Origin of the sequence: Sporofaciens sp. JLR.KK001 (assembly GCF_036941055.1) — a bacterium.
Lineage (GTDB): Bacteria > Bacillota > Clostridia > Lachnospirales > Lachnospiraceae > Sporofaciens.
In genome coordinates, this window is sequence record NZ_JAYMNO010000002.1 from 459,535 (window position 1) to 515,756 (window position 56,222).

General features: G+C 45.0%; 62 protein-coding genes and 3 pseudogenes (2 of these 65 only partly in view). 11 read left to right on the top strand and 54 right to left on the bottom strand.

Translation table 11 applies throughout. The features are described 5' to 3' along the window. From VSQ62_RS27435 to VSQ62_RS27445, 3 genes and pseudogenes are all read right to left on the bottom strand, one after another. Window positions 1–696, bottom strand: the 5' portion of a protein-coding gene (locus VSQ62_RS27435; RefSeq protein WP_004083199.1) for a VirB6/TrbL-like conjugal transfer protein, CD1112 family. Its footprint begins 177 nt before the window's first position; 696 of the gene's 873 nt are visible here — the first part of the coding sequence; its start codon is at window positions 694–696; its stop codon lies beyond the left edge, outside the window. 21 nt (window positions 697–717) lie between these two features. Beyond that, window positions 718–813: pseudogene (locus VSQ62_RS27440) on the bottom strand (Maff2 family mobile element protein); the annotation flags it as partial. 79 nt (window positions 814–892) lie between these two features. Next, on the bottom strand, window positions 893–2,515 hold the full coding sequence (locus VSQ62_RS27445; RefSeq protein WP_334638174.1) for a recombinase family protein: 1,623 nt from the start codon (window positions 2,513–2,515) through the stop codon (window positions 893–895). Between the two features lie 218 nt (window positions 2,516–2,733). Between VSQ62_RS27445 and VSQ62_RS27450 the strand changes: the two genes are divergently transcribed. Next, window positions 2,734–3,336 (top strand): DUF6064 family protein, encoded by a 603-nt coding sequence (locus VSQ62_RS27450; RefSeq protein ID WP_172552194.1) that lies wholly within the window; start codon window positions 2,734–2,736, stop codon window positions 3,334–3,336. A 68-nt stretch (window positions 3,337–3,404) separates the two neighbouring features. Here the strand turns inward: VSQ62_RS27450 and VSQ62_RS27455 are convergent, their stop codons facing one another. The 19 genes and pseudogenes from VSQ62_RS27455 to VSQ62_RS27545 form a co-directional block, all read right to left on the bottom strand. After that, window positions 3,405–3,602 carry a transposon-encoded TnpW family protein gene (locus VSQ62_RS27455; RefSeq protein WP_334638175.1) on the bottom strand — a complete coding sequence of 66 codons (198 nt, stop codon included), beginning with the start codon at window positions 3,600–3,602 and terminating at the stop codon, window positions 3,405–3,407. Beyond that, a complete protein-coding gene (locus VSQ62_RS27460) occupies window positions 3,599–4,453 on the bottom strand; it encodes an ATP-binding protein (RefSeq protein WP_132224119.1) in 855 nt (284 codons plus the stop codon). Before VSQ62_RS27460 ends, VSQ62_RS27455 begins: the two co-directional genes overlap by 4 nt. A gap of 63 nt (window positions 4,454–4,516) precedes the next feature. Next, a complete protein-coding gene (locus VSQ62_RS27465; protein ID WP_502957877.1) occupies window positions 4,517–5,260 on the bottom strand; it encodes a replication initiator protein A in 744 nt (247 codons plus the stop codon). Between the two features lie 122 nt (window positions 5,261–5,382). Next, window positions 5,383–5,769 carry a cysteine-rich VLP domain-containing protein gene (locus VSQ62_RS27470; RefSeq protein WP_016220906.1) on the bottom strand — a complete coding sequence of 129 codons (387 nt, stop codon included), beginning with the start codon at window positions 5,767–5,769 and terminating at the stop codon, window positions 5,383–5,385. Continuing rightward, a complete protein-coding gene (locus VSQ62_RS27475) occupies window positions 5,759–7,390 on the bottom strand; it encodes a relaxase/mobilization nuclease domain-containing protein (RefSeq protein ID WP_334638177.1) in 1,632 nt (543 codons plus the stop codon). Before VSQ62_RS27475 ends, VSQ62_RS27470 begins: the two co-directional genes overlap by 11 nt. Next, window positions 7,362–7,757: a plasmid mobilization protein gene (locus tag VSQ62_RS27480; protein WP_334638178.1), complete on the bottom strand. Its 396-nt coding sequence runs from the start codon at window positions 7,755–7,757 to the stop codon at window positions 7,362–7,364. Before VSQ62_RS27480 ends, VSQ62_RS27475 begins: the two co-directional genes overlap by 29 nt. Before the next feature lie 569 nt (window positions 7,758–8,326). Next, window positions 8,327–8,908, bottom strand: coding sequence for a methyltransferase family protein (locus VSQ62_RS27485; protein WP_334638179.1), 582 nt, complete (start codon window positions 8,906–8,908; stop codon window positions 8,327–8,329). A gap of 25 nt (window positions 8,909–8,933) precedes the next feature. Next, entirely contained in the window at window positions 8,934–9,428 is a 495-nt protein-coding gene (locus VSQ62_RS27490; protein ID WP_334638180.1) for a hypothetical protein, read from the bottom strand. 56 nt (window positions 9,429–9,484) lie between these two features. After that, a complete protein-coding gene (locus tag VSQ62_RS27495) occupies window positions 9,485–9,697 on the bottom strand; it encodes a helix-turn-helix domain-containing protein (RefSeq protein WP_120469367.1) in 213 nt (70 codons plus the stop codon). Then, the gene (locus VSQ62_RS27500; protein ID WP_334638181.1) at window positions 9,684–10,127 is read right to left on the bottom strand and encodes an RNA polymerase sigma factor; all 444 of its coding nucleotides are present in this window, start codon (window positions 10,125–10,127) and stop codon (window positions 9,684–9,686) included. Before VSQ62_RS27500 ends, VSQ62_RS27495 begins: the two co-directional genes overlap by 14 nt. 165 nt (window positions 10,128–10,292) lie before the next feature. Further along, window positions 10,293–10,883: a TetR/AcrR family transcriptional regulator gene (locus VSQ62_RS27505; RefSeq protein WP_120469369.1), complete on the bottom strand. Its 591-nt coding sequence runs from the start codon at window positions 10,881–10,883 to the stop codon at window positions 10,293–10,295. Window positions 10,884–11,264: 381 nt separating this feature from the next. Further along, the gene (locus VSQ62_RS27510; RefSeq protein ID WP_482571255.1) at window positions 11,265–11,405 is read right to left on the bottom strand and encodes a Maff2 family mobile element protein; all 141 of its coding nucleotides are present in this window, start codon (window positions 11,403–11,405) and stop codon (window positions 11,265–11,267) included. A gap of 101 nt (window positions 11,406–11,506) precedes the next feature. Beyond that, window positions 11,507–11,716, bottom strand: coding sequence for a hypothetical protein (locus tag VSQ62_RS27515; RefSeq protein WP_334638182.1), 210 nt, complete (start codon window positions 11,714–11,716; stop codon window positions 11,507–11,509). A gap of 107 nt (window positions 11,717–11,823) precedes the next feature. Beyond that, window positions 11,824–13,176, bottom strand: a pseudogene (locus VSQ62_RS27520) (VirD4-like conjugal transfer protein, CD1115 family); the annotation flags it as partial. 35 nt (window positions 13,177–13,211) lie between these two features. Continuing rightward, a complete protein-coding gene (locus VSQ62_RS27525) occupies window positions 13,212–13,394 on the bottom strand; it encodes a transposon-encoded TnpW family protein (RefSeq protein WP_334638183.1) in 183 nt (60 codons plus the stop codon). Between the two features lie 126 nt (window positions 13,395–13,520). After that, complete coding sequence (locus VSQ62_RS27530; RefSeq protein ID WP_334638184.1) at window positions 13,521–13,820, bottom strand: hypothetical protein; 300 nt, start codon at window positions 13,818–13,820, stop codon at window positions 13,521–13,523. A gap of 74 nt (window positions 13,821–13,894) precedes the next feature. After that, complete coding sequence (gene mobQ, locus VSQ62_RS27535; RefSeq protein ID WP_334638185.1) at window positions 13,895–15,376, bottom strand: MobQ family relaxase; 1,482 nt, start codon at window positions 15,374–15,376, stop codon at window positions 13,895–13,897. 215 nt (window positions 15,377–15,591) lie between these two features. After that, window positions 15,592–15,864, bottom strand: coding sequence for a DUF3847 domain-containing protein (locus VSQ62_RS27540; RefSeq protein ID WP_334638186.1), 273 nt, complete (start codon window positions 15,862–15,864; stop codon window positions 15,592–15,594). Between the two features lie 172 nt (window positions 15,865–16,036). Then, entirely contained in the window at window positions 16,037–16,564 is a 528-nt protein-coding gene (locus tag VSQ62_RS27545) for a hypothetical protein (RefSeq protein ID WP_334638187.1), read from the bottom strand. Between the two features lie 135 nt (window positions 16,565–16,699). Here VSQ62_RS27545 and VSQ62_RS27550 point away from each other — a divergent pair, with 135 nt between their 5' ends. Together VSQ62_RS27550 and VSQ62_RS27555 are read left to right on the top strand one after the other, a co-directional pair. Then, window positions 16,700–16,933, top strand: coding sequence for a helix-turn-helix domain-containing protein (locus tag VSQ62_RS27550; RefSeq protein ID WP_334638188.1), 234 nt, complete (start codon window positions 16,700–16,702; stop codon window positions 16,931–16,933). A 142-nt stretch (window positions 16,934–17,075) separates the two neighbouring features. Further along, window positions 17,076–17,306, top strand: a complete 231-nt coding sequence (locus VSQ62_RS27555; protein ID WP_334638189.1) for a helix-turn-helix domain-containing protein — start codon at window positions 17,076–17,078, stop codon at window positions 17,304–17,306. A gap of 94 nt (window positions 17,307–17,400) precedes the next feature. Here the strand turns inward: VSQ62_RS27555 and VSQ62_RS27560 are convergent, their stop codons facing one another. The 9 genes and pseudogenes from VSQ62_RS27560 to VSQ62_RS27600 form a co-directional block, all read right to left on the bottom strand. Further along, entirely contained in the window at window positions 17,401–17,991 is a 591-nt protein-coding gene (locus VSQ62_RS27560) for a transposon-transfer assisting family protein (protein WP_334638190.1), read from the bottom strand. Further along, on the bottom strand, window positions 17,963–19,654 hold the full coding sequence (locus VSQ62_RS27565; RefSeq protein WP_334638191.1) for a recombinase family protein: 1,692 nt from the start codon (window positions 19,652–19,654) through the stop codon (window positions 17,963–17,965). Before VSQ62_RS27565 ends, VSQ62_RS27560 begins: the two co-directional genes overlap by 29 nt. Window positions 19,655–19,714: 60 nt before the next feature. Continuing rightward, window positions 19,715–20,257, bottom strand: a pseudogene (locus tag VSQ62_RS27570) (VirD4-like conjugal transfer protein, CD1115 family); the annotation flags it as partial. A gap of 68 nt (window positions 20,258–20,325) precedes the next feature. Then, window positions 20,326–20,856, bottom strand: a complete 531-nt coding sequence (locus VSQ62_RS27575; RefSeq protein WP_334638192.1) for a PcfB family protein — start codon at window positions 20,854–20,856, stop codon at window positions 20,326–20,328. Between the two features lie 60 nt (window positions 20,857–20,916). Continuing rightward, entirely contained in the window at window positions 20,917–21,195 is a 279-nt protein-coding gene (locus tag VSQ62_RS27580; protein ID WP_334638193.1) for a hypothetical protein, read from the bottom strand. Continuing rightward, on the bottom strand, window positions 21,147–21,308 hold the full coding sequence (locus VSQ62_RS27585; RefSeq protein ID WP_016219884.1) for a hypothetical protein: 162 nt from the start codon (window positions 21,306–21,308) through the stop codon (window positions 21,147–21,149). The genes VSQ62_RS27580 and VSQ62_RS27585 overlap by 49 nt, the downstream gene beginning before the upstream one ends. Before the next feature lie 201 nt (window positions 21,309–21,509). Then, window positions 21,510–26,789: a SpaA isopeptide-forming pilin-related protein gene (locus VSQ62_RS27590; protein ID WP_334638194.1), complete on the bottom strand. Its 5,280-nt coding sequence runs from the start codon at window positions 26,787–26,789 to the stop codon at window positions 21,510–21,512. Between the two features lie 9 nt (window positions 26,790–26,798). Then, a complete protein-coding gene (locus VSQ62_RS27595; protein ID WP_334638195.1) occupies window positions 26,799–27,455 on the bottom strand; it encodes a hypothetical protein in 657 nt (218 codons plus the stop codon). 33 nt (window positions 27,456–27,488) lie between these two features. Continuing rightward, window positions 27,489–27,764, bottom strand: a complete 276-nt coding sequence (locus VSQ62_RS27600) for a hypothetical protein (protein WP_022746166.1) — start codon at window positions 27,762–27,764, stop codon at window positions 27,489–27,491. 354 nt (window positions 27,765–28,118) lie between these two features. On the opposite strand from VSQ62_RS27600, the gene VSQ62_RS27605 reads away from it, so the two are divergent. The 4 genes from VSQ62_RS27605 to VSQ62_RS27620 all read left to right on the top strand — a co-directional run bounded on the left by VSQ62_RS27605 (window position 28,119) and on the right by VSQ62_RS27620 (window position 31,048). After that, the gene (locus tag VSQ62_RS27605; RefSeq protein WP_334638196.1) at window positions 28,119–29,009 is read left to right on the top strand and encodes a serine hydrolase domain-containing protein; all 891 of its coding nucleotides are present in this window, start codon (window positions 28,119–28,121) and stop codon (window positions 29,007–29,009) included. Between the two features lie 265 nt (window positions 29,010–29,274). Then, window positions 29,275–29,862: a GNAT family N-acetyltransferase gene (locus VSQ62_RS27610; RefSeq protein WP_334638197.1), complete on the top strand. Its 588-nt coding sequence runs from the start codon at window positions 29,275–29,277 to the stop codon at window positions 29,860–29,862. 61 nt (window positions 29,863–29,923) lie between these two features. Then, window positions 29,924–30,130 (top strand): hypothetical protein, encoded by a 207-nt coding sequence (locus VSQ62_RS27615; RefSeq protein WP_334638198.1) that lies wholly within the window; start codon window positions 29,924–29,926, stop codon window positions 30,128–30,130. 96 nt (window positions 30,131–30,226) lie between these two features. Further along, a complete protein-coding gene (locus VSQ62_RS27620) occupies window positions 30,227–31,048 on the top strand; it encodes a hypothetical protein (RefSeq protein ID WP_334638199.1) in 822 nt (273 codons plus the stop codon). An 814-nt stretch (window positions 31,049–31,862) separates the two neighbouring features. Here VSQ62_RS27620 and VSQ62_RS27625 read toward each other — a convergent pair. Beyond that, complete coding sequence (locus tag VSQ62_RS27625) at window positions 31,863–32,081, bottom strand: helix-turn-helix domain-containing protein (protein ID WP_334638200.1); 219 nt, start codon at window positions 32,079–32,081, stop codon at window positions 31,863–31,865. A gap of 107 nt (window positions 32,082–32,188) precedes the next feature. On the opposite strand from VSQ62_RS27625, the gene VSQ62_RS27630 reads away from it, so the two are divergent. Then, window positions 32,189–32,599 carry a hypothetical protein gene (locus VSQ62_RS27630; protein WP_334638201.1) on the top strand — a complete coding sequence of 137 codons (411 nt, stop codon included), beginning with the start codon at window positions 32,189–32,191 and terminating at the stop codon, window positions 32,597–32,599. Window positions 32,600–32,663: 64 nt separating this feature from the next. Here VSQ62_RS27630 and VSQ62_RS27635 read toward each other — a convergent pair whose 3' ends face one another. The 14 genes from VSQ62_RS27635 to VSQ62_RS27700 form a co-directional block, all read right to left on the bottom strand. Further along, window positions 32,664–33,119: an RNA polymerase sigma factor gene (locus VSQ62_RS27635; protein ID WP_334638202.1), complete on the bottom strand. Its 456-nt coding sequence runs from the start codon at window positions 33,117–33,119 to the stop codon at window positions 32,664–32,666. Further along, the gene (locus VSQ62_RS27640) at window positions 33,116–33,772 is read right to left on the bottom strand and encodes a sigma-70 family RNA polymerase sigma factor (RefSeq protein ID WP_334638203.1); all 657 of its coding nucleotides are present in this window, start codon (window positions 33,770–33,772) and stop codon (window positions 33,116–33,118) included. The genes VSQ62_RS27635 and VSQ62_RS27640 overlap by 4 nt, the downstream gene beginning before the upstream one ends. A gap of 364 nt (window positions 33,773–34,136) precedes the next feature. Then, the gene (locus tag VSQ62_RS27645) at window positions 34,137–34,490 is read right to left on the bottom strand and encodes a helix-turn-helix domain-containing protein (protein ID WP_334638204.1); all 354 of its coding nucleotides are present in this window, start codon (window positions 34,488–34,490) and stop codon (window positions 34,137–34,139) included. 241 nt (window positions 34,491–34,731) lie between these two features. Continuing rightward, window positions 34,732–35,061: a DUF6050 family protein gene (locus VSQ62_RS27650; protein WP_334638205.1), complete on the bottom strand. Its 330-nt coding sequence runs from the start codon at window positions 35,059–35,061 to the stop codon at window positions 34,732–34,734. 110 nt (window positions 35,062–35,171) lie between these two features. Next, window positions 35,172–36,326 (bottom strand): replication initiator protein A, encoded by a 1,155-nt coding sequence (locus VSQ62_RS27655; RefSeq protein ID WP_334638206.1) that lies wholly within the window; start codon window positions 36,324–36,326, stop codon window positions 35,172–35,174. Further along, window positions 36,307–37,203 (bottom strand): ParB/RepB/Spo0J family partition protein, encoded by an 897-nt coding sequence (locus tag VSQ62_RS27660; protein WP_334638207.1) that lies wholly within the window; start codon window positions 37,201–37,203, stop codon window positions 36,307–36,309. The genes VSQ62_RS27655 and VSQ62_RS27660 overlap by 20 nt, the downstream gene beginning before the upstream one ends. Then, window positions 37,193–37,978 carry a ParA family protein gene (locus tag VSQ62_RS27665; RefSeq protein ID WP_171286677.1) on the bottom strand — a complete coding sequence of 262 codons (786 nt, stop codon included), beginning with the start codon at window positions 37,976–37,978 and terminating at the stop codon, window positions 37,193–37,195. The genes VSQ62_RS27660 and VSQ62_RS27665 overlap by 11 nt, the downstream gene beginning before the upstream one ends. Before the next feature lie 26 nt (window positions 37,979–38,004). After that, on the bottom strand, window positions 38,005–38,172 hold the full coding sequence (locus VSQ62_RS27670; protein WP_016219872.1) for a hypothetical protein: 168 nt from the start codon (window positions 38,170–38,172) through the stop codon (window positions 38,005–38,007). Further along, the gene (locus VSQ62_RS27675; protein WP_334638208.1) at window positions 38,165–38,629 is read right to left on the bottom strand and encodes a DUF6075 family protein; all 465 of its coding nucleotides are present in this window, start codon (window positions 38,627–38,629) and stop codon (window positions 38,165–38,167) included. The genes VSQ62_RS27670 and VSQ62_RS27675 overlap by 8 nt, the downstream gene beginning before the upstream one ends. Before the next feature lie 601 nt (window positions 38,630–39,230). Beyond that, on the bottom strand, window positions 39,231–40,472 hold the full coding sequence (locus VSQ62_RS27680; RefSeq protein ID WP_334638209.1) for a site-specific integrase: 1,242 nt from the start codon (window positions 40,470–40,472) through the stop codon (window positions 39,231–39,233). A gap of 33 nt (window positions 40,473–40,505) precedes the next feature. Beyond that, complete coding sequence (locus VSQ62_RS27685) at window positions 40,506–40,688, bottom strand: hypothetical protein (protein ID WP_330391898.1); 183 nt, start codon at window positions 40,686–40,688, stop codon at window positions 40,506–40,508. 111 nt (window positions 40,689–40,799) lie between these two features. After that, window positions 40,800–40,994 carry a DUF6462 family protein gene (locus tag VSQ62_RS27690; protein WP_074924834.1) on the bottom strand — a complete coding sequence of 65 codons (195 nt, stop codon included), beginning with the start codon at window positions 40,992–40,994 and terminating at the stop codon, window positions 40,800–40,802. Window positions 40,995–41,440: 446 nt separating this feature from the next. Continuing rightward, window positions 41,441–41,680, bottom strand: a complete 240-nt coding sequence (locus VSQ62_RS27695; RefSeq protein ID WP_159749943.1) for a helix-turn-helix domain-containing protein — start codon at window positions 41,678–41,680, stop codon at window positions 41,441–41,443. Next, complete coding sequence (locus VSQ62_RS27700) at window positions 41,664–42,104, bottom strand: RNA polymerase sigma factor (protein WP_159749941.1); 441 nt, start codon at window positions 42,102–42,104, stop codon at window positions 41,664–41,666. Before VSQ62_RS27700 ends, VSQ62_RS27695 begins: the two co-directional genes overlap by 17 nt. A gap of 508 nt (window positions 42,105–42,612) precedes the next feature. Between VSQ62_RS27700 and VSQ62_RS27705 the strand changes: the two genes are divergently transcribed. After that, window positions 42,613–42,948, top strand: coding sequence for a helix-turn-helix transcriptional regulator (locus VSQ62_RS27705; RefSeq protein ID WP_244324955.1), 336 nt, complete (start codon window positions 42,613–42,615; stop codon window positions 42,946–42,948). Window positions 42,949–43,088: 140 nt separating this feature from the next. Here VSQ62_RS27705 and VSQ62_RS27710 read toward each other — a convergent pair whose 3' ends face one another. The 4 genes from VSQ62_RS27710 to VSQ62_RS27725 all read right to left on the bottom strand — a co-directional run bounded on the left by VSQ62_RS27710 (window position 43,089) and on the right by VSQ62_RS27725 (window position 45,412). Beyond that, on the bottom strand, window positions 43,089–43,424 hold the full coding sequence (locus tag VSQ62_RS27710; RefSeq protein WP_159749937.1) for a hypothetical protein: 336 nt from the start codon (window positions 43,422–43,424) through the stop codon (window positions 43,089–43,091). An 86-nt stretch (window positions 43,425–43,510) separates the two neighbouring features. After that, a complete protein-coding gene (locus tag VSQ62_RS27715; protein ID WP_159749935.1) occupies window positions 43,511–43,909 on the bottom strand; it encodes a winged helix-turn-helix domain-containing protein in 399 nt (132 codons plus the stop codon). 59 nt (window positions 43,910–43,968) lie between these two features. Further along, on the bottom strand, window positions 43,969–44,808 hold the full coding sequence (locus VSQ62_RS27720; RefSeq protein WP_244324595.1) for a M23 family metallopeptidase: 840 nt from the start codon (window positions 44,806–44,808) through the stop codon (window positions 43,969–43,971). Continuing rightward, window positions 44,789–45,412, bottom strand: a complete 624-nt coding sequence (locus tag VSQ62_RS27725) for a TetR/AcrR family transcriptional regulator (protein WP_172547276.1) — start codon at window positions 45,410–45,412, stop codon at window positions 44,789–44,791. The genes VSQ62_RS27720 and VSQ62_RS27725 overlap by 20 nt, the downstream gene beginning before the upstream one ends. Before the next feature lie 429 nt (window positions 45,413–45,841). On the opposite strand from VSQ62_RS27725, the gene VSQ62_RS27730 reads away from it, so the two are divergent. After that, on the top strand, window positions 45,842–46,183 hold the full coding sequence (locus VSQ62_RS27730) for a plasmid mobilization protein (RefSeq protein ID WP_115625515.1): 342 nt from the start codon (window positions 45,842–45,844) through the stop codon (window positions 46,181–46,183). Further along, window positions 46,132–47,505, top strand: a complete 1,374-nt coding sequence (locus VSQ62_RS27735; RefSeq protein ID WP_159749931.1) for a relaxase/mobilization nuclease domain-containing protein — start codon at window positions 46,132–46,134, stop codon at window positions 47,503–47,505. Before VSQ62_RS27730 ends, VSQ62_RS27735 begins: the two co-directional genes overlap by 52 nt. 680 nt (window positions 47,506–48,185) lie before the next feature. Here the strand turns inward: VSQ62_RS27735 and VSQ62_RS27740 are convergent. The 4 genes from VSQ62_RS27740 to VSQ62_RS27755 form a co-directional block, all read right to left on the bottom strand. Beyond that, window positions 48,186–48,389: a transposon-transfer assisting family protein gene (locus VSQ62_RS27740; protein ID WP_159749929.1), complete on the bottom strand. Its 204-nt coding sequence runs from the start codon at window positions 48,387–48,389 to the stop codon at window positions 48,186–48,188. A gap of 3 nt (window positions 48,390–48,392) precedes the next feature. Continuing rightward, on the bottom strand, window positions 48,393–53,012 hold the full coding sequence (locus VSQ62_RS27745; RefSeq protein ID WP_159749927.1) for a YodL domain-containing protein: 4,620 nt from the start codon (window positions 53,010–53,012) through the stop codon (window positions 48,393–48,395). A gap of 91 nt (window positions 53,013–53,103) precedes the next feature. Then, window positions 53,104–53,940, bottom strand: coding sequence for a DUF6674 family protein (locus VSQ62_RS27750; RefSeq protein WP_159749925.1), 837 nt, complete (start codon window positions 53,938–53,940; stop codon window positions 53,104–53,106). Window positions 53,941–53,950: 10 nt separating this feature from the next. Continuing rightward, window positions 53,951–56,222, bottom strand: partial view of a helicase-like domain-containing protein gene (locus VSQ62_RS27755; protein ID WP_502957863.1) — the 3' portion only. 6,860 nt of this gene lie beyond the right edge of the window; only the last 2,272 of its 9,132 coding nucleotides appear in the window; the start codon falls outside the window, past its right edge — the gene reads right to left on this strand; it ends in the stop codon at window positions 53,951–53,953.

The window sequence follows — 56,222 nt, forward strand, 5'->3', positions numbered from 1 at the left end:
CCCAAGCGCCAGAAGCCCACGGAAATAGTTGTTCCCCACCTGCCCCCATTCCCGGTTGGAGAAGGTGGCAAAAGGGATTGGCGCAACCGAAGTGTAAAGGTAGATCTCTATCATACGCCCATACAGAAGCACCGTGATAAGCACGGACATAATCTTCATGCACAGGCTGACCAGCATGGTTTCCAGGGCCAGCACTACAAGCTCCCCGATCTCCATAGATTCCATCGCCGTTTCCATTGCCTCTATCATGGTATCTATGTTGATGGCAGTCTGTGCGTTGATGGCGCCGCCTGCGGCGCTCACCACATGCTGCCCCACGTCAAAGACCGCCATCGCTATGGTAAAGGTATTGCTGACCAGATACACAGCCACCCACATCTTGAAAAAATACTTGAAAAACATCCATGTATCTATTTCATGCATACTGTTTTTCTCCGTCAGCATGGAGATCAGCTCATAGCAGAGGACAAACGTGATAATCATGCCTGCAATCGGCACGATCACCGAATTTGAAAGATTCTGTATCAGGCTGAAAATACTCCCGTTCCATCCCTGCGGCGTCTGTCCAACCTGTGCGGCAATCTCCCCGGTTTTCTCATTGACATCCGAAAACATTTCCGTCAGGTTGGACGTTACCATCCCGGTCAAAAGCTCCCTCATCCACTCCTCGATTGCCTCAAAAATGCCATCGAACATGAATGAATCCCCTTTCCTTTATTAGCTGAACAGATTTCCAAGAAGAGGGATCAACTGTGTACCAATGAGGACAACCCCACCTCCGGCCATAAGTTGCTTGATTCCTTGCGATTTTGCTCATGTGAGATAAAGAAGTAAAAGAAGTGTAAAAAATTTTGCCGTTCCCTGTCCGGCTGACTGCCGGACGGGTCGGGCTTTAGTCGGGCAATTCTACCTTGCCGACAAAAGAGTAATAGATTTCGATTTCCTGTCTGCGGAGCTTCCCCCGCCGTTTCCCGTCCAGTGCTTCCGATTCATGGATTACGATTTTCTCCACAAACTCCCGCAACAGGGTAGGGGTGAGTTCCTCAAAGCTGGTGTACTTGCGTACCACTTTCATAAACTTTTCAGCGTTTGCCGTGGCTTCCAGCGTCTTGGAAAGCTCGCTCTGCAAGGCGGCGGCTTTCTCTTTCAGTTCCTTTTGCTCGGCTTCATAGTCTGCCGAAAGCTCCGTGAAACGCTCGTCCGATATGCGCCCGGTCACGCTGTCCTCATACAGCCGCTTGAAGATAGCGGAGAGTTCCGCAATCCGTTTTTCTGCCGCTTCCAGCTCTTTCTTCTTGGCGGCGTTGCGGCGTTTGCTCCCGTCCTCGGTCTGGTCGGTCAACAGCTTCATAAACCGGGCTTCGTGCCTGGCGGCGTAGCTGGTGACTTTCCGTAAATTCTCGGTCACTCCGGCGGTTAAAAGGTCGGTGCGGATAAAATGCGCCGTACAGTCTGCTGTGCGCTTCTTGTAGCTGCCGCAGATATAGCAGTCCTGCCGCCGCTTGTCCGTCTGATAGCGTTGCTGGTACATGACGCTGCCGCAGTCGGCACAAAAGAGTATGCCGGAGAACAAGCCCACTTCATCATAGCGGTTAGGGCGTTTGCGCTGCTTGCGTAGCTCCTGCACACGCTCCCATGTGTCCTTGTCGATTATCTGCTCGTGGTGGTTCTCAAAGATTGCCTGTTTGTCCTCGCTGTTGTAGATAATCTTGCTGCACTTGTAGGATTGTGTGGTGGTCTTGAAGTTCACAAGGCAGCCCGTGTATTCCCGGTTTTCAAGGATATGTACCACGGTGTTCGCCGCCCACTTGCACTCATAGCCGGGGTGGTAGCGGCGGGTTCTCCCTGTCCGGCGGTATTCCAGCGTTCCCGGCGTGGGGATTTCCTGCTCCGTGAGCATACGGGCTATCTTGGTCGGACCGTTCCCGGCAAGGCAAAGGCTGTAAATCTGCTTCACCACGGGGGCGGCTTCTTCGTCAATGATGAAATTTTCGTCCTCGTCCATGAGGTAGCCATACACGGGCTTGCTTGTGACAGGCTTCCCACTCATGCCTTTTGAGCGTTTTACCGCCCGGATTTTCTTGCTCGTATCCCTCACCAGCCATTCGTTAAAAATATTTCGCAAAGGCGCAAAGTCATTCTCGCCCTGTGCGCTGTCAACGCCGTCATTGATGGCAATGAAGCGGACGTTTTTCTGTGGGAAAATCATTTCCGTGTACATTCCCACTTGTAAGTAATTTCGCCCTAACCGTGACATATCCTTTACGATAACCGTTCCCACAAGCCCCGCTTCAATGTCGGCAAGCATGGACTGGAAGCCGGGTCTTTGGAAATTTGCCCCGGAGAATCCGTCGTCCGTGTACCATTTGAGGTTGGAAAAGCCGTTCTGTTTTGCGTAGGCTTCCAGAATCCGCTTCTGGTTGCTTATGGAATTGGATTCCCCGGAAAGCTCGTCCTCGTGCGACAATCTCGGATAAAGGGCGGTAATGAGTTGTTGGGTGGTCTGTCTTAACATAATGTCCTCCGTTTCCGACAGCCAGTCCCACTATTCCGTAGGCTTAGTATACCATAGGGCGGGGCTGTCTGTACAGTCCTTTTTGCTTCTTTATGTCGAAAAATATCACGGTTTTTTGTTACGGTTTATAGCAAGTGGCTTATTATAGAAAATATCAAATTTTTATGCTATACTTTAGTTCGTTACAAAGTGACAAACTAAATCTACGGGGGCAACACATGGACGCACAAGTTTTTTGGGATGTTATCGGCAATTACAACAGACAAACATGGATAATCCAAATTGCATTACTCGTTTTTTTACTCATAGCGGTTGCTTTGTCCTATACAAAAAAAATAAAGTGGGCGGCAAAATTCTCGCTTGGGATTATTAACCTCTTTATAGGCATTGGATTTTTCGCTTGGTATGGAACAGAGCCTATTCAGAAATTTTTTGCATTTCCGTTGTATATCACTTGCGGTGTTCTGTTCCTATACGAAAGTCTGCATAACAAGGACGATATACTCAAAACACCTACCGCATTTCAGATGTTTCTACTGGTGCTTTATTTAGCGTACCCTTTTGTTTCCATTCTTTTAGGTAATTCTTTCCCGCAAATGGTAACATACATCATGCCTTGCCCCGTAATCAGCATAAGCATGACGGTTTATGCTGGCTATAAAAGAAAAAACAAGCTGCTCCTCGCTTTACTGACCATATGGGGATTGACCGGAATAAAATCAGTCATCTTCAATGCCTATGAAGATATAATTCTACTGATTTGCGGTTTGTATGGTATCGTGCTGCTGGCAAATGAAATACGGCAATCAAGCAAGAAATAAACATGGTGTCATTTATTACTATTCCAGCGGTCACGCTCCACGGCATGACCGCTTTTCCATGCCACAACTTAGGCGGTAAAAGGCGGCTTGTGTCCGGCTGCGCTTTCGGCTTCCAGCACTTTCATCATCTTGTCGGCGGCGGTGGCGGTAGTGCCTTGTTTGAAGTAGCCGGAAACCACAAGGACGGTGTTCCCCCGGCGTACTTCTGTCACGCAATCCGGGCGGCGGGCGGTGGTGGCGGTGCTTCTCTTGGGCGTGTCGGTCATAGGCAAATCTCCTTTCCGTTCAGCAGCTTTTTAAGGTGTTCCATTTTCTCCCGTGCTTTGGCTTTTCTGAAATTCTCCCCGGTAATGCGGACGGGGGTACACATTTCCGTAAGGCGGTCATATATCCGGGCGTGGGCGGTGTCCTCTGGGTTCTGCAATTCTTCCAGTGTCAAATTTGTTGTGACAATCAGCGGCTTGCCGCTGCGGTATCGGCTGTCAACCACGTTGTAAACCTGTTCAAGCCCGTATTCCGTGCCACGCTCCATGCCGAAATCGTCAAGGATAAGCAGAGGGAAGCTGCAAAGGCGGGCTATGTATTCGTTCCTGTCCTTGTAGCTGGCGGCAAGGTCATTGAGGATAAGGGCAAAGTTTGTCATGCACACGGAAACCTCTTTCTCCATGAGGGCGTTGGCGATACACCCGGCGAAATAGCTTTTGCCTGTGCCTACCATGCCCCATAACAGATAGCCGATATTCCCGGCTTTCATTTCCTCCCAACACTCTACATAAGCATGGGCTTTGTGCATTTGGGGGCATTTCCCGTTGTCGTTTTCAAACGTCCATTCCCGCATAGCCGGGTCGGTGAAGCCTGTCCGTTTCAGCCGTTCCACTTCCTCCCGGTGCTTGTATTCCCTATGGCTGGCTTCCAGCATTTCCCGGCGTTTCCGCTGGCAGTCACATTCTTTCGGGTGGCGGTCACGCCCGAAAAAGGTTTTGCCCTCCGGGAAGTAGGCTTCTTTGGGCTGGCGGCAGCTCCCGCAGTATAAAAGCCCGTCCTCCCCGGTGTAGTCCTCCGGCTCTGCTTCCTGTGCCGTGGCAAGCCGGAAAATGGCGTTATTGTAATCACACATAAAATCGTTCCTCCTTGTTCATGGTCTTTTACGCCCTGTTTACGGGGCGTTGTGTCTATGCGGTCAAAGGCTCTCGCCCTCTTTGTAGGAATAATCGGGGATTCCTTTCTTTCCTGTGCCTTTCCTGTCACGTCTTGCCCACATACGGACAGCGGCGGCATGGTTGGCGTACACTTTCCCGTAGGCGGCTATGAACTCGCTCAATTCCTCAATGAACCGTTCCAGCCTGTCCGGGTATTCCCCTTTCAGCTCCGCATACTCGGATTCGGAGAGGAAAAGGTTTTTATATCTGCCAAAGGGTGCGGGCTGCTCCCCACTCACTCCTTTTCGTTGGTTCTCTTTTAGTTGGTTTATAGTAAGTTGGTTAGGGGTCGGTTTTCCGTCCAACGCAAAGGTCGGTTTTCCGTCCTTATGAGGGTCGCTTTTCCGGCTATCAGAGGGTCGGTTTTCCGGCTGTATGGCTGTCATATGGTCGGAAAACTGTACCACTGGCACTTGCGGTATTTTCACATAAAGGCGGTTCGGTGCGGAGAAGCCCCGGCGTTCCCTCACCAGAAGCCCGGCAGCGTCCAGCTCGTTCAGTGCGCTTTTTATGGCGGTGCTGCCTTTATCCAGCGTTTCCGTTATCTCCGAAACGGGATAGACAATATACGTCCTGCCCTCGCTGTCCTGCCAGCCGTTCTTCTGTGAGAGGGTGGAACGGTCAAGAAGCAGCCCATAGAGCAGCCTTGCGGTATGCGACAAGTCCATTTTCAGCAGAAAATAGGGATAGGGCAGAAAACGGGGCAATATGGTGTCGGCTGTGATGTAATTGGTTATGGTTCTCACCTCCTGTCTGTGGCTTCCTGTTACGCAGTTAAAACGCTGTTTTCGGGGGTAAAGGATAAATGTATCAGCTACCCTTTGAGGGCGGTCAAAAAAGCCTTGATTTACGGGGGTCTGGAATATCCTAAAGCGTGACATTTATCCCTCTGTTTCCGCTTGCGCTGTGCGGCTCGGATTCTTTTCATGCGTCCGGCGCACTCCGGGCAGTATTTCCCCCGGTTTGACTTGGGGAGAAAATACCCGCCGCACTCGGTACAGCGTTTCCTGTCTGCCCGGTGGAGTAGGGCGGCTTCCAGTTTCCCGTCCAGCGGCAGAACGGCGGTAATGAACCAGCGGCATAAAAGGGAATAGCTGATACTCTGGACGCATACGCAAGGCTCGCCGTTATCCAGCACAATACAGTTGCCGTTATCATAGTTACAGCACTCATGCACAAGGCGGCGGGCGGCTCTGTACTGTGGGTAGTCCATGTAGGGGCGTTTACCGTTCATTTTCCCGCCCCTTTCCCCGTTCCGGCTCACGGTGCAAGATTTTGTCAAGATTACTTTTCACGGTCTGCAATTCCCGGACGTTCTCTTTCTTCTCCCGGTACTCGTTGTAAAGGGCGTTTTTCGCTTTGGTAAGCTGCTCAATCTCCGCTTGTAAGGTCTTGGAAGATGGCAGTTTGGTAATGCCCTGTGCCTTGAAATACCAGGCGGCAGATTCGGCTATGATAAAATCGCTTTCGTGCTGCTCCCGGTAGGCTCTCCGGGCTTTCTCGGTTTTCTGCGCCCGCAGTCCGTCACGGGCTGGCTTGGTCTTGATATACGCCAATAGCTGTTTCTGCAAGTCCTTTTTCTCCCGCAAGGTGCTTTCCACGGTTTTCAGTTTCCCGGTTACTTCATGCAGTCCGGCACTGGCGGCGGCAAGGGCGGCTTCCAGTTCTTCCGGGGAAGAAAAGCCGGATTCCTCGTAAATGCTCATGGTCGCCGCCATTTGCTTCAGATTGTGCAGGGTCGCCCATTTCTCGTAGCCTTTCCCCTTGCCCTCGGCTTTCTTGGCGGCTATGTCTACCATGCGCTGTACGCCGTCTTGTTTCGGGGCGTTTATGGCGGCTTTGTTACGCTGTAAGCGGTCTTTTATGCTCCGGGGGTATTCCTGTTTGGGTGTGGGCGTTTCGGCGGCTCTGGCGGCGTTCTGTGCGTTTATGGTGAGTGTTTCCAGTATGGCGGCTCGGTCAAAATCATCACCCAGTTTCCGGGCGGTGATGGGCTTCGTCCTGTCCGGCGTGAGATATGACAATCTTCCCCGGCTCTCCTTGACGGTCACACCCTCCCGGAGCAGCAGAGAGGAAAAGTCGTCAAAGGTGGCAGCGGCGGCAAGGGCTTTCCGTATGGTCTGCCGTAGCTTCTCCTTGTCGGTTTCAAACTTAGTCTGCTTGGTCGGCTCTCCTGCGGCGGCTTGGGAAGCGTTCTCTTTATCCAGTGCGGCTTGTCCTTTCCGCTTCGCCCAATACTCACGCTCGGTAATGCGATTCTTGCTCCCGTTCAGCAAGTCAATCTGATAGAGGTTTTCCCGGTGGCACATCTCCATGACTTCCGCTTTGAAATATTCCATAGCTGCGTCCGTACAGCGGTGCTTGCAGCCCTCCCTTGTGTCGGCTGGTCTTTCCATGTAGGGAAGCAGCGGCACTTCCGCAATCCGTAGGGAATTGATTACGATATGCACATGAATGTTGCCGCTGTGGTTATGCCCGTCCGGGTGGGTGCATACAAGGGCTTGGTGTCCGGGGAAATGCTCTTTACAGAACTGCTCGCCTAACTCCTGCACCCGGTCTACGGTCAAGCCGTTGTCTGGTGCGTCACGGGGGTCAAAGCTGATGATATAGTGGTGGCTCTTTACGTCCTCCCGTTTCTGGTTTTTGCCGTATTTGAGATTGGAGCGCATACAGGCGATTGCAAAATCTTCCTCACCGCAATTCAGAGAGGAAATTCGGTAATCGTCACGGAGAACAAGCCGCCCGTTTCCGTCCAGTGTGGGCTTCATGGTAAACTCGTCATGCTCAAAGGTTAGGTACTGTTCAGCCGCACCATAGTCGGCATTTTTAGAGCTGATATGTTTGAACGTTGCCAACGGCTTCACCTACTTTCTGCAAGACTTCAAACTTCAAGGCGGCAAGCTCCGCTGTGGCGGCTCGTACCTCTTTTGAGAGAGCGTTATAGGGTGCGCCGTACTCGTTCAGACAGCGGGCAATCTGGTTCAAGTTGCCGCCGATTTTCCCGTACTCGGCTGTAAGTTTCCCAACGGCAGAGAGTAACTCATCATTGACCGGGGAAACAGTAATGACCGGGCGTATGCTTGACTTAATGAGGGCTTGTCGGATAAATTCGGCTTGGCTCATTTTGCAGAGGGTGACACGCTCGGAAAACTCGGCGTATTCTTCCTCGGTCAAGCGTGTCTTGATTACCCGGCTTCGGTGGGGCGTGTTGTATCTTTTCATGGCTGTGAACCTCCTTTCGTGGGTGGATTTTTTCAAGCGGCGCAAGCCGCAAAAGGCGGGCTTGGGGTGGCAACCCCAACAAGATTCCCATAGGACAAAATGAGCCGGTAGGCGAAATTTGGTACTGTGGTAGAATCTTGCTCTTAAAAAGTAGCGGTTTCCTCTGTGTGAGCTTCCGTCAATACCTTTAGTGCCGCAAGTGGGGATTTTGCCAAAGTAACGGTGGCATTTCTCCCCCTACTACCTACAACACCGCAAAAGGCAAAAATGACGGTGATTTGCGGAAATTTCCCTCTATTCCTTACAAAACCGCACAAACCGGAATAGGCGGGAATCTGTGAAAATTTCTTTTCGCCCGCCCTCCATGGACAGCCTGCGGATTTGCTAAACGGGAGAGAGAATTTCTTCCTATCCCCCTTTGCACGGCATAATACTGGCGATTTTTTAAAATGCCAAAAATAGGCGCAAAAAAACAGGAAACCTTTTCTTGATTTCCTGTCTTGGTGTGCCGTTTCTGTGTAGCGGCGGTTATTCGGTTTTTAGCTGGCTACAATTCTACAAACTGAAATTTATTTTCTTCTGCCAATATATCGGCAAACTTTTTTCTTATATTGCAAATATTCATTTCCAAATGCAACAAGTAAAAAATTTTCCTCGACATTGACAATCTGCAAGTGGTACATAATGACCGCAAATACAGTTAAGAAGCACAAAATCCAGTTAAAAAACATCAATAGTGTTCCAATGTACAAAAGGTCAAATCCCAGAAAGGCGGGATTACGGCTGATATGGTAAATACCGTTTGTTATAAGTTCCGTTTTATCGGTTTTGGATACTCCCGCCCGCCAACTGTCCCGCATAGTCCATAATGCAACAATAAATATAACCGTCCCTCCAACACTTGTTATTGCACCTATAATCCGAATAGCAGTAAGACTATTCCCCGTTTCAAGGAAAATACTGACAAGTCCCGCTATAAAGACAAGAATGGCTGCAATCTTCATTGTGATTTCCACAAATTTTACAAAACCGATTTTATCCTTTCCAATTTGGTCTGTTTGTATTCCTTGCCTTTTTTGATGAAACATTTTCAAAAAATAACATCCATAAAAAGCAATTATGCTTGCTATGGAAATCAGCTTAAATTCCATTCTTTTCTCCCTCCAAACTTGAATTTTATACTACAAAGCAAAAGTGTATTATACATCCCGACAACAAGGCTACTATTAACCCCAAAACAATTCCAATACAAGCACCTCTCACATGGAACATATAATCTTTATATTCTTTTTCCATATCTTCTGTGCCAGATATTCTCAACTTCTTACTATGACAGAAAACCCCCCAATCTAAAACAATCAAATCATAGATATTTACAACGAAAAATAATACAAATACATGAGTAAAGGTTGTGTTAAAACTCCTACATCCGGACAAATAGGCAACGCTGGATAAAATAATCACAAAAAATATCAACCCCAATATTTTTTTGCCTATATGAATTTTTTCTCTTTGCTTAATTGTTTCTTTGTATTGTGGTAATTCTTCCACTCTTTGTCTAATCTTAGGCGGATAAGACATAATCATATTGATAGGGTCTTTATATTGTGTTGGTAGAATTGCTAATGTAAAAAGCAAACAGCACACCACACACTGAATAAATAAAATCATTTCGTTTACCTCACACATACTTAAACTGCAATTTTTTCAAAAATAAAAGCAATTTCTCATTCTTTCTTTTCATCAAAGCGGAACTTGAACAGGGCAGCGACAAGCCGCTGTTTTATGCTGTCCTCGGTATCCCTGTTGATATGTCCGTTTTCAATGGCGGCAATTCGGATGCGTTTACTGTAATGCTGTAAAACCTCGTCCACGGCTTCCGGTTCTCCGTTGGTCGCCCGAACAATCGTTTCATATGGCAAAAGGTTAGGATTCCCCATGCGAAAACACCTCCATTTCTTTATGCAAGAGTTTTAACGTCCTGCGGATTTGATACCCGGTCGTACTCCGGCAACGTCCGTACATTTCTCCGATTTCCCACTGTGTGTAATGCCCGAAGAAGTAAAGGAAAATGATTTCCCGTTTCTTCTCCGGCAAGGATAACAGAGCGGCGGCAAGTTCCCCATTAGTGAGGACAACTGTCTGACCGCAGATTGTAATTGGGTGTTCTTCATAGGGTGCTTCAAAATATTCATCTGTTGTTCCTAAAGGGTAAAACTTTTCTTCCGTGAGGTATTCAAGGGATATTTCTTTTTGCCGCCGTCTGTGCTGGTCACGCCATGCTGTGATTGCTGCATGACGTATGACGACTTTGCAAAAGCTGTGAAAAGTATACACGATATGTTCTTTGTATGCTTCTGTATAAGTCATAAATAATTCCCCCTTTCTCCCACAATGGGTGTAGCATAGTTTACAGTTACATTCTGCCATTTGGAAATTCATCGGCATTCTAAGTAGTCATTTTTAACTATTTATTTGTGACATTATGTGAAAATCAAAATCATAGTATATTCTATAATTAGTGTTTCGCTATACTCATTCTCTCCCAAATAAATAATCTAAAAATGAATCTTTCAAAATATTCATGTTTTCAGCTATCACATCTTCGTGTAGAAAATTGCGGTTCTCTACTGTTATTGCCATTATTTTTATCATATTGGCTACGACATGGGAATGAATGTCGCTCCGAATATCCTTCATATTTTGAAAAAGTAAATCCACAATTTTTTCTTCTTTAGGTGGGTCTAAAATGTACTCTGGTGGAAGTTTTTTTGAAAGCCATATTTCATCTTCCATTGACAAGGAACTTATAATGTTGTTTTGCCCTAACAAAGAAAAATGAGAAAGAAGCTCATCAACTGCTTGGCGGTCTAATGCTCCATATTTCTCTACTGCTTCATTTATTTTTTTTAAAACAGCTTCTTTGCTAAACATAATTGCTTCATACACAAACAGCTCTTTTGAAGTAAAAAAATGATAAAAAGTTCCTTTGCCTATTTGCACACGTTGCGTCACTTCATCAATAGTCAATTTCCGTACACCTTTTTCACATATCAGTTGAATTCCAGTTTTGAGTAATTCAGTATGTATTTGTTGTCTTTGCTTCAATGGAAAAACTGGCGACATATATATCCCTCCTTTATATGTGACCGAAATCACAAAATTTGGTCACATATAAAATAACACTATTTTCTATGAAAATCAAGTAGTTATTCGTAATCACACATAATCGTTATTTTGAAAATGTATGAATGATAGGGATTCCGTAGTAGTCGGCATTGCTGGTAATGTGTATAACTGGCTATCTCATGGAATTGTGGGTAACTCTGTTTGCAGGACGTGGGAAAGCTGCACTTTAGCTTTTCCATGTGCTGTGAATAGAGTTATCCATGATTCCATAGCCTGTTATGCACATTTCCATAATGCTTTTCTTTTGGTCTTTGGTTTCTTTGGTTCGGAATAGTGTGGTGCTGGCGGTCTATCTCTTGTTTTCGGTTGCTTGCTTCTTTACCGTACATGAGCATTCGCGCCAGGGTTATCATTACCATAACCTTCCAGGAGGTTAATCACGCCCCACACTGCAAGCCCGGCTCCGATCGCCACGACCAATGTTTTTAAGATTCCGATTGCTGATGTAAAAAATGCCATATTATACCTGAAACCAAAATCAGAATTTCACGGATTTTACCGTTTTGCACAAACAAAAAAACCGCCAGTATCTCCTGACGGTTCGCCCTTTCCAATTTGGTTTATCCTTTCTTTTTTATTGTTGTATTATTTTCTTTGTGCAATGGGCTGTTTTCCCCAATCATAGGCTCTGCCCGGATTGGCTGCAGGATATATTCCTGACCTACTGCCTTAATAGTAAAAACCATTATCTCCCCTTTCTGACTTTGCGACACGATGTCGCAAACTTTCTCTTCTGGATATGCTTCATACCTGCGCCTTACAAAATCCACTTTACGACACCGTGTCGTAAACTTTTTTGTATGCTTCAAAATCTACCTTGCGACATCGTGTCGCAAAGTTCAAGCCTGACATACAGCAAAAAGAATAGCTTCCCTGTCTATGCCCCCTGCCGATCCCCGTCTGCTGGCTCCGTTGTTCCCTCTGCAGTTTCCTCACTTCCGTCTACTTCATATAGATCAAATTCCTCCTTCATCCTGATTTTTAACTGGTGTTTCATATACGCCTCCACATCAAAGGCATTCTTCTTGTCATAATCCGATAACTGCTTGTACCGCTTATGCCTGGTAATATCGAACTTGTCACTCAGGAACGGGCGAACCCCACGCAGCTGTAGGATGCACTTATTCCCGTCCATAACGGCAAGCTCATCTCTGCTCATCAATTCTTTTCCTGTTTTTTGATAATTTAATCCATAAGAACGGCTCTGCCCACGGGTATCTGACGTGTTGTAAAGATCTATCGTCTCCTTCCCTAAATTTTCAGAAATCTCCTTTAACGTGGAGCCTTCCTTGCCCCCAAGGAATAACATGGTGTCGCAATTACCTAAAATTGTCTCGGCTGCATCTTTATAGATGGTTTTCAACTGGCTCTGCGACTGTAAAATAATAGACGCTGATATTTCCCTGCTCCTTATCGTTGCGATCAGCTTGTCAAACTTTGGGATCTGCCCGATATTGCTGAACTCATCCAACAACAGCCTTACATGGTAAGGAAGCCTGCCGCCATGCACATCGTCCGCCCTGTCACACAATAAATTGAATAGCTGGGTATACATGATTGCCACAAGGAAATTGAAGGTATCGTCCGTGTCGGAGATGATAATAAACATTGCCGTGCGCTGATCCCCAATCATATCCAGTTCCATTTCATCATAAGAAGTCAGCTCCCGCAGTTCCGCAATGTCAAATGGCGCTAATCTGGCTCCGCACGAAATAAGTATGCTTTTTGAGGTTTTGCCCGCCGCAAGTTTGAATTTCTTATATTGCCGTACCGCAAAGTGTTCCGGCTTCTCCTGTTCCAGTTCCTCAAACAGTTCGTCCACAGCATTTTTAAATTCTTCATCGTCCTCCCTCGTCTCCGAAGCATTGATAAACTCCAGTAACGTAGAGAAGTTCTGTTCTTCCTCTGGCGCTTCATAATAGATATAGCCAATCAATGCACAGTACAAAAGCCGCTCTGCTTTCGTCCAGAAATCTTCGGAAGATTTTTCTCCTTCCCCTTTCGTATTTGCAATAATAGTGTTCACCAGCTTCAAAATATCTTTCTCCGAGCGGATATACCGGAACGGATTGTAATGCATACTTTTGTTGAAATTGATGGTATTTAAAACCTTGATCTTATACGGTTCATAAACAACTTTTCCATTCTTATCCCGTACCGCTTTCCCGTCTTTCATTTTCGGTGTGCCACGCCTCAGCATCTCCCCACATTCGACCAGGATTGTGCCTTTTCGGACGATATGTCAAGGACATAGATCAAATCCCCTCAAAAATTCATTCCTGACAGGTCATTTTCCAGTAACCGCATGACTTTATCACTCATACTTTCACTACTGGTCTTGCTGAAATGTAACGAAACTTCATAAATAGTCCTGCCGATTTTTCGCTTAATTGTCTGTGGTTCTCTAACCATCATTTTTTCATCTCTTGCTTGTATAGTTTCCGTCATACATTCCCCTTTCTTTAAAAAATAAAAAGGGCGATAAAACCACGTGATTTAATAGTTTTACCGCCCCTGTTTTGTATAGGTGACTATTATTTAATTTTTTCTCATCCTAAAAGTTACATGGCAGAATTATTTTCCTGCCACATCTTTTGATTTATTTTTTACACTATCAATTCTATACCATAAATAAAATATACTACTACCTGCCGCTACCAATAAACTTATCCCCAAGATTATATCCATTCTTATAATTTCATAAACACCGACAATTATTAATCCAAAACTAATGGCTACGGCACACCAAAAACATAATGCCGGTACGAATGATTTACGCTTTCTTTCTTTATCTGATTGAATATATTCTTCTGTCCTTTCCCAAAACAGAAATTCTGTGATACCGCTGATTATTATTTCAAAAATATCTTTCATAAGCTCAATCCTTCCCCAATAAACTCAAGTTATCCATATATTTTCATATCTATTGTATCACTCATCCACCTCTATTACAATTCCATATTTTTCCGCTTTATTTTTGTTTTGGTTTGTTCGGTCTGTACGGTCTGTTCCACGCATTTCCTAATTGTTTCCGCTTCCTGCACTTCATCCTGTAGGCTATGGACTTCGCTGTACAGGCATCTCTTTTCTGAAGCAAGGGTTTTTATTTCCGCTTTCCATCCTTTCAAATCCAGTATATTATTCGTGCCTAAATGCTCTTTCAGATAACGTTCTGCGGTCTGATATAGTATCAATTCAGCGGTATGCTCGTCGTAAAAGCGTTCCTTCTTTCTCGGCTTTGTCTGCTTGTACTCCTTGTAAACAGGGCGGTATTTGAGGTACTTCTCGGACTGGTCTACCAGTTCTTTCCGCTCGTGTATCTGCTTTTCTGTCTGCTTGATGCGCTTATTGGTATCCCGGTAACGCTTCTTTATCCCCGATACAGTATCTTGGAATTGTGCAAGCGTTGTAATCTCTCTCCCTTGCAGGAAGCTGACTGCCTTGGCATATGCTTTTAAATCTCTGGCTCTCCCATAGCCGCTCTGTTGGGTGTTGCCCTCCTGCATGGCTTTGTTTAAGTAATCCAACAAAGTGAGGGATTGATTTTGATTGGATTGGATATGATTGATAGATGGTTTCTCCACTTCCTGAACTGCCATCTGCCTTATCCATAACGTAAGACGGGCAATCTGCCTGCGTACCTCTAACAACAGGTGGTTCTGTTTCCGTATCTCATTGTTCCGCTCCCCCTTGTCTGTTATAACGCCCCTCCGCTCCATCTGGGTAGCCGCAACTCCCATATGTACAGTCGGTATCTTATCAATCCCCTGCCGTTCATAGGAACGGTGGTCAATGCGTTCCGGGCAGTTCTGCTCCGCAAGGTAACGGTTCGTGACGTCTGCCCACGCTTTTCTCCAAACCTCTGCTTTTTCCTTGTCATTCCAGTCTACTGTGTTGATTTTACGGGTTTTGAATGTCCCATTTTTCAGCTTCACACGCTGGCCGTCTTTATCTAAGATATATTCTTTCCGGGATTTTGCTCCCCACTCGCCGGATTCTGCAAGCGGACGCATGGTAAGCATGATATGTGCGTGTGGGTTTCCATCCTCCTTATCATGGATGGCAATATCGGCGCACATGCCAGCCGACACAAAATTCTCCGTCACATAATCCCTTACAAGCTGTATCTGCTGTTCCCTATCCAGTTCTACCGGGAGTGCAATCTCAACTTCCCTTGCAAGCTGTGAGTTCCTCGCTTTCTCGGTTTTCTCCACGCTGTTCCATAAAACGGAACGGTCTGAAAAATCCGGCGGGGCATGGGATGGCAGGAGGATTTCTGTATGGACAATCCCCCTTTTCCTTGTGAAGTCATGGGTAATTCCGTCATAATCATTGGTGAGGGTTTCACCGCTTCTGTAAGCAGAAGCCGCAACCGCTGACTTCCCTTTCCCCCGGCTGATTATCTTTATACTGCAATGGTAAATTGCCACGCTGTCAACCTCCTTCCGGGTGGCTCGTCCAAACTTTGCGGACAGGTGCGCTCCGTTCTTTGGAGTGTGCCTGTCTGCAAAGTACACAAGGGGTAGGGCACCGCCCGTAGGGGAGTGTAGCTCCCCTGTGCCTGCCGAAAGGCTGGCATAAGCCCTCGGCAGAGCGCACACACCTGTCAAGGTGTATAAGTGCGCCCTTGTCAAACAAGGGAGATTTAATTCTCCCCTTTGTCCCTTATGATTTTCCGCAAATATTCCTGCGCCTGCATAGACCGAAGCGCGACCTCCAGCAAGCCTTTTATTTGTTCGTTTCCGTATTGTTCCGGCTGTTCCAGAAGGCTCTCCAATATCGCTCCACGTTCAATAAGACGATGCGTTCTTGCTTTCCTTTCTTCGCTTTTCTGCTGGTTGAGAAGTTTCCGTCTTTTATTCTGCAACTGCCTTATTTCTTCCTCTGCTTTAGCAATTTTTTCACTAATATCTGCCATATAAAATCTCCTTTTTGAAAAATAAAAAAGCAATCATTGTTTTCTCGATTGCTTTTCTTTTCTGCATTATTTTGTTATTCCAGAATTTTTAACATTTTTTTAAGAAGTATAAATATTACTTCATAGCTGTTCATCTGATGACTGATGTATGAACATTTTCATCCTATTCCGATTATTTATATTGGATTTCAAATTCATCGGGATTGTCTTTGATATTATTTTGAGTGTCAACATCTTCCGTATTGAAGTCTGTAACATACTCAAAGGAATAGGAAATTTCCCCTTTTTTGAAATCTTTTTCAGAAGTAAATACATCTACAGTGACCTCATTTGGATATCCACTTAAATCATATGAAAAGCGTACGCTATGGAAATCATTGTCAAGGACATGCTGTATAATCTCACTGGAGCAGGCCTCCCTGTCTAATATAGCCTCTTTATCCGCAATGACATTAATGCTGAGTTCGTACCAGTTAGCGGAGGTCGTATTATGGGATGATAGAACATCCATTTCAACAGGCTCTTTTGTACATCCAGATAACAGGACACATGATAGTAAACTTGATAGACCTACCCGTTTCATTATTCCTATATTCATATGTCCGTCATTGTGTGTACAGATTAACTGCCGCCATCCCAGATATTTCTTAATCCACTTAAACCAATAAATTGTATACTTACCTTTTTTTCTCAATTCCATTTTCCTTCCCCTTCTAAGAACATTAGTTTGTAATATTAGTATTATAATACTTCTTGTAGATTATAAAATTACTATAATAAGTATACAATAAAAATGCAAGCAAAATGTTTCTACACAAACCGGCAGGAGATTACAATGGTGGATGAAGATTACGGTCGCTTAGAGATTCGGCTGGCTGAACTCATGGAGGAGAAGGGTTTAAACAGATACAAACTATCCTTAAAAGCGGCGATGAACTGGAATCAAGTGAATAATTATTGTACTAACAATATCAGTCGATTAGATACTTTTGTCCTCTGTAAACTTTGCACTGTACTTGAATGCGATATTCAAGATTTATTGGTTTTCATCCCATCGGAGAAAGGCTAATTGGTTTATTAAACGTCCTCTTTTTAGAACTTATGTTTCTTATACTTGTATTCTACTACTTATTTAGGGTTATAAACACTCTATCACAAATGTAGAATAAACTTGTTTCAAAGGAACTATTTAATCTTTATGAGGTGAAAACGTGGACGAAAACTATGGACGCTTAGAGATTAGATTGAATGAACTGCTAAAAGAACGGGGGTTAAGTAAAAATAAGCTGTCACATAAAGCAGAAATGAATTGGAAACAGATTGATAATTATTGCACCAATAACATTTCCAGACTGGATGTATTTGTTTTATGTAAGCTATGTACTGTACTGGATTGTAGTATACAAGATTTACTGGTGTTCTATCCACCCGAAAAATCTTAACTTAACCCTGTCTCTATTCAATCAGGATAACAGCTATTCTTGTATAAGAGAAAAGACATTCCTGCAGAATGCCTTTCCCTGTTATCCTCGTCTCTTATAACGCTATATTATTTTTTCTGTTTTTATCTCTGTCAATTTTTGACTTTCTTACGTGCTCTCCGGCTTTTGCTAAACGATTTCTTATAGAACTGTCACGTTCCGCAAGTTTGCGGTTCTTTGTACTGGAAATCAGTTCTGAACTGCTATTTTCTGATAATAAGGATAGTTTTTGTATTGTTCTGCCGACAATCCTCTTTGTAAGTTCATCAGCGATTCTAGGCTCAATAGATTTTAGTGTATCTACGGTGTCCCGTTTGCCCTCTCCGCCAAACTGATAGATTAGATTGATTTCATCTGGACTAAATCTCACCATTCCTTTACCGCTTTCTTTCTGCCTGCTAATGCCAGTGCATTTCACTGTGTTCCTGACGCTCCCATAGGTATCTCTTGCGGTTATCCTGCCTGTATCGTCCGTCTGGCGCACTTCTGCTCCAATTTCCCCTTTCTGCTCTATAACAAGCCAGTGGGCATTGTCACCAGCTTTTGTATATACAATGCCCTGTTCGCAGGAATACTGGCTATTCTTTTTATACTCTCCCCGGCTGTCATAATAGCCTTTAATCTTTTCTATATGCTCCCGTTTCATTACACGCTCCTTCCTCGGTACTGTCCCTGTCCGGCTCCGGTATCTTTACCTGCCCGACAAAGTTAAAATATACGTCTACCTTCTGCCGCCTGTTCTTCCTGCCGCCTGTGGCTTCGTGGACAACCACTTTTTCAATGAACTCATTCAGCATAGGTGTGGTTAATTCCTTAAAATCTGTATATTTCCGCACAACAGCTATAAATTTATCAGCTTTCATGTTATCTTCATCAAAATCAGCAACCTGTGCCTTTAGTTCTTCAATCTCCGTTTCCAACACTGTCTGCTCCCTGTCGTATTCATCCAGAAGCCGTTCAAAATGCTTGTCTGGTATTTTCCCTGTGGCATTGCCCTCATATAATTTCTTGATTAGGACATTCAATTCCTCAATGCGTCCCTCCGATTCCAGAAGCCGCTTTTTCTGCTCCTTCTGGCTTTCCGCCATATGGGTAGCTGTGGCACTCCGCACTTTATCGGCAAATGCCTGCTCGTCCTGCCGCACATAGTCGCTTACTTCCCGGATTGCCGTCAAAATCAGTTCCCACAAAACGGAAGTCTTGATATAATGGGCAGTACAGTCACGAGTACGCTGCCGGTAGCTGCCACAGGTATAAGAATTGTCTGCATCATACTTTACCGCTTTTGTCGGGCTTGGCTGCCTGTGCGTCATTTTATGCCCGCAATCAGCGCAATAGACAAGCCCTGTTAATGGGTGGGGTGGCCTGTCATAACTTGGCTTCCTGACGGTCTTCCTCAATTTCTGCGCCAGATTCCATGTTTCCTCGTCCACTATGGCAGGATGGGTATTTTTAAAAACCATCAATTCATCCGGGGTCGCTTTCCTGCGTTTCTTTGTTTTATAGCTGACGCTGATTGTCTTGCCTAACACTGTATGCCCCATATATTCCTGTTTTGCAAGGATAGACGCAACAACGGTAGGAGACCATAAATATGGGCTTGTAAAGCCTTTGCTGTGGTCATTTTCCGGGCAGTGGATTTTGGCATATGCCGCCGGTATCAGGACTTTTTCATCACGTAGCGTATTCGCAATAAGGGTAACGCCTTTACCTTCAATCACCATCTGGTAAATCCGGCGCACAACTGCGGCAGGCTCTTCATCAATGATTAGCTTCTGCTTGTCGTCTGGGTCACGCAAATATCCGTAGGGAACGCTTGGGGAAACACGTTTCCCCTCCTGCATACGTGCTTTAAACACTGCCTGTATCTTGCGGCTTGCGTCCCTTGCATACCACTCGTTCATGATATTTAAAAAGGGTGTGAAATCGCTGTCCTGCTGGTTTTCACTGTCTATGCCATTATTGATTGCGATAAAACGCACTCCTTTTTCTTTGAACATGACCTCTGTGTAAAATCCCACTTTCAGGTAATCCCGACCGAAGCGGCTCATATCCTTGACTATGACTACCCCGACTTTCCCAGCTTCAACCTTTTCAATCATGGCTTTGAATCCCTCACGCTCAAATGTGGTGCCGCTCACTCCGTCATCGGTAAAATGCCGGATATGGGAATATCCGTTTTTGGTAGCATAATTTTCAAGTAGCTGTTTCTGGTTCGTAATGCTGTTGCTTTCCCCTTGGAGTTCGTCATCCCGGCTTAAACGCTCGTATAATGCGGTGATTTTTCCTGCTTTTTCCTGTGTCCTCATAGTCTGTACCTCGCTTTCTTAAGGCTGGAATATTCTCTGTCCTTGGGAGAGTAACACGTTCGGATCAGTGACACAATAGCTGACATTCGGCGTCATCTGCATGAGCTGCGGCTTCACATAGAACCGTGTCTTGCCGCTTCCACTTCCTCCGATAATGATTACATTTTTATTTCTGGCAAACTTTGGCTGCTTCGGCCTGCTGTTCATGGTAAGGCGTTCCGTCTGCGTTAAAAGGATGTTATTCTCAAAGACCGGATCTATATACGGGGCAATGTCTTTCGGCGTTCCCCACCTTGCAGAGCCGTACTCTACTCCCTGCCGGTATTTCTTCGCATTTTTGCCTTTCAGATATACCATGAGCTTCACAGCCACAGCCCCGGCCACTCCGGCCAGCAGATCACCCCCATGAATACTCGGAATCGGATTTTCAAACGCCAGTTGGAAATTTAAGAACAGCGCCATCGACTTTTCTATCATGGAATCCCCTACACAATGGCGGTACAGCCACGCTAATTTATCCACCAGATAAAACACAATCACATAGGGGATATTCAGCATTGCCAGACGCTTCGCATCTACGGGAGGCATTTTCTCCCGGATCATGCTTTTTAATTTTCCGGACAACGGCACGGATTTTTTCTCTGCTGCAGGTTTCTTTTTCTGTCTCCCACTCAATGCTCCGGCCCCCGTTCCTTCTGTTTCGTCTTTTCCCGCTCCCTGTGCTTTGCAACCCGCTCCTTCGCCAGTTCCAGCTTCCTGCGGACGGATGGTTTCTTGCTTTTATTCAGCGACTTCCCGGTATATTCCTTAAATGCCGCCGTCATGACATCCACATCCTTTGCCTTGAAAAATACAAAATAACGGGGCGGGGAGATGGATGTGTCTTTTTTCAAGCTGAAATCAATGCTGTATTTCCGGGCACATTTCTCAAAGGATTTGATATTGCCGTCTGTCACTTCAATATTGGAAAGCTGGCATCCTTGATTCATCAGCTTCTCCATGCTCTGTTTCCCGTGGCTTTTAGCAGCTCCTTTCTCCGCTTTCTGCACTGCCTGTTTCTCCATTTTTTTCTGCATCCCGTTCCGCTTCTCCTGTTCCATCTTTGCCAGCGCTTTCAGCATGGCGGCTTTCAGAATCCTTGCGGAGATCTTGCCGCCATTGACGCATAGAGATACAGTTTTCTCATTTACCTCGTCCTGCAAGGCGTTCCCCCTCCTTTCCTGCGGATTGTTTTTTCTCCCCCATCTCCCGTAAAATTTTTTTCAGACAGTAACCGATACATGGGGAATGCCTGCCGTATGGACATCCTTGACAGCCGCCACCGCCATTTCCGCTAAATTCCTGCGGCAGAGGATTTTCGGAAACATCCACTGATGCCGGACTCTCCTTCGGGAGAAGGTAATAACATTCCTCCTGGCTGCAGCCTTTCCGCTTTCCTTTCCAGAAATAGCAGTGTTTACAGTCACCCGGCCTGTCTCCCGCATATCTCCTGTTATCCCTCGCCCGGTTCCGGCTGTCTGTCCTTCCTGCCTGCATCCCATTCCCCTCTCTGCCTCATTTCCTCCATCCGCTGGTCCTCCTGCGCCCCTGCCCGGATGCACGAGTACAGCGTGACCGCCACAAATACGCCTGCGGCGGCAATGATTCCTTTCATTCTGCTTCACCCCTTTCCATATGGGGAACTGCCATACATCAATTTCTGTGTGGATATATTCCCAATTTAAAACCTGTAATGGACAGTTCCCCATATACAAGCATAAAAAACGCTTACAGATTCTTTCTGCAAACGCCCATATGTCTTATTAAATTATTATTGTGTTGCAATGAGCGTTTTCTTGGATTGCTCCAAACGCTGTCAGTCCTCCTTCCTTTTTCTGTAGAATATAATCACAGAGCTTGCTATCCCGCAGACTGCAATCCCGGCCAAGGCAAGCCATAACCAGAACGGCCTGTCATCCCCTGTTTTCGGAGTCTCAGCAGACGGCGTTTTCGGTTTCGGTGTTTCCTTCGGCTGATCCGGTTCGTCCGGCTCCGCTTCATCCTTCATCGAAACCTTCTGGATCTCCCCGGTATCCTTAACTTCAAACTTCACATCTTCTGCCACAAGATAGCCGTCCGGCGCACTTTCCTCATGCAGTGTGTATTCCCCGATTGGCAGCATTTCCATATAATGCGGCTTATTCCCGGAAGTCCAGCTTTCTACTTCTTTCCCGTCTTTATCCAGAATGGAAAGTTTTGCCCCTGGCAGTTCCTTCCCGGCTATGTCTGTCTTGGAAATCTCCACCTTTGTCACATCATCCTTCATATCCACCTTCTGCACTTCTCCTGTATTCTCCACAACAAACTCAATGCTCTCCGCAGTCACATAGCCCTCTGCAGGCTGTGTCTCTGTCATGGTATATTTTTTACCAACTACTAATTCTTTGATGATATGCGGCTCCTTGCCGGAAACCCACTCATCCACAAGATTGCCGTCCTCATCCGTTACCTTAAGCTTCGCACCCTCTACCTCTTTTCCATCTGTAAGGGATGTTTTGGTAAACTCAAATACCGTAGGAACATTTTCAAAGGCAAATTCATAGGAAATGCTTTCTTGCTCCGCATCTTCATAGGTGAAGTCAAATTCCTTTGTTTCACCTTCGCTGGTAAATCCCGGAGCGGGGGCCGTTTCTTTCACATAATAAGGGAACCCAATCGGGAGGGCAGCCGCAAATGACAGCTTCCCATCTTCGTCCGTGGCTTTTTCCTCAATCACCGTATCCGCCTCCATGATCACTTCGCCATCTTTATTGGTGATGTCCTCTTTCGCACAAAGGGCGAATACCGTCCCTTCCACTGCACGGTCAGAATCTTTCTCCGTCTTTATTACATTGACTTCTGCTTTCTGGCGGTTATTCTGCCAGTCCGTAGAGAACGTGACAACCGCTGTGTCCTGATCACGGTAAGTCAGGTCAATCTCCCGGATTTCCCCGTCAAGGACATAACCCTCTGCTGTTTCTTTCTCCTTCACATAATATTTCCCAAGAGGGAGATTGTCCAGTTTTGCAATCCCGCTATCGTCCGTGGTGATGGCAGCTATCAGCTCATCCTTTTTATAATAATCCTCACTCTCCCCATCTGCCGCTTTTATATCCTCCAGGGCATACACTTCAAAGACAACATCTTTCAGTGAGCCGGTGACATACTCAAACAGATGCGTGATCCAGCCGCCAATGCTGTCCAGCAACGATACATTTTCTAAAAACTCCCCTTCTTTGTTGATCAGGAGCGTACCTGTCGGCACATCGTCCTTCATCTCCACTTTTTGGATTTCAGCCGTATCTTCCACGGTAAACGTGATTTCTTCTGCCTTTAAATACCCATAAGGCGCTAATTCCTCCCGGAGCGTATAAGTTTCTCCGACGGTCAGCCGCTTAATGATATGTTCCTCTCCTTTGACGGATTTCCATGTATCTACGATATTCCCGTCTTTATCAAGGACAGTCAATGCTGCCCCTTCCAGTTCCACGCCTGTTGCAAGGTCTGTCTTTTTAATGGAAACGGTTGTCGGTTCATTTTTAAATTCAGACACATATTCTGCAACTTCTACATCCTGCCCCTGGTATGCTGCAGATACTTCAATGGTTTCATCGGAAGATACATAGCCTGCAGGAGCCTGTTCCTCCCGGATGTAATATTCCCCGAAAGGCAGATCCAGGTCAAAGACTGCCCTGCCATCTTCCCCTGTCATGGCTTCACCAAGCAGCATATCCGCTTTAACAATCACTTCCCCATGTGCGAAAATATCAGCCTTCGCATACAGTCCAAAGACTGCCCCCGCTACCACAGATTCATTCTCTGCATCTTTCTTCACCACTGCAATCGCCACCTTCTGGCGGTCATTCTCAAATGTGGCTGTCTGTTCAATGATTGGCGTGTTCTGGTCTGTGTAAGCAAAGGTAATGGTCTGCGCCTCTCCATTCAGCACAAACCCTTCCGGGGCTTTTGTTTCTTCTGCCCGGTATGTACCAATCGGAAGGTTTTCAATCGACGCTTTCCCGTCTTTATCTGTCACCAGCGTATCCACCAATACGCCAGAAGCATATTCAAGAATTCGGTTCCCGTTTTCGTCCTTCTGGAAATCAGCGGTGTAAATATCCTCTGCCGCATAAACTTTGAACTCTGCACCCTCTAATGTTTCCACCTCATACCGGAAATCCTTATCATCGTACCGGTTCAGCACTTCACCCTTCTTCACGATATGCAGCTCACCCTTTACCGGATGGTTTTCATAGACAACATCAATGATAACATCCCCTGACACATCGTCCATCTGGTACAGCGTATCTGAATCCACGGACACTTCATAATAATTCTCATTCAGCGTATAGCCAGACGGGGCATTGACTTCCTCTATCCGATAATGACCGATTTTCAGGTTCTGCGGCAAAATCAGATAACCTTCGCTGTCCGTGAAATAGGATTTATGTGTTACCACGGTCGGGTAAGTCGTCACCTGCTCCACATATTTCTCGTTGTCCAGGTCATACACCTTGAACTCTGTATTTTCTGCAAGCACAGCTTTCTTCGTTTCATCGTCCTGCTTCACGATTTTCAGCTTCGCTTCAAATTCATCGTCCAGAAGCACCCGCCATACCTGCGGCGTCGTCGGCTTATGCTCTGTGACATGCACAAGGAAGTCCTTGACCGGCGTATAATTATGCGGCGTGGTCGTTTCTTTCACAATGTACGTCCCAAACGGGAGCGGGATGCTGCAGGCATAGCCCCTTTCATCAGTGAAGATTTCCGTTGCCCCGTTCTCCCCGATTGCCACCGGTTCAGCGGAATCAAAATCATACCCGCCATTTTCTTTCTTATCCAGGGAAGATACCAGCCATGCGGTAAACCCTGCGCCGGATAATAAATCCGCATCGGTTTTCCCATTGTCTGCCGCCTTGATGATCTGGAACGGCTGCTTTTTCACCTGTTCCGGGGATGTGCAGTCACGCTCTACCGTATCAACTAAATCTCCCTCATAGTTACAAACTAAGTCATACTCCGTTTCATCTGCCAGATAACCCGCAGGCGGCGTGACCTCCTTCACAAAATACTCCCCAAGGTATAAATCTGTGATCTCCGCCTTGCCCTCTTTATCCGTGGTCAGCGTCCCCACCTGCTCCCCGGCTTTATAAAGGACGCCTGTCTTTTTATCCGGGTGTAGGATGTCATTCCTTGCATATAAGCCGTAAACGGCATGTTCCAGCGTTGCGTCCCCCTGTGGGATATTTTTATTGGTTTCCTTATCCTTCTTCTGCAGCCGGATTATGGCGTTGACACGCTCATTAGCAAAAGTATGGGAGAATGTCACTTTCGCTTCCTGGTCATTGGTGTAACTAAACCGGAAAGAATACACATCTTCCGTATTCCTAAGATACCCCTCTGGAGCCTGGATTTCTTTTGCCTCATACCCAAACCCAACCGGAAGGTCTGCCAAAAATGCTGCATTGCCATCACCATCCGTTGTTGCTTTGTCTATCAGTGCGCCTTTGGATACAACAACATTCCCGTCTGCATTGGTGATATTTTCTGAAGCATACAGCCCGAAAATTCCCCCTGCAAGTCCATTTCCCGTATCCTTATCGTTCTTTACCACACGCACATCCGCTTTCTGCCTGTCATTTAAAAATGTAGCATTGGCAAACGCCGCCTCCGCCATCTGCCCGGCATAGGCAATCGCCACATCCTTTGTTTCCCCTTTGTTATAGAAATTCTTCGGAGCCTGCATTTCCTTTACCCGGTATGTGCCAAGATGCAGGTTTTTCAGCGTCACAGAGCCATTGTCCCCGGTCACAAGGTTTTCCGCCACCAGATCCCCGGCTTTATAGACTACCGAGCCATACGGCGTGGTAATATCCTTTGCCGCATAGACATTGAATACAGCGCCCTTCTGTCTACGGCTTTCATAACGGAATGCTGTGCCGTTCTCATTGGAATCCGCACCCGTCAAAACCTCGCCTTCCTTGTAAATCGTCAGATTCCCAAGCTGCTCCACATCCGGGACAGTCGTGGAAGCTGTCTGGTTCGCTTCCAGAGCCACACGGTAAGCAGTCGCATTATACCGGTATCCTGCCGGAGCCGTAATCTCTTTCAGATACACCGTATTCTGTGTCATGACAATTTCTGCTTCCGACGCACCATTACTGTCCGTTGCAGGCATCCTGGTAATCAAGTCCGTACAGTCCTTATCCCGGTAAACGCCGAATACAGCGCCGGAAAGTTTTGCGTTGGCAATGGAATCCACCTTGATTACCTTCACCTTTGCACGTTCCAGCCAGTCCACGGAAAGGCTCACGGAATTGCCGCCTTCTTCCTCATAATAACTCCCAATATCCTGCGTGGCGCTCCCTGTCGGAACGACAAGCGCCTTCCATATCACCCGGATGCTGCCTTTCATTGCTCCGGTATTCCAGTCCCCATTGACCGTCACCGGGGCAGTAAAATAAAAACTTGTCCCACCGGAAACACGGACATTTCCCCCTGTCTGCTTGCTCCCGTCTGTCTTATTATGGAATGTCACATCCTTTGGAAGCTTAATGGTAATGGAATTTCTGGAATCACCGTTCAGCTTCGTTGTCCCCGTCACCTGCTTCGAGCCATCATAGGCTGCTTTCAAAGCGGTCTTGCTCAAACTGATCTGTGGATCGGGCGGCGCAGGCAGGCTTTCCAGATAATTGATCCAACCAAGCACCCCGCACTCCCGCAAATCATCCATCGTGCATCCGGCAAACCCATCCATGCCGCAGTAAAAATAACTGGCCGCGATATGGGTGAACACATACTTTAAATCCTCTCCAAAGGACGGCATATAGCTTGCAGTCACATCCCCTGTGCCGCCATAGCCATAATAAAGCGCTTTCTGCAGGTTCGGATTCCCGTCTATGATCTGGGCGGCGTAGCTCCCTGTATCCGGGGAACCCTTTGCAGACTCCAGGCAATATGCGATCTTCCCATTTACCGTGAAATAACAGGTAGAGTAATTTCCCAGGTTGCCGGGATAATAAATCTTCCTTCCCTTTACCATTGTTGCGGAACCAGAAGCCCTTGCCGTCTGCCTTGCTTCTGCAAACAGAAGGATGCCTTCTTCCTCTGCAATCATTTCCGCATCCTATCTTGTATCTTCTGCCTGTTCCATGCCCTCTATGACCGCTTCCATCTCGGATTCCGTCATGGATTCCTTTGGGATTTCTTCCCCATCTGCCGTCTGCCCTGGCAAATCTCCTTCCCCATCTGCTTCCGTTCCTTCTGAATCATCGGAATGGCTGTTTTCGCTTCCTTCTCTATCTGCCGTCCGCTTTTCAGAAGATGATACAGACATTTTTTCCTTTACAATAATGTTCCTGCTGATATGGTAAGATGGATTCTTACTGGCCGGCTCTACAAAATAAACCGCTTTGTAAGTCCCTGCCTTCCTGATATCAATCTTTTTCCCACCTTTGTCCGTTGCTTCATAGAATGTGATTTTTACTTTATCCGGCGAAAACTCTATGCCGGAAAAATCATGTTCCACGTCAAAGCCACTGTCAATCTCCACGATATGATCTTTTGCAGCCACAATTTCATCCGCATCCAGTTTTTCTTTCACCTTCTCAAAAGCCGGGTACTCCGCTTCATAAGCCACAGTCTCCGGCACTGCCGCATAAACTCCCACCGGCTGTAAGAAGGCTGACAAGACCGTGACCGCCGACAGCAGGCCGGATACAATCCTCTTTACATTTCCTTTCAATATATTTTGTCCCTCGCTTTCTTCATTGTGCAGTCCCATAACTGCCATTATCCTGTCTTTTCCGCTTATTTCCTATCTTCCCATATATCTGTCTCCCTTCGTTTTATTTGCACTGCCAGCCGATAACAGCACATCAATACAGGAAAGCCCTCTGGTCCCGGCATATTCAAACACACCGGAACAAAAAGGCTTCCCTGCATGGCATCTGCTGTTATCCAATCCGGTTTCCCGGACTGGCTTTATTTTATATTGAGCGTTTTCCTGTGTTCCTCCCAGACCCGTTCCCTGCCCCGGCTTCTCTTTCCTGGGGCGTTTTCTCCGGCAAGGTACGCTAAGATGCACACTCAATGCCGGGTATCAATCTGGGCAGGATATGAAATTTTCAAGGTACGAGTGAAAGGGAAATCTTTGAATTGTGATAGTTGGAAATTTTTCAGAAATGTTACCCTTTCACTAATAGCAGACTGGAGAGGGCAAAATACAAGCAGATTTAAAAACTTTTTATTTTTTTTAAATGAACTGAAATATCGAATGAAAAAGACATTTAGATATGCTAGAATATAAAGAACAAACGAAAGTTGAGGGGGAGGCTATAAGGACATGATATTTGAAGAGGAATTGAAGGAATATCATGCAACTGCCCTTAGTGCTGCGGTCATTCGTGATCATCAAATTGCAGACATAATTACAGCGTGAAACAATGTGACAAGCCACACAAGGTTTCAAGTTGCTTCTATCAGTAAGATGGTCTTTACCCTATCGGTACTGCAGTTGGCTGCGGGAAATAAAATATCCCTAAATGATGATATAAGCAAGTACCTCGGTGATATACACTTACAGGATTCTAACGGATTGTCAGCAAAGGCAACTGTACGGCAACTTTTATCCCACACAGCAGGATTCGGGGTTTATGGCTTTGACGAGTATGGATATAGCGATAAGCTCCTGACAACGACTCAGATTATTTTTTTGGAACCCCCATGTATCTATCCAAAGGTGGTGCAGGAATATATACTGGGAAAGCATTGGGTCTATTCCGGGGACGGATTTATGGTATTACAAAAGTGCATCAAAAATATCTCTGATATGCCCTTTGCTGATTTTATGGAGAAAACTGTTCTGCTCCCACTTGATATGACAGACAGAACATATAGACAGGATGTAACAGAGAATACTACCGAGGGTTATTCTGCGGATTTTGGTTCCGATTTAAACGGATATAATCTTATGCAGGAGCAGGCCGCCGGTTTATGGACAACTACCGCAAACTTTGCCAAATTTGGTGTTCATCTTCAAAATATTTTGCGGGGAAAATCAGATTTAATCCCTCAGGCATTTGTGAAAGAGATGATACAACCACAGCACGATGATGTTTTGGACATGGAAAATACAACCTGCAAAACAGGATTGGGCTGCTATTTAAAAGTAATTCATGGTGAAGCATATTTTGGTCATTCCGGTGGAAATTACGCATTTGAATCCCGAATCAATTTTTCTGTTCAAAGTGAAAATGGTTACTGTGTACTGATAAATACCGACAACATTGACCCTATGATTGGAAAGATTCAGGACTATTTTTTAAGACCTGCTTGAAAGTTAACTTCCCATTTATCGGAGAACCGAGCAGAGAGAAAAAAACCGGTATTTACTGAATCAATAATAATATGGAGAGAAACTTATGACGAATTGTGAAATAATAGAAATTGCAATGAGGCAGTCCGCAGAGGATATAGGCTGCCGCGAGGAGGATTTTAAGGCAAATAAAAATGTTATTTCCCCCTTAAAATTGGGAAAGAACGCCCGCAAATATCTGAAAGAGCCGATTACCTGCAATTTCGTTTCCTATGGAAATAATATCGTGACAGCTTCAATAAATGAAACCTTAGATGTGGTGTCCGAGTATGTTGAGAAATTTGAATTTTATCACTGTTTTGAAACACCGAATATGCATTGGCTGAACGAACGCCTAATCGAGAAAAGTCATAAAATATGTTTTATGGCTGAATACTATCTGCCAGACATAAACAGGATGTCCGTTCTTTCTTGTGCTTATAAAACACACATATTGAAGCAGGAGGATTTTAGGGAATTGTATCTGCCAGAATGGAGCAATGCGCTATGCAAAGACCGCAAACATCTGGACATTCTTGGAGTCGGCGCATACGATGGAAATGCACTGGTTGGACTAGCCGCTTGTTCCGCGGATTGCAGAGATATGTGGCAGATTGGTGTGGATGTGCTTCCAAAATACAGACGTCAAGGAATTGCCTCTGCACTGACAAGCGCACTCGCAAAAGAAATACTAAACAGGCATAAAGTGCCATTTTATTGTACGGCTTGGTCTAATATCAGGTCGGTCAGAAACGCTATTAAAAGCGGCTTTGTTCCTGCCTGGGTAGAAATGACCGCAAAACCTGTAACTGTTGTGGATGGAATGAATCTGTAAATTCTCATTTATTGGGGGTCACAGATAAAGAGAAATCGGGATTTGAAAAGGCTAAAACACAATGAGCAAATATAACACTTTATGGGAATATGTACAGAATAATGGAAGTCATTCTTTTAAATTGACTTTTGAAGAAATACAGAACATTTCTGGAATACCGATAGACCACTCTTTTCTAAAATACAAAAAGGAGCTTACAAAATATGGCTATCAGGTTGGAAAAATATCTATGAAAAACCAAACGGTTATCTTTAATACGATTGGTTGATAAATCGGAGTTGACGGAGCTCTTTAGAGCGAGGGATGTTTTTTCTGAAGGGCAAGAATATGTGGAAGAAAACTATAATGATTGGAGTAAATTATAATGAAACGCAGAAAAGGAATTATTATTACAACAATTATCACAATTATAATCTGTTTTGTAACGGTTCCCTTGGGTGTTAATTACGCATTTCGCCATGTGGCACCAGTAGACATATTAGCTGCTCGTTGGGAGGCATCTGATGCCCTTAACTATATTGCAACAACACTGGCATTTATAGGGACATTTTTCTTAGGTTTGGTTGCATGGAAACAAAATACAGATTTGCAAAAAATCGAGACAAATATGTTTATTGCAAATAATTGTTGTGAAGTCTTTTTGGAAAGTATTCAGCTAAAAAGTCTCAATCAAATTGCATGTAATCTTGATACCGAACACATGGAATCTATTGTAGTGGAGAAAGGTATACAAGGGTGTAATTATGGGAGTTTTCAAATTGAAATCTGCCTCAAACGTAAGTCTGGCTATTCTACGCAAGTTCGAGTCAATGAAATGCTGATATTTATTGGTGATGAGACAACTACAATTCCTATCTGGACAAAACGATATGATGATACATTTAATAAAATCGCAATTACAGAAAATTATAATCGGTTCAATGTTACTGTGTTGCTAAAGCCAGAAACCAAAAAGAAAATCATTGATCATTTAAATGATAATTGCAAAATAATGATAGATATAAAAATAGAACTTGTATCTGTAAGTTATGTATCTACCCAAGTGAAATGTCGTGGTGACTTTATAAAATCGAATTCAGACAATCTTGAAAATAATTTTAAACTGTCTGGCAAAGAACCAATGTGTTTCTGGGGTGGAAATATTGTATATTCCGAGAAGGATGTGACTGCAAGAATAACAGCATGAATTTGAGAGGATATTCGCATGAATAATATTGTGCAGTTGCTACCACTTGAAAAAAGACAGAGAGCAATTTATTATTGATAATCAAAAGGCTTTTAATTGCGGAGCAATGGAAGAATTTGGACTGTGAGATAATTATTTTGAAGAAGATGGACAAATTATTGCACGAGAAACAATAGAAAAATCAATTGACAGTGGAGAAACATACCGCATTGTTATTGATGGTGAAACGGCTGGAGGTGTAGTGATTAATGTGAATGGTGATAAGGGAGATTTGAACCTCCTGTTTGTATCACCATATGTTCATAGCAAGGGCATCGGCTATGCTGCATAGTGTGAAATTGAAAAAATACATCCAGAAGTAAAGGCTTGCGAAGATACAAAAAAGGCTATAGTACATGACCTACCATAGCCTTTATTCACTGTATCTTCTCCTATTATCTGTAATTACCAATATATAATCAACGCTAACATCATACTGCTCTGCGAGTTTCATCAATACCCATAACGGTATCTCACGTGAACCATTTTCTTATCTTCTGTACACACCTTCATGGCATCCTAAATATTCGGCTACATCTATCTGCCGTAAATCATGGTCTGTCCTTAAATCCCTGATTCTCCTGTAATGCATACCACACCTCACCATTCGGTTGATTCATTTTTTTATCTTACCATCGGATAGGACATTTCATTTAAAACCAAACTATTTGGTTAGGCGAGAGAAAAATAGTCAATTCTAAAAAAGCAAAATACTTTGCAGGAGAACATGATATAAAAAAAGAGTTATGACATAAGAAATTTATGTGCCATAACTCTATTCACCATATTTTCTCCTATTATCTGTAATCCCAAGCATATAATCAACGCTGACATCATACCTCTCTGCCAGCTTCATCAATGCCCATAGCGGTATCTCACGCACTCCATTCTCATATCTTCTGTATACACCTTCATGGCATCCCAAAAACTCTGCCACATCTATCTGCCGTAAATCATGGTCTGTCCTCAAATCCCTGATCCGCCTGTAATACATATTCCACCTCACCGTTTGGTTAGATTTATTCTTTCAAATTCTACCACCAGATGGTATACTTTATCCAAAACCGAACCATTTGGTTAGGATACTGGAGGTTACGGGAAATGAAGAAAACAGGAATCTTAATTTTATTGTCATGCAGCATGATATGTGGGTGTTCCAAAGAATATATTGAAATGGACATTCTCTCTTCCCACAACACAACATCCGTCAACTGGTATGAGCTGGATATTGATGTCATTGCCGATGAAGATGATGTAGCGGATAAAGAAGCATGTTCCAAGGAAATCATACAGCATATCCTTGACAATGATTTCCACAGTGCACGCTTTTCATTTGATATAAACGGATATCCTAACAATGTGTCCGTAGATGTATTCACTTCTGAAAAAAATGCACAAAAAGGTAAGAAAGATTATTCTTTTGAATACGTTACAGAATTTAATACAGAAAACCCTGATGTACAAAATAATATCAAAGACAATCCAGGAGAATTTGAAGTACAATACGAATAAAATATCCCTGATGGCAGGACTCCACTATGCGACACGATGTCGCAAAGTGGAAAACCATGTGCTTTCAGAAATATCCCCCTTGAATTCCCTGCTCTTTCATTTTCCGGCATAACTCTTCTAATATCCGTTTCCGGCGGTTCTGTATCGTTTTCCGGCTGCATCCAAGAATCTTTGCCGTATCTGTTACCGTAGCTTCCGCAAAATACAGCAGCTCAATCAGCCTGGCGTCCTCTGTGGGCAGACTTTCCAGGACTTCCCTCACTTTATCCCGGCAGATATTACGCAAAACTGTTTCCTCCAATCCCTCTGCCACATCGTGGAAATGCCCGGAACCATTCCCCCTGCCCTCTAAGCTGTCCAGACTGCATATGCCATGTTTCCGGCTCCGCTCCTTCTGGTACCGCTCCCTGCGCCGTGACCGATACCATTCTAAATAAACCTCCCTGGTTACATCCACTAATGTACCGTCCGCCATCCGCAGCACATAATGATCCCGTTCCTTCGGCTGTTTCCCTCTCATGCCCTGCCCTCCCCACAGCATATCCTGTAATCAGGGCAATTCTGAGAAGCCTGATAATTTTTACGGATGCTGCGGACTGCCTGGGAAATCATTGCGGATACCGCCTGCTGGCTGATGCCTAATTCCTTTGAAATCTGCTCCTGTGTTTCTTCCTGCAGGTAGTATTTTTGAATGACATATTTCTGCCTTGCCGATAAAATCCCCAATATTTCTGCCACCGTCTCCTGCCTTGTCAAATGCTCTAACATGGATTCTGCCAGGTTTTCCATTACCGACCAATCCTCGGATACATCGCTGTAAGAAACATTCCAGCTCCGTTCCTTTTCTTCATGGTTCCGGTTCAGCCGGTCTTCTCCTTCCAGCACAAGCCGCAGATACCATTCCCTGTTTTCAAAAAATTGTTCCGGCAGGATAACCGTCTTTCCATCTGCCAGATACAGATAATCCCTGCATGAGTGAAGTAAAAACACTGTGAAATGTTTTCCCACCTGATAAAGCGCATAACCGCTCTGATAAGCGGATATTTCCGAATCCAAACCAAGCCTTTTCTGTGCTATTGCCGACCTGGATGACCTTAGCTGTTTTGCCGTTGGAAGTTTTACTTCAAAACCCGGCACATCCACAATTCGTTTCAATTCCTGCAATGTCAGCATATATACCGCCTTTCTGCCCGAAGGCTGCGGGCGGCCCGGAAAGCTGGCATCACAGGGATTGTCCGATACAGCAGGAAGGCAGTAAAATAACGCTCCCGGCTCACCCGTTTTTTTTAACGGGAGCCAAGAACTCCTTTTACTGCCCTTGCCAGTCCATATCTTTATCCTTACATTTTCCTGATGATCCTGACCTTTTTATCTGCCTGACTGCTATCCCCCTTTCATTTACCGTTTTCTCCTGTGGCTGTTTTCCTTTGATGCTTCCAGTGTAACAGCCCTGCCCTCCGTTTACCCCAACATATATGTGGAGATTCCCGGAAAGGACAACATATTTGTGGAACTGAAAGAACTGTGGTAAATCACATCATCTGCATTGCCGCAGTCCATCGACCAATGCCTCCATCGTCTGTAAAACCACCATCTGCTCACTCTGCTTCAGATGCCGGATGCGGCAGAACATCTTCCGGCACTGCCCATCCTCCTTCGTCTGGCCGCTTATGCCAAGAAGCTCGTTCGCATCCACGCCAAGTATCTGCACCATTTTTATAAATATCTCTATGGACATCGCAGACTGCCCGCCCTCAATGCGGCTGACGGTGTTGGCGCTGATCCCTGCCTGTTCCGCAACCTTCTCCTGTGACATGCTGATCTCATTCCTCCGGTCACGGATACGGTTGCCCAATTCAATCAAGTCCTGCGACCCTGCACGATTGCCCAATATGCACCTCCTTCCTGGTCTGAATTTTCTCCCGGAACTTTCCGTCACCGTATCGTAAAGTGTGCAGCCCGCTTTACATCCGCCATTCCGTCAAGCCCTGTCCCCTGTCTTTGCGACACCGTGTCGTAAAGTTGGACAACAAAAAAACAGCCGTGTATCAAGCTGTTTTTACGGATTGTTATTCAATTTATGTCTGTATTGCCTGTCCTTTCTGTTTCTTTCTATTTCTTTCACACGCCAATCATGCCCTGCAAGGCTTCCCAGCCATTTTTTTCACTGTCCATCTGATCACTGCCGCAGCCGCTTTCACCAGATATACTGCGGCCACCAGCAATCTCCAGACAAGAACGATCCCTCCAATCACGCCGCCCACAAGGACATTGATAAACAGGATGCCCACCGTGCTGCCAATGTCATAGCCTTTCGGGATAATCCAGAAAAACATCCTATGTATGCCAAATGGAATACCCATGAACCACCACAGGTCCAAATAATTGCACTCCCCATTCTCCATGCACAGCGGACGGAACAACGCCGCCAAAAACAATGCCGATACAACCGGGATTACCACTTTTTTACAAATTCACTTATTTTCATACTTTCCTCCAGTCTGTATCTGCATCCAGTATATCACGTCTGGCACACCGAAACAATTTTATCGCCAATATTCCCCACACTTTTTCATCCGCTCCCATATAGGTCGTGGTTCACTTCCGCTGTGTAATAATTGCTTATGGTCATCGGGGCATTATACAGCGTTGTCAGAAGATATGCCTTGATATTTCCCACCTTCGTCGTATTTGCGCCCAGGCAGGTAAGGATATACTCAATATGCTCATGGTTCAGCTTCATAAACCGGTTTTTGACAAGCGCCGCCGGCTTTTCCACTCCTGCAACCCGCACTGTGCCATTGTCCGGCAGCATCATCACTTCCACCATCAGCTCCACCAGTTCATCCACGTCCTCCCTCCGGTGATAACGTCCATCCTGAAAACACTCGTAAGATATGTGTTCCCGGATGATGTCTCGGTAAGCATCCATCTTTCCCATCACATCCGGCTCTGTTCCTAGGATAAATGGATTAGACAGGATAAGATTAGGATGGATAGCAGACACACCGGATTCAGGATCATTAAGATCAGGCTTACTACACTCCGTTTCACTAAATTCAGTATCACTTAAATCAGTCTTGTTAATATCAGTCTTATTAGATTGTGATTTTGGAAATTCTTGAATTGTGATTCCCACCATTCCAGAAGTATGATTTTCATCATTCTTGAATTGTGATTCTGGAGATTCTTGAATTGTGGTTTTCATCATTCCTGAATTGTGATTTTCACCATTCTTGAATTGTGATTCTGGAAATTCTTGAATTGTGGTTTTCACAACTCTTGAATTGTGATTTTCACTATTCTGTGCATTTATAGGCGTTCCACCCTGTTTCTCCTCTCTTTCCTTGTCCTCAGTCTGCCGGATAATGAAATTTTTCACGTATATGACATTCGACTTTCCAAGCCCCAGGCGTTTCTTTTCAATCAGTCCAATTCCTTTATCTGCATCCAGTTCTTTTAGAAGCCTTACCGCTTTTTGTGTACCACAGTTCATAAGCTCTGCAATTTCTTCCACCGTAAAAATAATATACACCCTGTCCTCTTCATCAAACCACCGGTTCTTTATACTAAGGCTCATACGGTCTAATAAAAGACCGTATAAAACCTTCGCCTCACAGGAGAGAGACTTGAAGCATTCTGCAGTAAACAGAATCTTCGGAATCCGGTAAAACGTGTACTGCTCCGCTTCCATTCCCCGATAATAATCAAACTGTAATTCCTGCATCCGTTGTCCCTCCCTCCTTCTGCTTCCATTCCTCCAGAAGTGTATAGATCACATCCTCAATCTGCTCTTTGGAATACTCCGTTGGGAAATAATTGCGGATTCTCTTTGCGGAAATCGTCACATTCACATTTTCCTTGTCTTTCCGGATTAAAACCGCATATGCATTCCCTTCCGTCAATTCCCCTGTTTCACTGCTTTCCTTTAGCTGTTCTGCCTGCGCCTTCGATGGGAATATGCCGCTGTTGCCGATGGCATCCACAACCCATGCCTGTTCTTCTGCTTTCAGATAAGACAGTTTCTCCCCGACCACCATAGGGATTTTATTTTCATCCACATAATCCATCAGTTTTTCCACCAGTTCCGACAGCCGGATATAACGCTGCACTGTCCTCCCGCTGTCCCCGGCAGCTTCCCCGATAGCATCTGCAGTATATTTCTCCCCTTTGCTGCCCTGGTGCTTCATTGCTTCGTATTTCATCCGGTATGCCTTCGCCTTCTCACTTGGCAGGATGTCCTCCCTCTGGATATTCGTATCGACCATCAGGACTACCGCTGTATCATCATCCATTTCCCGGATAATGACAGGCATTTCCGTAAGCCCTGCAAGCTCACAGGCCCGCCACCGTCTATGCCCTGCAATAACCTCATAGCCGCCTTTCGGGTGCGGGCGCACAATCCCCGGCATCAACACGCCATACTGCTTTACGCTTTCCACCGTTTCCTGCATCTTTTCATCATCCAGCACCCGGAACGGATGGCCTTTAAACGTATGCAGTTCACTTAGGGGCACGGAAGTGACCGTTTCCCCCGCTTCATCTATGCCAAATAAATCATCAAAGCTGTTCAGCCTTACCTTCTCTGCGCTCTTACTTTTCATCCGCAAGCACCTCCTGTGTCAGTGAATGGTAGCCGCCTGCCACAATCCCCTTCGGATCATGGAGATAGATGCTTTTCCCCTCTGCTGTGGTTTCCGCAGCCTTTACGGACAATGGGATGCAGTTCTCGAAAATATGTACCCGGTTCCCATATACCTCCCGGATCTGTGCTGAAATGTCCCTTGCGAAGTTTGTCCTCCGGTCTACCTTTGTCAGCAGAATCCCCATAATATCAAGCGCCGGGTTTAGCTTTCTATGTACCCGTCCAATCGTCTTAATAAGCTGCTGAAGCCCTTTGACTGGGAGATATGCCGCCTCTACGGGAATCAGTACGCTGTCCGCCGCTACAAGGGCGTTTATCGTAATCATGCCAAGCGAGGGCATACAATCAATAATCGCAAAGTCATACTCCCCTTTTACGCTGTTGAGATACTGGCGCAGTATCGTTTCCCTGCTCATAACATTTACCAAGGCCGTTTCCAAGCCTGCCAGTTCGATATTTGCCGGGATAAAATCAATCCCTTCCTCATGGTGGATAATGCCCTCACCTAACTCTGCATCCTCGTCATTGATTACCTTTTCCATGATGTTCACTAACGTCACATCCAGCTCGTCCGGCTCCGCAATCCCCAGGCTCACCGCCATGCTGCCCTGCGCATCTGCCTCTACCAACAATACTTTCTTGCCTGCCCTGGCAAGCCCAATCCCTAAATTCACACACGTTGTAGTCTTGCCGACTCCGCCTTTCTGGTTTGCTACTGCGATCACTCTGCACATATATACTTTCCTCCTGATTCTCCAATCTATTTTTCTGTTCTTTCCACTTCCGCATATACACGGAAATACTTATTTGTCCCTTTGTTTGCAAATGGTTCCGACACTTCTTTCACATCCACGCCTTCATGCCGCTCCAAAAGCCGCCGGAACCAGTGAAGGTCTTTCTTTGTCCCCTGCATCCTGATTTTAAGCATATAAATCCTCCATATCCACGTAAAAACAGTATTCTGGATAGCGGAGCTTGACTGCCTCCCAAAAGTATCTGGCATAGCCGCAGCAGAATAAATCTTCCACCGTATAACACCGGCACTCTTTTAATTGTTCCTCCGCATCCTCCGTATCATAGACACTTGGTGTGCTATTACAATAGAGATTAAACGCCATCCGTACAATCTTTGCGCTTCCGCTGGTCTGCCAGCCTTCATGCAGGCACTCTGTTTTTACGCATCCTGTTTTAAAATCATAAATCCTGTCTACATTTACCCTGGTATTCCGGTCAATCCCAAGGCAATATACCAACGCTTTGTGGTACACATCCTGGTACCTGCATTTCTGCAGATATTCTTTATAAAATTTCTTGTGTTCATCATTCTTGAAAGTAATTGTGCGAGTATCTTTCTTTCCTGCACCTTTCGCTGTATTCGCTGCCATAACCTGTCCTCCTTATCTTATCTGCTTGTTTTTTTATATTCTTGGGAGCTACACTCCCAAACCCTTGTGGATTCGTGCTGCCAGTTACCCAAAATACGGCTAACTGTCAACCCGAATTTGCTTTTGCCCCGGAGAACGGTTTTTCACTCCTGACCTTAACGCTATGTTTGCCATTTTCTTTTCCTCCAATTCAAATTTATTTTTTGACCATAACAAAAAAGGACACTTCCCTAAAATTTCTTTTAGAAAAATGTCCTTAAAGTGCTTACTGTATTAAGTTGGCTCATGTACCAATCAACGCATTATCAGGCATTATCCCGCATTATGCGTTGCAAATTTGTTGCAATTTTGTTGCAAAATCTGAATCGAAGTACCGCAAACCCTTGAAAATACTGGCTTTATTTGTCCAAAGACTTCATTGTCGGGATTTTAAGTCAATTTAATTTAAAATGGCTTATTTCCCTTTAACTAGCCGCTTTTCCGCATCTCCACCACAGCCATATAACGCTATTTCATTGATTAAAACCTTTGAATTTGTCGTACTCTTGTCGTATGGCACACAAGTTGTCGTACCCTCTGTCAGTCCTAGCCGGACTCTTTCCTAAAATACATCCAATTTGTGTGCTAAATTTTCAATCGCTTCCTGTTTCTTTGCATCGGTGACTTCCGCATATATGTCCATCGTGGTTTCAATATTAGCGTGTCCCATTATGGACTGGATCACCTTTAAATTTGTTTCATTCTCGCAAAACCTCGAACAAAAGGTATGCCTCAAATGATGACATGAAAAATGTGGTATTAGCACTGGCTCCCGGTGTTGCTTGGAAGCATTAACCACTTCTTCTGCATTGTACGATTCGTATATACGCTTGATTGCCCGGTTGATAGACTGTGGATTGTGGACGTACCCAAAACGGTTCATAAAGATAAAACCTTTCATCCCGTCAATCTCCGTTTCGTTGAATCCATTTTCCTGTTGGTCTGCAAGCTCCGCCCGGAGTGCATCATAAACCGCATCCATCATCGGAATACTGCGTATACCCGCTTCTGTTTTTGGGAGTGATATAGAAAACGTACACATCGGGTGTTCCTTAAATTCTCTGCTGTAATAAACCAGACTGTGGTTGATGCTGATTACACGTTTTTCAAAATTTACATCTTCCCACCTTATCCCGATTGCTTCCCCAATCCTGCACCCCGTCCCTAATAAGAACTTAAATAAAGATGTCCAACGGTAATATGTAGGATTGCTTTCTATATAGTTTATAAAGGCTCTCTGCTGTTCCAGAGTTAAAGCGTGTCTTACGCCATGATTTCTCCCCGGCTGTTTTTTGATCTGCGCCATAACCCCGTCACTCGGATTGTTGCGGATAATATCATCCCGCACCGCCAACTGGAATGTTGGGTGAAGCACCGTATGGATTGTTTCTAATGTGTTAATCTGCATTTCCTTTTCTTTCAGCAAGTGCTGGTAGAATTGCAACACATCAGAAAACTTTATCGCTGCGATTTTCTTCTTCCCAAACCCATTACGGATAAAACGGTCATACATATATTTGTAGTTCCTCATGGTTGTTCCCCTGAGTTCTGACTTTGTAGATATATACCTGTCAAAAACAAAATTGACCGTTGCACTGCCAGCCACATAAGTATCCATTCCGTCTAACTGGTCTTTAATCAGTTTTTCCTCCCTCTCACGCAGTTCCATAATATCTTTAGAGTAAATGCTCCGGCGTTTTCCTTCCGGATTGGTATAAGTATAAACATACTTGCCATCGCAACTGCGCTGAGTTTCACCCTTCCTTAAAACCCTCCCTTTATTATCCTTTCTTGATTTTGTCATCTCTGCTCCTTTCTCAAGGAAAGAGATTTCGTACTAACTACTTATCGGTTCTTCCATTGCATACTGCAAATCAATCCCCTTTTGTAGCACCTGCGTTATGGTCATGTCATGTTTGGACGCATATTCCCTGAGTTTTGCGGCTTCTTCCTCTGTCAGCTTCAACCCGATAAGGCTTTTTTTCGGATTGTCAGACTTTGGTCTGCCTGTCCTCGCCACAATATACACCTCCATCCATTTCATAATCATTATACTTTCAGTTTAACTAAAAGTCAACACTTATTTTCGGTTATACGAAAAATCTTTCTGCTTTGCATATACGCATCTTGACTATTTCACACGAAATGATTCTAAATACTGGTCAAACGTATCTAAATCAACCAATACCATTCTATCAATTTTCAATATTGCGCCTGCATCTTTCGCCAAAGACTGAAATTTATTCATTCCCATGCTGTACATTTCTGCGCCTTCTTTATATCTGACTAACCTCTTTTTGTTAATCGCCTTCGGTATTCTCTGCATCAAAAATATCCTCCTAATTCTTTGCACAGCTTTATCTGCTAATAAACAGGCAGAATACGCTTCTTCCCATTTATTAGCAGATAAAAACTGCAATACAGGTGGCGGCTCATTACGCCGCCCACATCGGTCTTGCACCGTCATTTCATTGACCGAGCTGCGGCTTCCCCACAGCCCGGAAGTATCATTATCACAGATATGCTTCATCGCCCCATGTAACTGCTACATATTTTGCCCGATCTCACTCGCTCCTTACCTTTGCTTCAATGTCCTGCTTCAACATTTCCTCACGTTTCACCCTGTTATAAATCAGGGCAGGTACGTCATGGCGCATCTGCTTAGTGGCTCTGCATATCCTCACGTCCTGTATGCAATACAGTATTCAGTTGTCAAGGTTCATGTACGCATACCCCGGTCAGACAGCGGAAAGGGACACCGCCGACTTTTTGTTATGCGACTTCAAAAGCCAATATCTTTGTAATCAGCTTCGTTTCCAATCTGCGACGCAAGGTTTCATCAACACAGTAATGCGGTATGCCGCATTCGTCATAGAGTTTTCTTGTAGCCAATGCTGCAATGTAACCCTCATAATGCTTCAGAACCCTGTTGATTGCTTCCACATCGCCGGAAGCCGCTGCCGCTATAATATGGTAGGGCAGCAATTTTGAACACTTACTTGATTTCTCCATTTCTGATTCCTTCCATAATCTTTTTTAATGCCTGTAGTGAGCTGACACGATGATGATGAATGGTACTCCTGACCAGATTCATGTGTTTTGCGATTTCCGTATCAGACATATCCATGAAAAAAGACAAAAGAATTACATTCCGCTTTTTCTCCGGCAGATACTTCAACGCTTCGCTGATAAGCTCGTCCTTTACCTCGATGTCATAATCAAGGACACGAAATATTTCCGATTCATCTATGTACTCATCCACAGTATTCAACCGACTCAACTCCTCCTCCGGCACTTGTGACAAAGAAATTTCATGCCGTCTCCGGTACTCCATTTCCTTTTCATAATTGACCTTTTCACCATGCAATACCATTTTGCAGAAGCTGTCAAACTGATGCCTAACGGTCTGTTTTCTTTCGGAAGAAGATTGCTCCATAAGAGTTCACCTCCTTCCGTATCCAAATGGGACAGAGTGAAATGGTTCTCCCTTTCACCCCATATCCCAATCGGGAATAGGCAAAACGTCGAAAACTTTGCAAATATTTGAAAAAGTTTTCAAATATATAAAAAACGCCCGGACAGGTACAAATCCTGCGGACGTCTTTTATCCCATAATATGAAATTATAGCTACATCTTTGTAATCTCTGACACTACCTTCAAGGGTGTTCTCTACTGCCTCGTCTGTTAAGATTTTTTTAACCGTTTATACCCGGTATCCCCTCTTAGATGTAGTTGTTGCATGGCACTCCCCACGCAATCACAAAGCAAAAAGACACTTGAAAAAGCCTTTGCCGGATTGCGTTTTTTTTACAATCCCAAAGGATTTCAAATGTCTTGGTAGTGTTATACACTATTTAATTTTAATCTCTAACACTTTTCACTTTTTGAAGGTATCGTTATACACTACTTAAAAGAAGTCACAGGAGGTGAAAAAGTGTCAAACATGACTCCCACTTTAGGGCAAATAATGAAAAAAGCTCGCCTTGAGCAGCGATTCACACAAGAAGAAATTGCAGAACGCATCGGCTGTCATCCCCAATATTACAAAAATCTGGAAAATGACAAGGGTACGCCGAGTATTCAGCTTTTTTGTACCATCATGCGTACATTAAACATATCTGCTGATTCATATGTTTACCCAAATCAAAACATAAACGATCCATGTTATCAGAAGATCATACAGTTACTCGGTCAATGCAGCCAGTACCAGCTTTCCGTTCTTCTTGCAACCGCAGAAGCTCTGGTATGGGATAATCCCACAAAGAAAAATGATACATAGAAAACATAGATTTTCTTATACTGAAATGTAACCACTTCTAATTCTTTTATAGTTTTTTTATAGTTTTTCTTGCCTAATTATAGATTTGACTGATATGTTACATTTAAAAGGCTCATATCCGTCTGGAATGAGCCTTTCTTTCATTTTAACTTTTCTATTGCTCTCTCAATTTTTCCGTCCGACTCTAATAGTCCCAAACCTGATAATATCTGCACACAATCTATAATTCCCTGACAATATGCTTCCTGCTGTTCCTCAAAAGACACCGCCTGTATCTGTTCTATATAATTGCAGATTGTTTTCTGTTGCAGTTCAGATAAGTTCTTTTGTTCCTTCTCCCATATTTGCCTAACTATTTTCAGGGCTTTCTTTTCTTTCTGGCAGCTCTCCAAATGAATGACAGAGTTCCTCTTAATGTCCTCACAGCGTAATTCTTTTAGAAATAATGATACTTTTACCCATACCTGATTTTCCATCTTTGATTTCCTCCTGTTCAAAATTTTTATTTTCATATTGTAACGCAAAATGAGCAGATATTACCATCTTGCCCTGTAATATCTGCTCATTTTGTTCTTTCGCTAAATTTGTAACCCACTCCCCATACAGTGATGATATATCTTGGGTGTGCCGGATCAGGCTCTATCTTCCGTCGAATTTTGTTAATGTATGCGGTCATGTTCCGTTCATCAAAAACATATTCATTATTCCAAACAGCATCATAAATCTGCTCTTTGCTGAAAACACGCCCTCTATTCTGTACCAACAGCATAAGTATTTCAAATTCTTTTCCTGTTAATACAATTTCTGTCCCATTACGAAAAACCTGATAATTCTCTGGTACAAGTTTCAGACCATCAAAGGAAAGCAACGTATCTTTTTCAGTTTCCATAGGTAATTGATAGCCATATTCATTCATTAAATGCTGAAGCTTAGATAAAAAACCCTCATCAACATTTTTCATTTGAATAAGCATTATGTCATTGATTTACACCGCCCCCTATCATTTATCTTAATATTTGATTACCAAAACCTGATTCGATCTTTATCTGTAGGAATACCGTTTTCTATTATTTGCCACTCATTATCCCGAAATATCTCATACTGTTCAAAAGCACAAGGCACTCCATTTGCTACACTTATATCACTACTGTCCATAAGCTGAAAATGTAAGTGTGGAGCAAAGGAATTTCCAGAATGACCTACTCTGCCAATAACTTCACCTTTTTTTATCATTTGACCTACTGAAACCTGAATAGAGCCTGTTTGAAGATGACAAAGTGCAGCATATACATTTTCACTATATTTAATAATCACATAGTTTCCTGCGACTGATTGAATATCGTCCTTTTCCGGATCAAAATAATGGGCATTTTTATATGCGTTAGACATATCCGCCAGTAGATTTGTTTTTTCGTTTTCAGCATAACCGTCCTCAGCGCCAACAACAATACCGTCACAAGGAGAATATACTTCTTGTCCCCAACAATAGTAATCGCTCAATTTAACACCCGAAAAAAGATATTGCATTACTCCAACACGATAAGCAGGAGTACCTATTCGATTCCAGTCCACTTGGATAAAATCGTATGCATATCTTGTTCCTAATTGATTTGTACCATGACTGGGTACTTTTGTCCCCGGTGTATTAGGAGAAAGCCATTCTCCCCGTAATGGAAACTCAACAATAATCGGCTCATACATTTCAAGCATAGCGTTCCTCCTATCAATCCATTTCTTTGCGGAATTAAAAAAAATCAGCATAATCACAAAAATACATATTGTTATTTTTTTGTGCTTTAATATGCACTTTTTAAGCATTATGAAAAGATTTTTATATCGCCTACTCATTGCTAACTCCATAAAAGATTTTCTTTAGTTCATCAAAATACCTGTCAAGTTTTTTTAGCAGAACATCAGAATTTACATTTGTTTCATCACTACGAATCTCATGCAATAGTTGATTTGTAAATCCGATATTAGACCAAAGAATAATTTGCTTGCACATTTCTATATCCACCCCTTTTCTAAATTTAGTGGTATCTATTTCATCAAACAATTTGGTATAACATTCTAAATGATTTTTTCTTTTTTCAAGTTCATTATTGATTTCGTCTGAATTGGTGACACATGAAAGTTTATTAAGCTCCGTTATCCAAGGATATTTTTGTATTAATGCAATCTGCAAAACATATGATTGATGTAACTTATCAAAAACATCTCTTTCCTCATAGTTCATCAGCTCGAAATATTCCTGTTTCATCAAATCTGAAAAAAAGTCATATACCACAAGAAAAAGTTCCTGTTTACTATTCACATAATGAAACATAAGAGCTTTTGAAATCCCTGCTTCCTTTGCAATAACATTTGTTGAAGCGTCATCATATCCCCGTACTGCAAATTCTTTTAAAGCAGCATTAAGGATAGCATCACGTCTTTGGGTATCTAACTCTAATAGCTTTGTCAATGCCTGTTCCCCTTCCTATTGTCAGCATTTACCTAAAAGGTCAATGCTATTATACATCTATTTACCTAAAAGGTCAATACCGATACTTAATATATTTGGACTGCTTAAAGTCTTGTTATGCCGACACACCCTCCGGGAGTGTCGTGGGTAGAATAGCAAGCACTGCTCATGTCCGGACACATGAGCAAAATTCCCCATACTTCCCTGCCGTCCGTATGATGAAATTTCCATAGGGAAGTATCCCTAACCCTCTTTGCTTTTCTTTCCTCTTTTTCTCTGCAAGTCCTTGACCTTCTTCCGCAGATTTGCTACAATAACACATGGATAATTCTATCCAAAACAACTGAACAGACACGAAACCAGACTGTTGTAAACCGAACAAGTTACAGCAGTTTTTTTATGCCCAAATTTAGAAAGGACGATGTAAAAATGGCAAACAGGACACGCACCAACCGGAATGAATTTCACTTAGATGACAAAGAGCAGTACATCCTTGATGAGAAGTTTAAGCTGTCCGGCATGAAAAGCAAATCGGCTTTCATCCGGAAGCTGATTTTATACGGATATGTCTATGACGTGGATTACAGTTTTTTGCGGGAATACAATACGGAGTTGGGGCGGATCAGCTCTAACCTGAACCAGATTGCAAAGAGGATTAACAGCACAAACCACGTCTATCAGGAAGATATGGACGAAGTAAAGGAGTTGATGAAACAGGTATGGCAGTCACAAAAATCCATGCTATCACAGCAACCGTTGATAAAGCGGTAGCCTACATATGCAACCCGGACAAGACAGATGAAAGCATCTACATTTCTTCCTATGCCTGTGCGCCGGAAACCGCAGCGATTGACTTTAAATATACCTTAGACCACTGCCGGGAAAACAGCCCCAATAAAGCCTATCATCTGATACAGGCTTTCGCTCCCGGTGAGGTCAGTTTTGATGAAGCGCACCAGATAGGGAAAGAACTTGCCGACAAGGTTTTAGAGGGAAAATTTTCTTATGTTGTCACCACACATATTGATAAAGGTCACGTCCATAACCATATCATTTTCTGTGCTGCTGACAACATAGAACATGACAAATACCATGATTGCAAGCAGAGCTATTACCGCATCCGAAAATTAAGTGACGAGCTGTGCAGCGAGCATAATCTTTCTGTCATTATCCCCGGTGGGGAGCGTGGAAAAAAATACAACGAATGGCAGGCAGATAAGAACAGCGCCGCATGGAAAACACAGATAAGGAAAGACATCAACGCCGCCATAAAATCATCCTCCACCTATGAAGAATTTCTGCTCCTGATGCGGGCAAAAGGCTATGAGATAAAAGGGGAAACTTTTGGGGAAGACGCCCTCAAATTTATCTCCTTCCGTCCACTCGGCAAAGACCGTTTTGTGCGTGGCAGCATCAAGTCACTCGGAAAGGAATACACAAAGGAGCGCATCAAAGAACGGATTGAACTAAAACGAGAACGGAAGGCAGTTATCCCGAAAAGGGATTACGCAAATAAGAGATTGATTGACACCTCTGATGAGAAATTTCAGAACAGTCCGGGGCTGCAGAGGTGGGCGGCGGTAGAGAATTTAAAGATTGCGGCACAGGCATATAATGAAGCTGGCTCTATAAAAGAACTGGAACAGAAAATCGCCACCACAGCCGCCACCGGGAAGGAAGCAAAGCAGACTGTCCGCAAGCTGGAGAACCGCATCAAAGACCTTGCGGAAATCATCAAATATGCGGAGCAGTACAAGGCAAATAAAGCGTATAATATCGCCTATAAGAAGTCCAAAAATCCTGACGCTTATTTCCGTAAGCATGAGAGCCAGATCATCCTTTATGGCGGCGCAAGGCGTATGCTGGAACAGGCGGGCATCCCCTTAAAAGGCTTGAACATTGACAAGCTGAAAGCGGAGTATCAAGAGCTGACCGCACAGAAAAAAGAACTGACCGTCACATACAAAAACTGTGAAAAAGAGCTGAAATCGCTGAACCGGAAACTGGAGAACCTGAACCAGTATTTAGGGCGCACAGAGCCGACAAAAAGCGCACAGGAACAGCCTGACCGGGATAATAACCCTTCCCGGTAATTCCCTGTCTGAAAAAGACTTTAAAAGCAAAAGAGCATCGTGGAAATGTGCATAACTCCCCATTCCGCTATGGACAACACCATTCACAGCATGTGGAAAAGCAAAGGGCAGCTTTCCCACATCCTGCAAACAGTGTTGCCCACAGCTCCATAAGACGGGGAGTTATACACATTACGCACAATGCCGACTGCGACGGAATCCCACCCATTCCTTCCTACTTTATTATATAAATTTAAAAAAATTCTTGTAAACAAGACCATATTCCTGTAATATAGTCTACAAATCTGCAAAAAAACAGGAGTGCCGAAGCACCCCCATTCCCTAAACCCTCTTGCAAAATTCGCAGTGTTGGTTTATAATCATCTTAGAAGCCGAAGGATATTAGCGTGTCCGACGGTTGCACAATCGGAAACTTATAAAGCGTAAAAAATACGGATTACAAGGCTATCCTCTATGGCAGTAGAAGATAGCCTTTTCCGTTACTTGCGGTTGTGTTTATTGTCTATGTATGTCAAGGCTGCAAAAATCACCAGCACCAACGTAAGCACTTCTAACGTATTCATACCGACCTCCTTTCCGTTTCCAGAAAGGACAACCGCAGACTATCCCTACTCGTTCTAATCTGACTAAGAGAATTATAGCACGTTATGTCGAATAATGCTATAAAAGATTTGCGTCAATCACTCCGCCGCTTCCAATGCCACCTCTGCAAATTCCGCATCGCTCATGGTTTCCAATTTCCCTAAAACCTGTCCGGCAAGCTCCACCATGTCACTGTCCTGTATGTGGGGAATCACATTCTTTATATCAGCAATCATGCCCTTTCTGTCCTGCCCCTCAAACACACACATCAAATTGATTTCTTCCACTGTAAATTTATCCATCGCTTATATCTCCCTCTCTGATTTTTTCTCTGTTCCCTTTTCAGGGACTTCCTTATCTGACTTATCCCTCTGCTCGATGACCGCTTTTTTCTCCGCCAGTTTTTCCTTTATGGAAATTCTGCCTGCTTGCTTTTCTTCTTTTGGCTTCTCATTGTTCAGGACGTTATCAATCATGTTATAGTTACATTCTTCCAGTTCCTCAATCTTTGCAAGCGGCTTGTATTCTGCCAGCTTATCTAACAGCTCCTTCGCCTTCCTTGCGGTCTGTACGCCCTCGCTGTCATCAAGCTCCGTCCCTTTCCCGATAATATCCGTCATGCCTTCCCGGATACTGTCTGAAATGAGCGCATTAAGGAAATCATTCAGATACCCGGTATTCCCGTTCCTGATGTCCTCTGTGATATTCGCTATCTGCGCTTCCCTGTCCTCCACTGTCTGATTGTACTGAACAGTGTCGTAGTTGTAGGAAAGCTGGTCTATCTCCGCAGCAAGGAAAGCCGCCTGCCACTTCTCCAGAGAACCCCTGACCTCTATATCCGGCAGCTTGTCGATCAGCTCCGCAATGACCTCCACCGCCTTCGGATTGTCTGTAATATCCGGCACATAGTCCAGAATCTCCAAATCCGCAACTCTGCCCGAAACAATATCCATCTGCGTGTCCTCATAGCTTTCTGTCCCTTCTGTATGGATATTGATGCCGATGCTTGGGATACCGTTCATCCTCTCCGGCGGTATCCGGTTGAAAATAGCGATTGCTTCCGGGACGTCTGCTATCCCCTCATGGTACTCTCCGAAATTGTGGAATTCCCCACACTCCGCCACTGTAAGGGTGACAACCGTCTGTTTTTCCTCCTGTGCCTGCTCTGCGGCTTTCTCCTGCAGGGCGGCTCGTTTTTCCTCAAGATAGGCTTCCACACCCGGAAGATACTCCCCAAGCGTCCCGGTCTTGCCCTCTGTAATGGGATTGATGTCTACCTTAACGCCGCCGATTGTAAAACCGTCCTCGTTGAAGGCATTGAACAGGGTATCTTCGTTTTCCCCGCCCCGGTACTCCACAGCCACGTCAAGGTCAGATACAGGTTCTTCCAAACCTCTGCATCTGCTCCCTGTAACCGCCATATCTACAAGCTCTATATCCATTCCATACTCGTCAATTTTGGACTGTAAATAAGCATAAACACTCATTTCTATATCTTCCTGTGTCTGCCCGTTGACAGGGTTAAATAATTCCTCAGTTCTGGCTTTAAAATCGGCTATCACTTTGCTTTCCACCGCTTCCGGCACTTCGGTTCTGATACGTTCCTCAAGATGCTCTTTTGCCGCCTGCTCTGCCTTTTCTATCAATCCGTCATAATCAATCGGTATCAGTTCATCGTCAGTGCGGATACTGCCCTCCAGACTGCTCCTGTGCGCTGGCTCTTTCAAATCCGTCACAATCTCGTCAAGTGCCTGTCTGATTGTTATGTCCGGATTGTCATATACACCCCCGTCCAGTTCCCGGTAGTCCATATCATATATGGTGTAATCATACCCCTCAGTGGCTTCCTGAATACTGATATAACGGTCTGCCAGACGGAAGGCAAGCTCTGTTTCCACCCTGTCCGCTTCCCTAACATTGGCATCTATGTACGGATTTTCCCACTCCGTAAACGGTACATCTTCCACGATATGCTTCTGGTTGGCTGTTGGCATGAGGTGTTCCATTTTCCCCTGTCCATAGAGGGCATCAAACCTGTCCATATAGAGGGAAATATCGTCAAGACCGCTGCTCTTTAGCTGGTATTCAAACCGCTGTTTCACAAAATCCTTTATTTCCTCCGGCGACATTTCCCGGTGAACCCGTACCTTGTCAAAGCCGACCTCGTGATTTAAAGTCTGCAAATCCTCCATGAAGCGACTGCTTTCCTCTGCCGCCTTGCTGTGCGTAAAATCCAGCGACAGACAGTTTTCATGGTTTCTGACGTGGATCAGGTCAAATTCGCTGCCATTGACATGGAAGCCGAAAGTTGCCCTCGCCATATCCGGCTTGTCCTCCGTTTCCTTTCCCCGGTACTCTGTGAATTTCTCCATTGCTTCCGAAAGGCTCTCAAAACGCTCCAGCCTGCTTTTTTCCGGGCTGTTCTCCGCCCATGTGGATAAATCCTCAATGACATAATAGGAAACTTTGTCATTGTCCGGCTCTGCCATTGTATTTTCTGCCGCTGTATGTTCTTCCGCTGCTTCTGCCGGGATTTCCGCTGTTTCCTCCCTGACCGCATCTTTTTCTGTGCTGATTTCCACCGATACTGAAAGCTCCTTTGTAAATTCCGGTATCTCCCTGTAACCAACGGAATCCACATAATGGCTTGTGTTCTCCCCGTCCTGATGCAGCACCACCACATCACTTACGGAAAGGGAATGTCCGGTAAAGTCTGCCGGGTGGTCTATGTTGAACTTGGTATAAATATCTTCAAGGCTCATGCCCTCCGTAAGCTCCCCGGTATAGACAAGGGTGTAATTCTCTCTGGAAACCGGGATACCTTCTTTTTCAAGGTAATCCATATCCATAAAACGAATATCCCTTGTTTCTGCTGAATCTTTAAGCTGGTAGATGCCAAACCTTCCCTCATTGCCATACAAAAGCTGTGCTTCCCGGTTAGGTTCGCTGTCCTCCAATTCCTGCTTCATGGACAGGTATTCCTTATAAGCGTTCCAATCGCCTTTTTCCACGCCGAACAGCCCGTCATGCTCCTGCAATGCCGCCCTGTCCTCTACAAGCGTTTCTGAACCGTCTGCGTGGAGCTGGTACACCGACACATCTTCCCCAAACAGCTCCGATGCCATATCCTTTGTGAGAGGGAGCATTTCATCCCATGAATATCCGTATTCGTGCATTTCCGACAGCCCCACCATTCCGTCCGGGAGAGCGTCAATTTCTTCCTGCGCCACCCTGATCGTTTCCCAAAGCAAGGCTGAATCGTCTTTCTGCTCCGCAATGGAATGTGCAAGGGAAGTGGTCTTATACATATCATCCAGCCTATACGCATGGTTCATAATCAGATTGCGCTCATCGCTGTCATATACCGACCTGTGAAATTCCATGCGGTTAATAAGCTGCTCCGCCTGTACCGTTGCCGGAAGCTCCGAAGCGGTATGCACTTCCCATTCGCTCATATCCACATCAAAATCATAGAACTGCGGATACCCGTCATTCAAACCGCCGCTTCTCATAATCGGCACAAACTCAAAACCTCTCTCCTGCAGATAATCCAGCACATTTCCATTCCACTCATTTTCTTCCAAAAATGGTATGGCATATAAAACATTTGCCACTTCTGACTGCATATCCGCAATTTTAATGGTTTCATATTCTCCGCTGTCCGGCGTGGAGATTCTCACAATCACATCGCCATATTCAATCGGAACATTCGCCCTTTCCCGTTCTTCCTGCAATGCCTTGTAATCGGTTATCTCATGGGTATCCGTATCATAGGCATAGTCTAAATGGTATTCCCCTACTTCCTCACTCCGTTCATTGGCAAGCAGCGTTACCCATGCCCCGGCTCTTTCAAGGTAGGCTTCCACATTCTGCCTGTCATCGTCTTTCATAGCGGACAGCAGGTTAAATATTTCCGTCCTCTCCATGCCCTTAACATTCAAAAGGTCATATTCGGAACGGTCTGTATTCGACACAAGCAGGATAATGTCCTCCTGTGACTGTTCTGCGGCACGTTCTTTTTCAATTTCCAATAGCTGTGCTTCAATCCCCTTTATCAGCTCTGAGGAAGTCCGGCGTATCGTGTCAAGGGAAGATTTCAACTCCGGCATTTCTTTTCCGCTGCTCCACCCGGCGATATACCCGAAAGAATAATCGGACGTGTCAATCCCGAAATGCTGACATACGGTATAGGCGATGCTCTCGGCTTCCACTTCTTTGGTTTCCCGGTCTTTATAGACTGCTTTCTCCGTATCCTGCTCCGCTTCCCTTGCATGGAGCTTTGCGTGCGCCACTTCATGGACTCCGGTCTTTGCGGTCTGCGCTTCGCTCATGCCCTCTTTAATGGCGATAGGGCGGCTTAAATCAATAAAATATCCTTTCCTGTCACCCTCCATTTCCTCATATCGGATTGGGACAGGGGAAACCCTCTCTAACGCTTCCATAAAATCCCGGTAACGCTCCACATCCCCATGCAGTTCATTCACGCCAAGTCCGGGAAGCTCTTTCCCGTCCGTCTGCGAATAGTCGAACACTGTCACGACACGAAAGGCGGGTATCTTTATCTCCACTTCCTCCATGACGGGCATCCCGTCCCGGTCAAGCACAGGCTCATTCGTTACCGGATCAATCTTCTCCTGTTCCTCTTTGATTTTATAAGGCGCAGGCGCAAGGATACGGATACCCCTCTCGCCCTTATTTACATGGCGTTCAAAATTCCTCTGCCATGCCCTGTAGCCGGCAACGTATGTCGCATCCGGGCATTGCATCTCTATGAGCTGGATATTGTTTGCGCTGTAATTGTGGAATTTTGACATGGTGTTCAGGTAGCTTTTATATTTCTCCCCTTCAAACAGCTCCTTCAAGCCTTCCTCCAGCCTGTCCGTTATCTCTTTTACTTTCTGTTTTTCAGTTCTTGCATCTGCCATATGGTTATCTCTCCTTTTCCTCCATAAAAACAGAGGGCAGATAAGTTTCCCTGTCTGCCCCCTCTTTGGATATTTTTATTCGCTGATATTTTTATAAACATTCCTCTTTGCTTTTTGCCTTATCCGGCTCCGGCGCTTTTTTCTGCTGTCCCGCCTTTTCCTTCATCTGCGACAGCTTATCCTTTACGGACACCCGCCCTCCTTTCTCCGCTTCCTTCCCGGCATCCAGACGGGCAGAGAGCCGATCCAGCTTTTCAAACGCCTGATCCGCCCCGTTAATCTTCTTCCGCAGGTTCTCCACTGCCTTTTTTACAGGCGTGTTGACCGCCCTCGTCAGACCGACACCCGGCTTTTCGTCCGATGCCTCTTTCGTTCCTTTCCCGGCTAACAGCCTGCCCACGTTGGAAACGCTGTTCCCAATCTGTTTCAATTCATCCCCGATGCTGTCAATCTGGTTGGCTGTCTTTTCACAGTCCGTTATCACGTCAACCAGACGTTCCCGGTAGCCGGAAAGCATGGACTTCACGCCGGAGATTCCTTTCTGGAGAACCTTGCACATCTCCGCCCTGCCTTTTTCCTTAAAAGTGCTGACCGCCTGCGCTGCTGTTTCCACCAGACGGTTTCTTACCGCTGTCAGACGTTCCGACAGGCTTGTGACTTTCTCCTGAAGGTGGGATATTTTCTCCATAAGGTTCTCCGTAACGGACTTCGGCTGTTTCTCCTGCATCTGCGAAAGCTGCTCCCGGACACCCTGTAATTCATCCACCATTGCGGCAAGCTGCACCTGCATACCCGCCACATACCAGAAAACCCCCATAAAATCCTGTGACTGCTCGTTCATGTTCTGCTGGTTCAGCAGCTCCATAAGCTGCTTTAATGCGTCATTTTCCTCCATGACCTGTTTTGTGTTCTGTCCTGCTGTTTCCATTTTGCCCTCCTTATAAACTTTCCTCTTTTCCTTTACCTTTTGAAATATCCGGCTTTTCCGGCTGTTTCTGCCCATATGCCCTCTCACGCATCTCGGCAAGTTTCTCTTTTACGGAAATGCGCCCTCTCGGACTGTCGGCTAACATCCTCTCCTTCCCATGCTCCGCCACCTTCTCCGATACTGCCCGGTTCACCTGCGGTCTGAAAGGCGCATCCGCCACCGCTTCCGCATCACGCCCCATTTCCTCTGTATCAAGTTCCTCCTGTTCCCCGTCATTCTCCGGCTCATCGTCCATATCAATCCCATCGCCGCCCTTTTCGTCCATGTTTAACAGGGCATTTAGCTCTGTCAGGCGTTCCAGTTTCTCCGCAAGCTCCGTTTCCTGTGCGAATGGCTTTGTGACCTCCACCTTTGCGGTTTCAAGCTGATGCTCCACGTTCTCCAGCTTCTGCGCCACCGTTTCCATTTTCCCGGTCATGCCCTCTAAGGCGTTGCTTAACCTCTGCAAATTTCCCAACGGATCAGTGCCGATTTCCACCTCATGGCTGATGCTGCCTTTTAAATTCACCGTAAACTTGGAAAAGAACGAATCGAAGGAAACGCTCATCTTGAACCCCTGATACTCCCCGATTGTGACCGCCATATTCGGCTGTTTTGCGCTCCGGCACATATCAATCAGCGCTGCCCCGGCTTCCTTCTTGTCCGTATATACCCGGTTCCCGATTTTTATGGAGAAAGTGTCTTTATCCGGGAATTTATTCTGTGCGTAGGTCTGAATGTCGGCACGATACCCCGCAAGGCGTTCTTTCATGGAAGCAATCTGCACCGGGTAGTGCTTCACGATGTTGTCCTCTAAGCGGTACTTCTGACTGGTGTGGTTCGCCTTTAACAGCTTTAGCTTGGATATCTGAATATCTAAATCCATCTTTTCTTTAATATAGGGATTGCCTGTTGCCAGAGCCTTCACCTCGGCATAAGTGAGAGCCGCTTCGTCTATGTCCTCACAGCTTCTGACTGGGGATTTGCTCGTCATAATCTGCCCGATGAATTTTTGCTTATTCTCGATAAGCTGCCAACTGTACGAATCGAACGTACCTTCTGTTACATACCGGAATATTTTCACCTTGTCATTCATGTTGCCCTGCCTTAAAATCCGCCCTTCCTGCTGTTCAATGTCGGACGGACGCCAGGGCACATCGAGGTGGTGTAACGCAATCAACCTGTCCTGCACGTTGGTTCCGGCACCCATTTTTGCGGTTGAGCCTAACAAAAAACGAACCTGCCCGCTTCTTACCTTTGCGAACAGCTCCGCTTTCCTTGTTTCCGTATTGGCATCATGGATAAAAGCTATCTCATTCTCCGGCACTCCTTTCGCCATGAGCTTATCCCTGATGTCCTCATATACATTAAATGTCCCATCTCCCTTCGGTGTGGATAAATCGCAGAAGATAAGCTGCGCCGATTTCTGCTCTTTTGTATGCTCCCAAATCTCAAACGCCTTCTCCACACAGGTTGTGGCTTTGGAGTTTTCTTCATCGGGAAGCATATCATTGATGAGCCGCTGGTCTAACGCTAACTTTCTTCCATCGTTGGTTATCTTTAGCATATTGTCGATGTTCGGCTGCACTTTCCTGTCCCTGACTGCCTCCGCCCTGTCCGCAAGTGACTGAACCATGTCCTGCTGGTATTCGCTCGGCTTTAACACGATATTTTCATAATCCGCTTCCGGCACAGGCAGCTTTAACATATCCGGCGTCTGAATGTCGGCACTCTCCTTAAATAACGCAATCAGCTCTGGAAGATTGAAAAACTTCGCAAATCTCGTCTTTGCCCGGTATCCAGTACCCTCCGGCGCAAGTTCTATGGCTGTCTGAGTTTCCCCGAATGATGCCGCCCAACTGTCAAAATGCCCTAACCCCAATCGCTGTAAGGTGTTGTACTGGAGATAACGCATATTAGTGTATAATTCCGTCATGCTATTTGAGATTGGCGTACCCGTCGCAAATGTGATGCCCTTCCCTCCGGTCAGTTCGTCCATGTACTGGCACTTTGCAAACATATCCGAGGATTTCTGCGCTTCCGTCTGTGCGATGCCCGCCACGTTCCGCATTTTTGTGTATAAAAAGAGGTTCTTATAATTATGGCTTTCGTCCACAAACAGCCGATCCACGCCCAACTGTTCAAAGGTCACAACATTGTCCTTCCGGCTGGAATCATTTAACCGGCTCAACCTTGCGGACAGTGATTTCTTTGTTTTTTCCATCTGTTTAATGGAGTAACGC

What these genes read in the sequence shown, in the direction of transcription:
- VSQ62_RS27595 (WP_334638195.1), bottom strand. Translation starts at nt 27,455, where the DNA reads ATGGGACTGCACAATGAAGAAAGCGAGGGACAAAATATATTGAAAGGA.
- VSQ62_RS27665 (WP_171286677.1), bottom strand. Translation starts at nt 37,978, where the DNA reads ATGTGCAGAGTGATCGCAGTAGCAAACCAGAAAGGCGGAGTCGGCAAG.
- VSQ62_RS27675 (WP_334638208.1), bottom strand. Translation starts at nt 38,629, where the DNA reads ATGGCAGCGAATACAGCGAAAGGTGCAGGAAAGAAAGATACTCGCACA.
- VSQ62_RS27660 (WP_334638207.1), bottom strand. Translation starts at nt 37,203, where the DNA reads ATGAAAAGTAAGAGCGCAGAGAAGGTAAGGCTGAACAGCTTTGATGAT.
- VSQ62_RS27695 (WP_159749943.1), bottom strand. Translation starts at nt 41,680, where the DNA reads ATGGAGAAATCAAGTAAGTGTTCAAAATTGCTGCCCTACCATATTATA.
- VSQ62_RS27590 (WP_334638194.1), bottom strand. Translation starts at nt 26,789, where the DNA reads ATGATTGCAGAGGAAGAAGGCATCCTTCTGTTTGCAGAAGCAAGGCAG.
- VSQ62_RS27530 (WP_334638184.1), bottom strand. Translation starts at nt 13,820, where the DNA reads ATGAAAGATATTTTTGAAATAATAATCAGCGGTATCACAGAATTTCTG.
- VSQ62_RS27455 (WP_334638175.1), bottom strand. Translation starts at nt 3,602, where the DNA reads ATGACCGACACGCCCAAGAGAAGCACCGCCACCACCGCCCGCCGCCCG.
- VSQ62_RS27640 (WP_334638203.1), bottom strand. Translation starts at nt 33,772, where the DNA reads ATGCTGACATTGCAGGAATTGAAACGAATTGTGGATGTGCCGGGTTTT.
- VSQ62_RS27715 (WP_159749935.1), bottom strand. Translation starts at nt 43,909, where the DNA reads ATGAAAAATGTTGATGAGGGTTTTTTATCTAAGCTTCAGCATTTAATG.
- VSQ62_RS27565 (WP_334638191.1), bottom strand. Translation starts at nt 19,654, where the DNA reads ATGAGGACACAGGAAAAAGCAGGAAAAATCACCGCATTATACGAGCGT.
- VSQ62_RS27540 (WP_334638186.1), bottom strand. Translation starts at nt 15,864, where the DNA reads ATGGCAGATATTAGTGAAAAAATTGCTAAAGCAGAGGAAGAAATAAGG.
- VSQ62_RS27735 (WP_159749931.1), top strand. Translation starts at nt 46,132, where the DNA reads ATGGCAGTCACAAAAATCCATGCTATCACAGCAACCGTTGATAAAGCG.
- VSQ62_RS27500 (WP_334638181.1), bottom strand. Translation starts at nt 10,127, where the DNA reads ATGACTTATACAGAAGCATACAAAGAACATATCGTGTATACTTTTCAC.
- VSQ62_RS27680 (WP_334638209.1), bottom strand. Translation starts at nt 40,472, where the DNA reads ATGACAAAATCAAGAAAGGATAATAAAGGGAGGGTTTTAAGGAAGGGT.
- VSQ62_RS27485 (WP_334638179.1), bottom strand. Translation starts at nt 8,908, where the DNA reads ATGGAATTTAAGCTGATTTCCATAGCAAGCATAATTGCTTTTTATGGA.
- VSQ62_RS27580 (WP_334638193.1), bottom strand. Translation starts at nt 21,195, where the DNA reads ATGGGATGCAGGCAGGAAGGACAGACAGCCGGAACCGGGCGAGGGATA.
- VSQ62_RS27445 (WP_334638174.1), bottom strand. Translation starts at nt 2,515, where the DNA reads ATGTTAAGACAGACCACCCAACAACTCATTACCGCCCTTTATCCGAGA.
- VSQ62_RS27615 (WP_334638198.1), top strand. Translation starts at nt 29,924, where the DNA reads ATGAGCAAATATAACACTTTATGGGAATATGTACAGAATAATGGAAGT.
- VSQ62_RS27730 (WP_115625515.1), top strand. Translation starts at nt 45,842, where the DNA reads ATGGCAAACAGGACACGCACCAACCGGAATGAATTTCACTTAGATGAC.
- VSQ62_RS27525 (WP_334638183.1), bottom strand. Translation starts at nt 13,394, where the DNA reads ATGACGGAAACTATACAAGCAAGAGATGAAAAAATGATGGTTAGAGAA.
- VSQ62_RS27490 (WP_334638180.1), bottom strand. Translation starts at nt 9,428, where the DNA reads ATGATTTTATTTATTCAGTGTGTGGTGTGCTGTTTGCTTTTTACATTA.
- VSQ62_RS27460 (WP_132224119.1), bottom strand. Translation starts at nt 4,453, where the DNA reads ATGTGTGATTACAATAACGCCATTTTCCGGCTTGCCACGGCACAGGAA.
- VSQ62_RS27750 (WP_159749925.1), bottom strand. Translation starts at nt 53,940, where the DNA reads ATGGAAACAGCAGGACAGAACACAAAACAGGTCATGGAGGAAAATGAC.
- VSQ62_RS27550 (WP_334638188.1), top strand. Translation starts at nt 16,700, where the DNA reads ATGGTGGATGAAGATTACGGTCGCTTAGAGATTCGGCTGGCTGAACTC.
- VSQ62_RS27495 (WP_120469367.1), bottom strand. Translation starts at nt 9,697, where the DNA reads ATGGGGAATCCTAACCTTTTGCCATATGAAACGATTGTTCGGGCGACC.
- VSQ62_RS27450 (WP_172552194.1), top strand. Translation starts at nt 2,734, where the DNA reads ATGGACGCACAAGTTTTTTGGGATGTTATCGGCAATTACAACAGACAA.
- VSQ62_RS27470 (WP_016220906.1), bottom strand. Translation starts at nt 5,769, where the DNA reads ATGAACGGTAAACGCCCCTACATGGACTACCCACAGTACAGAGCCGCC.
- VSQ62_RS27480 (WP_334638178.1), bottom strand. Translation starts at nt 7,757, where the DNA reads ATGAAAAGATACAACACGCCCCACCGAAGCCGGGTAATCAAGACACGC.
- VSQ62_RS27690 (WP_074924834.1), bottom strand. Translation starts at nt 40,994, where the DNA reads ATGCAGAGAATACCGAAGGCGATTAACAAAAAGAGGTTAGTCAGATAT.
- VSQ62_RS27705 (WP_244324955.1), top strand. Translation starts at nt 42,613, where the DNA reads ATGACTCCCACTTTAGGGCAAATAATGAAAAAAGCTCGCCTTGAGCAG.
- VSQ62_RS27635 (WP_334638202.1), bottom strand. Translation starts at nt 33,119, where the DNA reads ATGAGAGGGAAACAGCCGAAGGAACGGGATCATTATGTGCTGCGGATG.
- VSQ62_RS27505 (WP_120469369.1), bottom strand. Translation starts at nt 10,883, where the DNA reads ATGTCGCCAGTTTTTCCATTGAAGCAAAGACAACAAATACATACTGAA.
- VSQ62_RS27670 (WP_016219872.1), bottom strand. Translation starts at nt 38,172, where the DNA reads ATGCTTAAAATCAGGATGCAGGGGACAAAGAAAGACCTTCACTGGTTC.
- VSQ62_RS27700 (WP_159749941.1), bottom strand. Translation starts at nt 42,104, where the DNA reads ATGGAGCAATCTTCTTCCGAAAGAAAACAGACCGTTAGGCATCAGTTT.
- VSQ62_RS27510 (WP_482571255.1), bottom strand. Translation starts at nt 11,405, where the DNA reads ATGGCATTTTTTACATCAGCAATCGGAATCTTAAAAACATTGGTCGTG.
- VSQ62_RS27560 (WP_334638190.1), bottom strand. Translation starts at nt 17,991, where the DNA reads ATGAAACGGGAGCATATAGAAAAGATTAAAGGCTATTATGACAGCCGG.
- VSQ62_RS27630 (WP_334638201.1), top strand. Translation starts at nt 32,189, where the DNA reads ATGAAGAAAACAGGAATCTTAATTTTATTGTCATGCAGCATGATATGT.
- VSQ62_RS27620 (WP_334638199.1), top strand. Translation starts at nt 30,227, where the DNA reads ATGAAACGCAGAAAAGGAATTATTATTACAACAATTATCACAATTATA.
- VSQ62_RS27710 (WP_159749937.1), bottom strand. Translation starts at nt 43,424, where the DNA reads ATGGAAAATCAGGTATGGGTAAAAGTATCATTATTTCTAAAAGAATTA.
- VSQ62_RS27585 (WP_016219884.1), bottom strand. Translation starts at nt 21,308, where the DNA reads ATGAAAGGAATCATTGCCGCCGCAGGCGTATTTGTGGCGGTCACGCTG.
- VSQ62_RS27625 (WP_334638200.1), bottom strand. Translation starts at nt 32,081, where the DNA reads ATGTATTACAGGCGGATCAGGGATTTGAGGACAGACCATGATTTACGG.
- VSQ62_RS27655 (WP_334638206.1), bottom strand. Translation starts at nt 36,326, where the DNA reads ATGCAGGAATTACAGTTTGATTATTATCGGGGAATGGAAGCGGAGCAG.
- VSQ62_RS27720 (WP_244324595.1), bottom strand. Translation starts at nt 44,808, where the DNA reads ATGGAGTTAGCAATGAGTAGGCGATATAAAAATCTTTTCATAATGCTT.
- VSQ62_RS27745 (WP_159749927.1), bottom strand. Translation starts at nt 53,012, where the DNA reads ATGGCAGATGCAAGAACTGAAAAACAGAAAGTAAAAGAGATAACGGAC.
- VSQ62_RS27545 (WP_334638187.1), bottom strand. Translation starts at nt 16,564, where the DNA reads ATGGAATTGAGAAAAAAAGGTAAGTATACAATTTATTGGTTTAAGTGG.
- VSQ62_RS27740 (WP_159749929.1), bottom strand. Translation starts at nt 48,389, where the DNA reads ATGGATAAATTTACAGTGGAAGAAATCAATTTGATGTGTGTGTTTGAG.